This is a genomic window from Sneathiella sedimenti, from assembly GCF_017313765.1.
Classification (GTDB): Bacteria; Pseudomonadota; Alphaproteobacteria; order Sneathiellales; family Sneathiellaceae; genus Sneathiella; species Sneathiella sedimenti.
This window is the reverse complement of the sequence record NZ_JAFLNC010000003.1, coordinates 1-57,671: the sequence shown is the minus strand read 5'-3', so window position 1 is coordinate 57,671 and position 57,671 is coordinate 1. Positions and strand designations below refer to the sequence as shown.

The window sequence follows — 57,671 nt, the reverse complement described above, 5'->3', positions numbered from 1 at the left end:
CTCTTTTCCGGCGCGAGCTTTTTTCCCATCAAGAATAACGATGTTGAAATGCTGTTCCGTTGCTTAGGCGAGGCCAAGCCAACCGTTATTGCCGGCGGCTACACCGTTTTTCATTCTATCGAAAGAAAAGCACGTGACTATCTAGAAGCAATAGACGCGGTAAAGCCGTCGTTACGCATGCTCCGAACTGGTACGGGCCACCTCGATCAAAAAATAGCGGAAAGGCTGGAAGCGATCTTTGACACGCCGGTTGTGGAGGCCTACGGCTCTGCAGAGACAAGTTTCATGGCCTGCTCCGGGATTCCGCCAGCCCCCCGCAAAAAAGGAAGTGTCGGCCAACCGGATAGAAGTAGAGTTTATGTTGTTGATGAGACGGGAGAGCCGGTTCCGGCAATGGAAAAAGGAGAAGTTGCAGTTACAAGAGAAACCGCCTTTGATGGTTATGAAAACAACCCGGAGGCAAACCGGGAAGCCTTTTCAAAGAGGTGGTATCACACCGGCGACGAAGGTTATCTGGACGAGGATGGGTTTCTGTTTATTACTGGCCGCACCAAGGAAATGATCAACCGTGGCGGGGTAAAAATAATCCCGACCGAAGTGGATCAGGCCGCAATGAAGCATGAGGCAGTCCGCGAAGCCGTCTCCTTCCCTCTGCCACACAATACCTTGGGTGAGGATATCGCGCTTTCAGTGGTTTTAGAGGCGGATAAAACTGTTTCGGAAATTGATCTAAAGAATTTTTTGAAAGACTATCTTATCCCCAACAAGATTCCATCCCGTATTATTTTCGTCGATGAAATCCCAAAAGGGGCAACAGGCAAAGCGCAACGCCGAAAACTTTATCAACAACTTCAGGTCCCAATATCGGGCACTGTTGTATCGATTGATGCCAACAAACAAGAAAAGCTGCCGGCAGATGTGCATAAAATGCAGAAGATATGGCAGGATGTGCTTGGACAGAAAAATATTGGCCTCGATGAAAACTTCTTTGCCCTGGGCGGGGATTCTCTTCAAGCGGTAGACCTTTTTTTACGGATAGAAGAGGTACTGGGGCGTCGTCTCCCGAGAGACGTCTTGTTTGAAGCGGGAACAATTCGCGAGATGGCTCAGCTTATTGAAGAGGGACTTTCCTCCTCCTGCATCGTGCCGATCAAGCCAAACGGCAACCGTCCGCTCTTATTCTTTGTACATCCAATTGGCGGTGAGGTTCTTGGATATAGGGAATTCGCCAAGTATCTCGATATTGATCAACCTTTCTACGGCATACAGCAAACGCCTTCAGACGCGAACTTTTCTCGCTTTTCTTCGCTTGAAGAAATGGCAGATTATTATTTGGATGAAATACGCCAAGTGCAACCACAGGGTCCGTACTATCTCGGAGGGCATTCATTCGGCGGCCTTGTCGCGTTCTTGATTGCTCAAAAGATAGCGGCGCTCGGAGAGGAAACTGCCTTTCTCGCTTTGCTCGATACATATCTTCCAAGCGGCAATCGATACGTGTCTCCGCTAAGCTGGTTGTCCCGGCATTATAGAGTATGGTCGCAATTGCCATTGCGTGAAAAGCCAAGCTACATATTTGCGCGATTGCAAAACATCGCCTCAGGCGTAAAACGACAGATAAAATTGAAACTTATGGCCATTTCTAACGGCAGTCTTTCGGGATCTGACACATCTACTGCGACTGCCGTCAGTAATCAGGACCTCAATGCCCTGAATATTCGAAAATTTCGTCCGACTCCCTACATGGGAGATGCTATTCTCTTTCGGACGGAGCTTCCTGTTTCTCTTCACCCTGATGTTCACAATGAATGGCGGAACTTGATAAAAGGAAGACTGGATATTTGCGAAATTACCGGTGGGCATGTTGCCATAATGAAAGAACCAAACGTACAGGAACTCGCCGGCAAGCTTTCATATTTCCTAAACAAGGCTCAGGAAGAAAAATTGTCGGCTTGATTTAAACCAGGAGGAACAACTGGCCCATTTGAACCAATTGAAACCTGGATATGGTAAGGCGGATCCTGCCAGCATGAGAGAAATCCGGCGTATCGCGGTCAAGGCGGAACGAACGGGAAAATTCAAAACCTTCTTTCACAAAGTGCTTTCCCTCAGTTTTTTTCTGCGGCGCCTGCCGACTGTGTTCTTTCCATCGAAGGAAGATGTTACCAGCGCACGAAAATTATCTGGCAAGGGCTATTTTCGGCAAGTTCTGGAGCGCCTGATCTTACTAACTATGTTTCGCATGGAACCAGGGGACTATTACATTTGCGCGCTATTTATGCCCGAGCAATATGCCGCGGCAGGGTCTTTTATAGATTATCGTCAGTTCAGCTTCCTGAACTTCTTTCTTAATCAAAAGAAAACTACAATCCTGACAGAAGACAAGATACAGTTTGCCGAATTATGCACCAAGAAGGGGTTGCGAACAGCCCCCATTATCGCTCGCCTTAACCTACTAACTCCTTTGCCAGAAAAAGATCTGGGGGAAAAGATCCGCCCGATTGCGAGAACAGAAGGGTTATTCTTTAAGCCCCGATACGGCATGCAGGGCAATGGCGCTGGGCGTTTATCCTGTGATGACGATGACACATGGTCGCTGACTTACGCAACGGGCGGACGCTTCGACGGTGATTGGTCTGAGATGTACAAAATTCTCATGGAAAACTGCAAAGAGGAATTGATATTTCAACCCCTGCTAAAAAGCCACCCCGATCTGGCAAGGTTCAATCCCGACAGCGTTCAAAGCGTTCGTTTAATTACCTTTCGCGACCGCGAAACCATTCGTCCTCTCCTTGCACGGCTGCGTCTTGGAATTAATGACAGCCTGGTTGACGCCTCTCATTCAGCGATTGGCGCTCCAATAGATTTAAACTCAAAGAAACTCCTCCGCGGAAGCCGGAAAACCACCGCGATCCTTCCCGAAAGTATCGAAACTTTTGGACCGAATAATATTCGCCTTGAAGGATTTGAGGTCCCATATTTCGATCAAATGCAATCTCTTGCGATTGCCGTACATGAAGCTTTTCCAGAGATTTTCTCTCTCGGACATGACATATTCATTCTCGATGACGGCCCTCTAATCCTTGAAACAAACCATATTTGGGGTAGTCCGCAATTTGTGCACAAAGAAGGCCTTGGAAGTCATCAAGGTTTTATCAATGCAATCATTGAAATAGCCAAGAGAGAACATTTTTAACGGCCAATTCTTAGACTGCAAACTGCTTGAGTGTGCCTGCTTTTTATTGGCCGTATCTGTAATAGCCACCGCAAATCACAAATCTGTTTGTGGACATTTGGAAAGTTTTGTACAGAATGTCGACGGGGCGCAAAATAAAGAAAGAACCACATATCGCATCACGCGATGAGTGAACGGAGTTTCGAACATGAATGAAACAGCAGCCTACGTACCACCGAAAGTCTGGAAATGGGAAAAGGAGAACGGCGGCCGCTTTGCCAGCACCAATCGTCCCATCGCTGGCGCAACGCACGAGAAGGAGTTGCCGGTTGGGAAACACCCGATGCAGCTTTATTCCCTTGGCACGCCCAATGGTGTCAAAGTCACCATCCTGTTAGAGGAACTGCTGGCAAAAGGGATTTCTGGCGCGGAGTATGATGCCTGGCTGATCAGTATCGGAAAAGGTGACCAGTTTGGTAGCGGCTTTGTAGACGTGAATCCAAACTCCAAAATTCCAGCTTTGATGGATCATAGCGGCGAAAAGCCGATACGGGTATTTGAGTCTGGGGCAATCCTGTTGCATCTTGCCGAAAAATTTGGTGCCTTCATCCCGACCGGAACTGCCGAGCGAGCCGAATGCCTCTCCTGGCTATTCTGGCAGGTAGGTAGCGCCCCGTATCTCGGTGGCGGCTTTGGCCATTTTTATGCCTACGCGCCGGAAAAGTTCGAATATCCAATTGACCGGTTTGCCATGGAGGTGAAACGCCAACTCGATGTGCTGGATCGACAGCTCGCGGACAATAAATTTATTTGCGGCGATGAATATACGATTGCCGATATGGCCATCTGGCCTTGGTATGGCGCGTTGGTAATGAACAAGGTTTATGAAGCCGCGGAGTTTCTTGACGCAAGCTCTTACAAGCATGTCAATCGCTGGACGGAGGAGGTTGGCAACCGGGCTGCGGTTCGTCGTGGTCGAATGGTCAACCGAGCGACCGGTCCTCTGGAGGAACAGCTGCGCGAGCGGCACGACGCCAGTGACTTCGAAAACAAGACCCAGGATAAAATAGAAGCTTTGGAAGGCACAAACTAGACAACATCGCCCCTCATTCCCGCCCGGTAGAAATACCGGACGGGAAGTCGGCGCCGAGGGAACAGGACAGATGACAGATAAGAACAACATTACTCCCTTCGACCACATCAAGCTCACCGTAGAAGCGCAAATTCCGCTGGTTCGAGCAATGGAAAAGGAACTCGGGCGGAAAAAAGCCCATCATCTAGTACGGCAGGCGCTGGACAGCACCAACCGACAAATATCTGAAACTCGATCACGCGATAACCCGATGACCATTCCGAAGCTGGAAGCCGAGTTCGCGTCTTTTGGCATTGGTGTTGAGTTCGAATTTGACGTGCTAAAACGAAGCGACGATGAGTTCCATGTCGACGTCCATAAATGCGCCTATACAAAAATGATGGAAGAAATGGGCGCCCGCGATCTTGGACCACTTTTGATCTGTAATTGCGATTTTGCTCTCGCTGAAGGTCTCGGCCTGGAACTCAAGCGCGAAAAAACCTGCATGAAAGGTGATGGTATGTGCGACTTCCGTTTTCGGAAGGTGAAAGAATAGAGCCTACTTCTGCGTCCATTGCCCGCTTTCACTCAGGAACCAGGTTCCTGCCGGGGCCTTCTTGAGGATTTCCACCGCATAGACACGCCCAACCTGCTCAACCCCCACATTTTCGGTCTTGGCGCGTTTCACATAGATAACCCGCCGCTGTTCATTCAGGTTATCAACGAACCCCTGCGCCGATCCATCTCGTGCACGGGCAAATCCATCAAAGGCCTCTCCAACTGCACCAGACGCCCGCAAGTCGTCAAGCTGGTCAGCCCAAGCCGGCAGGGCCGCGCAAAGCGGCATGCTTGCAATAATGGCGCAAGAGAGCAATGCTTTGCGAAATAGCTTCCTGCGGCTGAAATTCCTGCTGTTTATTACAGATCGCATATCAGAATATTCCCGGATTTTTATTAATATCGTCCTTCGCCTGCTCTTCAATCTTGAGACGCACTTCTGCGTCCAGCTTGATATTCAGATTGATTGTAATGGGTTCAGCCGGTGCTTCGACCTTTACTGTAGGAGTACAGGAAACTGCGGCGAACAAGATCACTGCCGCGATCGACATCGCAAGAAGAGAATGTTTACCCACAGATATTCCTTCAGTCATTTTATCGACCATCAACGGTAGCACGGAGTGCTTTTTCCGACAAGAGATAGCCACTCAGTATGGCATTAAATATCTTGTCCAGGCTGGTTGTCAGATTGATGTTTAGGATCACGGGACGATCATTCTCAACGTCCGGATTGCTCCCCGCGGCGTGCAATTTGACTGTATCTTCGCCGCTTTCCGTCTTTGTGACCTGTATTGACAACTCCGAATAGCGAAAATTCTCCAGCACATCGAGAAGCAGTTTCGCCTGCTCACCTCCAGCGCCGAGCGCCTGCCGTGCCGCTTCAGACGTCATTTTCAGCACGCCCGGACCATCCGCCGCCAACAACCCGTCCTCGACGAGGAGGCGTGTCCCGCCGAAAACAAGGGGAATTTTTCCACTGACATGGCCCGTTGCTACAAGCTCCTCGACATTGCTGAGCGCCATCACCTGCTCAAGATCAAGACGGGTCAGTTGAATCTCTACCCGATTGATCTCTGCACCCGTATCAATGAGGGCATCTTCAATTATGGCGGAGCCGCCCACTAGCCCTAGGGTCAACCGCTCGATATAGAGAATGGGAGCACCATTTCTTGTCAGGACACGGAATCGTAGAACGGGATTCTCGAGGGGGATGCCGGCAGATGCAGTACGCGCCACAATCTCCTGGGGCGATGAGATGGTGAACGGGCTGAGTTCATCAATATGTACCATCCCGTTGATATCGGAAATATTCCCCCCTGCTGCCTTGACCGAAATATCTTCAAGCCTGACATCGGCAGATGATTTTATTCCCTTGCCGGACCAGCTTACGTCGCCCGCCGGGACAATCTTGCCCTTTACGGTGACCTCCGTCTCAATGACAATTAGATCTGCGGGTTGCAGTCCGCCTTCCGTGAAAGATAGCGGGTTGACCAGAACCCGAGCTGACCCGGTTGAGCGCTCCAATGAATGACTGCCTTCCAGTTGAAGGTACTTTCCAAGGAAATCCGATGTCAGCGCGAGTGAAAAGTCAATTTTGTCGTTTCTCAGCCTCGCGTCACCCGTGACTTTCTGGGTTTCCTTAAAAAGCGCGCCGTCTTTCGGAACTAACCTCAGGCTGGACAGGGCAATACGTCCATTTTTTGCGGGTATAAGATCGGTGATTCCTGTCTCGAAACTGGCCTCAACATCCGAAACTGCGATATTCTGGGTATCCAGACGAACATTTTTAGTCCCCCCGGTAACAACGCCTTTAAAGAGTGTTTTTTTCTCACTTTGGCCGCCGGAAACCTTGAAAGCAATCCCTTCCGCCGCGAACGCCGTGTCCTGCCAGCGACCCTCTAGAAGCTCGGCAAACAACGACGAGACCATAAGGTTGCCTTCGACATCACGAGTTATTTCGCCGCTTGCCGACAAGTTCCCCGAAAGGCTGTTTTCTATGTCCTTTAAATGAGCGGACAGGCCTGCAAGCGACACCCCACCCTTTCCGATTTTCGTTTCCGGCATCTGGAAGGTTAGCTTCCCCTGGCCACTCTCAAGCTGATACTGCGCTGATACGTCGACCTTCAAATTCTGGGCGCTGCTGCGAACGTCTCCCTGAAGCGACATTTCCTGCAATGACGACATTTCGCCGGAAAGCGTAAAATTAAACGGCAAAAAGTCAGGCGACCGGCCAGTATCTCTAATCATGCCCCCAAGTAGCTGTAGTTCTATTTTCTCGAAAATATTTTGAACTTTCAGTTCTGCAGTGAGGTCACTCGCAGCGAGTTTCAGATCGTCTACCTCTCCTGACACCTCCGTTTTCTGTAAAGTAATTTGCGCATCCTGCGTATTCTCTTCCAGATGATACTGCCCTTGAAACTTAAGGGGAAACCGCGACGAGGCTATATGCCCGTCGGTAATTTCTATTGCCATATCCTCTATGACAAGATCGCCCGCATAGGTGATGGCGGGCCCTGCTATCTCTGCGTTCGTCACAAACTTTAGCGTCCCATCGAAGGGCGGGAGTCTTTCAGCGTAACGTGTAAGGTCCGCAGGTTGCAATCCCTCACGACGGAAGGGGAGCGCTTCAATTTGCAGTTGGGCACGACCAGTTGCGTTGGCAACCTCATAATTCCCTGTCAGGTCCATCAGGGGGTGGCCATCCATTGTTCTTACGGACATTTCCAGGCTGGATATTCCCGCAGCCAATTCTCCCTTGCCCATAAGCATAAGGGGGGCCCAGTACGGCTCGGGCCCCGCATGACGTATTACCCCCTCACTGAGCGCGAATGTTGCCGATTGAACCCCGATATCCGCGCGCAGCGAAAGCGCCATATTCTCCAATTCAATCGGGCCTGAGACCGTTTTGACCTGGCCCTCGACCGTCCCCTTGGCGTCCAGGATCTGATTGGCTGTAAAGCCAGCCGTAAACTCCGCCTGAAAGGAGCTGTCCCCATTGGTCGCAAAAACCTGCCCCGTTTTTAGGTGTATTGCCGGAAGTTGACGCGTCTGCACCGCCTCGCTATTTCCGCTGCCTTCATTTGCGAGGCTTATTATTCGCTTTATTGCCCCCTCTTCCGGATTGGAAATATCGACAAAAAGGGTCCCAATTTCCACCTTATCAATTTCACCGCGAAGAACAGAAAACGGCTTATAATAAAGATCAACGTCCCGAAGCTTGATTTGATCAGAAAGCGATAATTCTCCGATCGTGATCTGATCAACGTTGACCGCATCTATGGTCAAGACAGCTTCGTCAAACCCGTAAAATCCGAATACCAACTCACCCGCATATTTCAGTGCCGTGGTCCGCAGGAAGAACAGCGCAAAAAGCAGCGCAACGAGCAGAATACCTCCACTCCATAAGAATTTACGACGAACGCCTGATTTTCCCGATGTGGCCATCGATTTTTCCTGCATGACTTAAAGTCATATACATGGGCATTCTAACAAGGCAAGCCCGGCACATAGCCACGGGTGCAAAACGATCGATTTCCTCGCTTGCCCTCGTAGGGTAATCACGCCCGCGCGCTCGGGCGACTGGTTACCCGCGTCCACCAGTCATTTATATTGACCTGTTCGCTCGAGGCACGCACACCAACTGCTTTCCCCATCAGGATCGCGCATTGTGCCGTGATATCAGCAATGCTGTAGGAATCCGTCGCGATATACTCCCGACCTTGCAAAGACGTCTCCAGCCAGTCCAGGCTGCGGGTCGCATGCGCCTGACAAACCGGTACATACTCGGGCACCTGTTCGCGAATACCCTTCCACATGGGATGACCATGAACGAACGCGCCCATAAGCGGGTTTAGCAGCTCCAGCTCCATGCGACGGTTCCACATCTCAACATGCGCCCGCTCCAACGGGGTCTGCCCCATCAGGGGCGGCTCAGGGTTTAGCTCTTCCAGATAAAGACAGATCGCATGGCTTTCCGAGATTGTTGTCCCGTCATCCAGCTCCAGCACCGGCATTTTCCCGAGGATATTTTTCTTTAAATACTCCGGGCTCGTATGATAGCCGGTGGAGAGGTCGATTTCTTCTTTAGGAATTTCCAATCCCTTTTCCGCGATAAAGATACGGACGCGACGGGCATTAGGGGACGCGGGCAGGTCGTAAAGCTTCACAATATTCTCCTCATTCTTTTTATATCTATCGCGATACGGTCGGCTCCACGCTAATCGCAATTTCGATTTACTTATAATTTCGGTCAGGCTGTCGATAGAATAGGGTCTAAAACAGAAATGCAAGATATCGAAACATTCACCACTGTTATGCTATAATCTTTTCCGCACGCTCACTGATCAGAATAACAAAAAATAAGGAATGAGTAACGTGAACCCAGCAAAAATCCGACGCACGGACATTATCCAGAAGACCAGGGAATTTGCCAATACTCATATCCGGCCCCGACGAGAAGAATTGATCGCCTCTGACGTCTTTCCGCAGGACCTATGGCAGGAATTTGGGTCCTCAGGCATCGCGGGTCTCTCCTTGCCAGAAGAATATGGCGGGCTTGGTGCGGACTACACGCTCCTTTCAGTCGCCGCGAAGACCCTCAATCAGGTGGGCGGCGTCCCGGGCACGACAATGGTTTTCATGGCCCATTGGCTGATGTCCAAACTCCATATAGCGGTTGATGTTCCCTCCCCCATACAACAACAGTTGCTGCCATTTCTTGTTGCCGGAAAAACAACACTATCCGTTGCCATTTCCGAGCCTGGCGCAGGTGCTCATCCAAAGCATCTAAAAACATCAGCGCGGCGGGACGGCAATGAATTCGTCCTCAATGGGGAGAAAGCATTCCTGACGAACGGGCCTATTGCCGACCAGTTCATCGTCCTCGCAATTACCAGCGAAACGGAAGGCAGGAAGGCGTTTAGCGCCATTCTCGTTCCTGCTGACAGCCCCGGCTTTCGTCGCACGGAAGGTATCAAAATAGACTTTTTGCATCCTTGCCCACACGGCGGCATTGCTCTCGAGAATTGCCGGGTTCCCGTTGCCAACCTGTTGGGTGCGGAAGGAGACGCATTCAATCAAACGTCACTGCGTATGCGCGCGATAGAGGATGCCGCGGGCGCTGGGGGTCAGGTCGGATCAATGTCTTGTCTTCTCTCGGATATCGCAGAAGAAGCACCCGACGAACTGGCCGTGGAAATTGGCGCAATCGCAACGAAACTCCAGGCCCTTGATGTTATTGCGGCACGTCTCGCGGCTATGGCAGACGCAGCGGGAGATGATCTTCAGCCGCTTCTGGAATTGCAGCTTGGATTTCATCAGCAGTGCCAGAATTGCGCCCAAGCATTTGACCCCCTACTTGAGAAAATATCCACGCCGGACAAACCCTACATCCGCTACTTGTACCGTGATATCTCGAAATCCCTAACCATCGCCAAAAGCGCCCATCTTGCCCGCCTGACAAAAATCGGTAAGGCATTTATTCATCAGGCAGGAGGTAGATGACCTCACAAATGATCTTATTGCTTGTTGCCGTGAAGGCGTGAATATCGGGATCGCTCGGCCGGCTTCCAGTCTGCGGGCAGACCTTTTGTAGGTCTGAATATTTCGACCTTCAACGGATAACAGGCCGCGTCATCGCTGGAATGTCCGGTGCTGCAATCCCCCCCGGGACAGGTCGAAAGGGCGCCCAAAAGATCGATCTCTGCGAAAAATTCCAGAAAGTCGCCGGGGCGAACCGGGCTCGCTTTCATAAAATACTGATGAGTATCCCGTGTGAACCCGGTGCACATAAACACGTTCAAGACGTCATGAACGAACGGTTCAGCCTCATCATAGGAGATATTTTGTGCCGTCGCAAAAGCACGAATGAGATTGGAATGACAGCAATAATGATATTCTCCGCCGCCCAGCATCACATTGGTGTAGGGATCACAGCGCGTGCCGATCACATCGTGAATACCGCCCCCATCCGCGTCCCAGCCGTACCAGTCAAGCGTATCATGAGTGATGGTCGTCATGGGTCTCATATAGGGCAAGTTGCTCCACAGCCTGTCGCCAACGCTGACATGTGTGCCATGTAGCGCGCGCGTCTTGCCGCTAAAGAACCGTTCATTTACATCTGCCGCGTTCCAGAGGTTAAGGTCGCCAACCTGCGGCCCCTCGGTACTGACAATGCGAAAGAAATGCCCTGCCGGAACCCGGAAACACTCTGCATCTCGCGGCGCCACAATAATCTGATCTATCTGCTCCAGGTGAGACCGAGCATCGGCGTAAATCCCGACATCTGGGAGTGGCAGAGTGTTGACAGGGTAGACAATCACCGGCTTGATGGCCTTGCGACTTTCCGCATCGGCCGGCGTTTGGTTTTGCGGTGTGTATTTCATCGGCGACTCCCGTTCAAAGTTATCCAATCCTAAGATGAGAAGTTCACTCGAACAAGCCGGGAGACAGTAAATTTATTTACCAGCCCCCTCCTCCGCCGCCACCACCGCCGCCGCCAGATGAACCGCCGCCGGACGAACCGCTGGAACTGCCCGGCGCTGTCGCAGCGGAGGAAATGGCACTTGTGAATCCACGCCCGAGGGAGGTGGAAAACCCGCCAAGATCTGCTGGATTGAAATGTCGCCCTTGATACCAGGTTGGACGATATCCCTGCCCCTTCCATGGGCCTTCATGCGCATTTGCGAAACTGTTCGAGAATTGTTCGGCCCAGGCGTTTTCAACGTCCAACGCTACTGCAAAGGGGAGAAACTTTTCAAAAAGCTCCGGCGTGCGGTCGGGTGGATTGAAGAAATTCATGCGGTCTTTTTCGGTAACGCTCAGGAAATCCGCAAATCCCGCAAATCTGTCCAGCATTTGCCGCCCCAGCAATGTTGGGGCTTTCAGTAAATGGTAGAAAACGAGATTCACGACCTGTATCAGCAGAAAAAGAACTGTTGCCGCCGGCGAAGTTGCCTCAACCAGAAACATCAGCCCCACGGCCTCTCCGCCGAGAAAAGGGATGGCCATGATGGATAAAATAATTGCTCCAACACCGGAAAAGGGATTTCTCCCATTTATAAAATCCAGCACTGCCCGATATCCACGGCGCAGGATGAAGTAAACGCCAGCCGTCCATCCCGCAAGCCAGATGGAAATAAAGGCGGCGGTTCCTGGATCGGGCGCCCAGATAATCATCAGTAAGATGATAAAAATTGAAAGCCCGACGCCCGGCAGAAAATACTGCCGGTTATTGTTAAAATAGGTTTTCTCAAACTCAGTCCGCAGCCATTCTTTCAGTCCGTCTCGAGCGCTCTGCAAGGTTGAGTGATTTTTCTGTTTGAGCTCAATCTGATCCCGCACACTGGAAAAGAGCCGCTGTGCAACCGCCTTTTCTCCCATCGAGAGCGGAGCCTTTTCGCCGGTCCGCTTCAGGGTATATGTCCCGAAACTATCTTCCTCGATCGTCAAGTACCCCTTTACCGCCATGCTCAGTATCGCGGCCGAGAAGACCTTGTTATCGAACCCCATATTCCGGATATACCGCATTGCGGCGGGGGAATAACCTTGTGGCGGTTCAAAAAACGGGATGATGGTGCCCGCGGCCGGATCCCGCCCGACACGCCACCAGACAAGGAGGTAATAAGTGTTAAGAACCAGCAGACCAATAATACCGATAAAGAGGGCATTATTATCACTGAGAAGATAGCTCAGCTTCTCCGTGCCAGTTGGTCTGGCAACAAAACCGCTCGGCCAGGAAACAGCAATGGTCAATCCTTCCTGGGGGTGCAGTGGCTTTGTTGTAAAGAATTCCATGCCATCTGCATAATCGCGGGTTCCGAATGCGTTGCCTCTATCTCCCTGATATCCGGTATAGGCAATAAAACCCTGTACGCGAGCCCCTGCCGGCAGATGCACACGCGCGCTTGCTTTTTCGATGGTAAATGCCCACCCATTTCCCGTCACGTTCCAGTAAAGCTCGTCTATTTCGTCAAAGTACCCGATCTGACGCGTGGTTTTATAGGTGATCGTATAGCTGTGTTGTCCGGGCGGAATGAGGACATCCTTGTTCCCGATGTAGACACGCACGCCGTTAGATAATCGCTCGGTAAGGAAGGGTTCCGGCCGCCCATCGCGAGTGACTTCTTCGACCTCAAAGCCAACCCGGTACTGATTGCCCTGTGAATCCTTATAATCTGTCGGGAAATCACGATAAATTCCGCGCCTGATCTGCCTCCCCTCACTTATGACCGTGATCTGCTCCCGCACCATCAGGCTCGCGTCACCGTGGATCCAAAGGTCGCTTCTAAATTCTTTGATGAGTTCTTCCGCAAGGGATACAGACGGAGAAATCAGGGCAATCAGAAGAAAAAGCCCAAATAGGGCAAAGGCCGGAAATCCAGACTTTGGTGTTGGAAAGGTCATCGGATCAGGGATGAATCGGTTAGTCGAAGCTGACATCGACCGGCTTGCGGGCAGCCTGCTCATCTTCGGCCAACTCGAAAAATTCCGCTTTGACAAAGTGAAAGGCCGTCGCAACGAGATTACTGGGAAATTGATCAACCTTGATATTATTGTCCCGCACGACGCCATTATAGTAACGCCGGGCAGACTGTATCTTGTCCTCTACATCCGCGAGTTGGTCTTGAAGACTCTGAAAATTCTCATTGGCCTTGAGTTCGGGATAATCTTCTGCCAGAGCGAACAGGGATTTCAACACCCCGGACAGCATATTTTCCGATTGTGCCTGCTCTGCAGGGGAACCATGGTTGGACATGGCATCGTTTCGCGCCCGGGTAACGGCCTCGAATGTGCCCGCTTCATGCTTGGCGTAGCCTTTGACGGTCTCGATCAGATTGGGAATGAGGTTGTATCGAAGCTTCATCTGAACTTCGATTCCGCTCCAGGCTTCGTTGATTTTCTCTCGCAGGGTGACAAACCCGTTGTACGCCACAATGATATACAGAATGACGACGGCGATAAGGCCAATGACTATCGATAAGGCAATCATGTCGCATTACTCCCTCGGCAGGCACGCTTCATTCAATGATGAGTGTGCGCTGCCGCAAGTTTACGACCTAAATCGTTAACGTCAAATGTAGATATCTTTCAGGTTGTAATTTTTGAGGAGTTTTTCGCGATTTTCCTCGTTCCAGCGATTTTCCTCCTCTTCGCCGGCGAGAGGTTGATAGACAAATCTTGGTTCATCCGGAAACCGTTGCTGACGCGCATCGATCCCAAGGGCGATGATCCGGCTGCGCGCATGGATACGCTCTGCATCATAGGTTTCCATGCGCCCGTCGAGCTGGCTTGTCGTAATATCAAGAACGCGATGGCGCGGGAAAAAGCCCGCGTTAATGGTCACCCTCCGATCCGGTGACGAGTTCGCAAAAGAACCATGCACCAGCTGTCGATTAACGGCGAAAACCTCCCCGGCCTTACAGACAAGCGGCACTGCCGCATTCAGCCGTTCCGAGCCACTTTCGCTTACCAGTCCGGGAATATCGGCTTTGCCCACTTTGTGGCTGCCCGGCAGTACCCAGACACAGTTCGCGGGTGTGCTGGGATAGAGTTGGGTCATGAAATTGAAACCATGTGCATCTTGTTCCCAATCTGGCGCATCCCAGTGGGTTGTTCCGTCTTGATGCCAGGCGACCGACGGCCCGAGTCCGGGCTCTTTTATAAAGACCACTTCGTTATAGGGTACGAAATCAGAGCCGTTAATAGCCTCCGCCACGGCGAGCAATCCGGGATGCCCATATAGCCGCAAGCAGGAGTCCATCAGTTGCAAATTACCTGTCAACAGCTCGATCGTCCAGTTCGGTGCATCTTCGCCCGGCGTCGGGTTGAGCATCTTGACAGGGTGCCGCCCCTTGTTCTTGGACGTTCCACCAAGCGGGTCGCTAAGGGGTTTTGCAAATCGATAGGGATAGCGCGCAAACTCCGGCCCCAGCGCCGGCAGACCGGCCGCGTCGAGTTCCGCTTCTGGCTCGACGGGAGCCCGCGACAGAACATGATCGACATCCTCCCGGAGCTCACGTAATTCCGTGCCATCCACGACATCTTCAAAAACATAGAATCCATGTTCCCGATAGGCATCGAGGATTTCCCTGGCCAGCTTTCCATCCGGCCCCAACCTGATGGGTCCACGATTGCCGAGTGCGTAGGCACGCGCTTCGCCCTCGCGGGTGTACTGCTCCATTAAACTCGCATGGTCAGCGGCGGTTATAGTGTTTGCGGGTTGTGCATTATTCATTATTTTTCCCTTCTTGCATTATATCAGGCGAACCAGGCTGATTTGGGGACACCATACCGTTTCTTCGATGTCGTTTGCTGAGTACCAACTCGCCTACCAGGAAAGCTTTCGCCACTCATCGTCCGTCCCCATAACTGCCTTTTCCGCATCATAGGAGTACAGCCACCGTTGTCCGACAGGAAAGCCGTCCTGATCTTCCTGCTGGTGACGCGCGAAGCGGGCATTCCGGCGAGATACTTCTTCCGGATCGCTCATATGGAACAGGTTTTCTGCCGCCCGGGATTGCAGCAAGACCCGGTTAGCCCGATCGAGTCGCAGTTTTTCATACTTCTTAAGCGCGGCAGGAATATCGCCCTCCGCCATCTCAAGTGACCGACCAAGCACCCAGGCATCCTCAATACTCTGACCAGCTCCTTGTGCATGATAGGGCATCATCGCATGGGCGGCATCACCCATCAGAGCGACTCGATCCGTGACCCAGCGATCCAGCGGCTCGCGATCAATCATATTGGTCATGAAAAGACTTTCCGTCCCTGCAATCAGCTCGCGAATTTGTTCATTCCAGCCCTCATATTCCTTGAGAGCCGCGTCGCGTGAGCCCGTCTGAGACCAGGATTCTTTCGCATTCTCGTTATATGGACCAATCCCCACCCAGTTAAAAAGATCGCCCCCACAGACATAGTAGAGAACCGCGGAACGATGCGGCCCCATCCAGACGTATGAATTCTGTTCGAACCCGAGGTTCCGCGCCACTTCAACCGGAACCAGCCCGCGCCAGGCGACGCAGCCGGACGGCCGCGGTTTTTCAGGCGTAAAGAATTTTTCGCGGACCATGGAATGCAGACCGTCTGATCCGATCAGAACGTCGCCCTTTTCCACCGTTCCATCACTTAAGTGGACTTCAACTCCTTGCGCATTTTCCTTAACATCGACGACTTTTGTGTTCAGCCTGATATTCTGCGGATCCATCGCCTTCACCATGATGTCGAGCAAGTCGGCCCGATGGACATGGTAATAGGGTGCTCCGAAGAATTCCTCGACTTTCGGCATCAACGGCGTCTTGAGATATACTTCGCCAGTCTTGTAGTCCTTAAACAGATGTGCGGCCGGCGGTACGCCAATGCGCGCCAGTTCATCCTTCAATCCCAGATATTCAAGAACCCGAATGCTGTTTGGGCTTTGCTGCAGGCCCGCGCCAACTTCGGAAAGCTCCGATGCCTGCTCCAGCACTAAATGGGAAATTCCCGCCCTTTGCAGAGTGAGGGACAGAGCGGCCCCCGCGATTCCACAGCCGATCAATATTACTCGCATATCTACCTCCCAGCGGTTGTCCGCCTTGTTCTAATAAGCGCCCTCTAGCCAGGTTATCGGCAGAATAGGTCACCCTGATTATTTAAGATCATTCTATCGCCGATCGAGATTCCGCAAAAGAATTGATTCATATCAATTATATAATCTTTACATGGAGTAGGATGATTGAACAGAGGCAAAATGAATGCTTACTCCACTAAAATTCATGACTCAGAAGAAATTCTCTGTAAATAAGGAGACCATGCTCCCAGCCTTTTGAGGAGCAAATGACGAGAATTATCCCGATATCGAGCACCCTTACGGCAAGTTCGTGCGGAAGATTCCCCTTTCTGGTGAAGTGAATGCTGAAAGAATAAAGCCAGCATTTGGAAAAACTGCGCTGTTGCTCGGTACAGCTCACACCAAAAGGCGAAAACAAAAGATCTTAAAGGGGAACGAGTATTTCTCTATTTTTAGGGAAGGAAAAAACGATGCCCTACAAAACAATTCTAGCCTACTTCAGCAGTGAACAGCGCGCCAAGGACCTCGTGTCAGCTGCGGCCCAGGTGACAAGAGACCATACGGCCCATTTGATCGGCGTCTATGTTGTCCCGAAAATATGGATAAACCCAGCCATATCTATGGAGGTGCCCGCCGATTTTCTGTCATCGCAACGACAGTACCATCTGGAGGCAGCTAAACAGATTGAAGAAATTTTTAACAGCGAAGTTAGCGGAAGCGGGATATCTGCAGAATGGCGAACCCTGCATTCACAGGAACCGAAAATAGCCCCAGTTATGGTCGCCCTCGCCAGAACCGTTGATTTAGTTATTCTGGGTCAACCAAACGATGTGACAGAAACCGACTACTCGGCCGAAGTGCCGGTAGCCGTGCTGATGGGAAGCGGTCGACCGATTCTGGTCATTCCCTACGAGAAGCAGGTAAAGAATATAGGTGATAATGTTACTTTGGCCTGGAATGGCGCACGGGAAGCAACACGTGCCGCCTTCGACGCACTCCCGTTCTTGCAAAACGCAAAAGAGGTAAGACTGCTTTCTGTCGATAGGGAAAACAAACAAGATTCAGTGTTCGGTCGCGAACTCGCCGAGACGCTTTCGCGTCATGGGGTAACAGTAACTGTGACCAACAGTTCGAAAGGCAACGCATCGATTGGGGAACAGTTACTTGAGGAAACGATTGAAAATCGCGGTGATTTACTTGTTATCGGAGGGTATGGGCATTCCCGCAGCCGCGAATTTATTTTTGGCGGCGCTACAAAATACATTCTGGAGAATATGGTTGTCCCGGTGATTTTCTCGCATTGACGACAAGAAGGCAGTTGTCCGGTTATTTTTTTAATCGACGCTTCGCGGCATTGATCAGGGATCGAAATAGCTCAACCTGATGGGCATCAAAAACCAGAAATTCTGGATGCCACTGGACGCCGATAAAGAATTCCCTGTCTTTGCGTTCAAGCGCCTGAACGAACTTTCCGCGATCACATCCGGAAACGATTATGCCCTCTCCCACTTTATCGACTGCCTGATGATGCAAACTATTGACCCGGATCGTATCTTTGCCGATGATTTCATGTATTGACGACCCTTCATTCAGGGTGACAATTTTCCGCGCAAGAATGGTCCGAATATTCGTTTTATCGCGGGGCATGCCTCGAATATCGCTGTACAGAGTACCGCCGTAAAAAACGTTCATCATCTGCGCACCACGACAAATACCCAGAACAGGAAGCCCTGCTTCTTCCGCATAGGCGAGTAGCTCCAGCTCCAGCACATCACGCTCGGGATCTATCCGCACATCCAAGGTGATTTCAGAATGATAGAGTTCTGCACCGATGTCATCGCCACCCCCAATGATCAGCGCATCAAGCTTCTCTCGAGGATGTGTAGAACCTGGTTCCAGGAAGACGCATTTACCGCCTGCCCGCCAGACCGCGAACCAATCAAAGGCTCGTGCAATCCGGCTTTTATAGCGAGAGACAGTAACACCGACTATTGGCTTCATAATGTTTCAATCCAGTCGCCAATATCCCGTATCCACTGCCCAATAAAGTTGGACGGCTTGGCAAGATAGCGATCCGACAAGCGCTCCAGCGCCTTTTCATCGGCCGCCAGCTTCTCTACAACGAACCATCGGTTCCACTCTTCTACAATATCCCAGCCGGGATCGGAGAGATGCGTATTCGGCAGCCGATAATGAAAAGTGGGCCGTTCTTTTATTAGGATATCATCAGCATAGCGCACAACTATTTCCGGCGCGAGAAACTTGAAAAGCGGGAACATATCCAGCTCGCGGTTACGTGTCGGGTTCAAACGAGCAAAGTCCGTGATCAGCGCGTCAAGGTCTGGGGAATAATCCGCCGCCAGGATCATGCGAACATATTCTCGCGGGAAAGGATCCACATGCGGAAGCAATCGCCGTGTCGTATCAACTTTTATACGGGCTCTCAACCAATCGGATAGCAGCGCATAGGCCCGCAGATGTCGCAGAATGTAATCCACGTCTTCGGCGGCAACCTCCGGATTCAGATGGACACCAAAGGCGTAAATGAAATTATCGTCCGTTCCTTCCGCGCCTTTTTCCCGCAGGGCCTTCACTAGAGGGGTCAGTTGATCCAGTTCGTTCCAGGGTATGGGCGGTGACACAATTTCAGTCGGGACCGCGATTGACGAAACTTTGCCAACAACCCCCCGAAAAACTGTGTCAAGCTCACGCCCCAGATTGACAGCATTCTGATTAAGCGGCAGGTCGGTTTCCTCAATAAGGTCACCAAGATCTTTTTCTGGATGGACATATTGGGTGTCCAGTTCAACCGTAAACTTTCCCCATCGCGTTTCCTCGACATCAAATACAAAGGCTGACTTTCGTCCCTCAACCCGGCCTCCAAAGATTTCCGCCACGAGCTGGGCGGCACCTGCTGGATCCAGACCGGAAAATTCGATTTCAACCCCGACACGACGTATATCACCGGCCATATTTTCGGTAAGTGGAGGTGCTTTAGTTAAGGGAGAGGAGGCTGTCATGCGTGTCCACCTTATCTGATCCAGGAGTGAAATGGCGCATCCGCACAAAACACCTCCATCAGAAAGCTTGCTTCGGATCGTAGAGATTTCATGTACTTACAAATAATGATGCGATACCTCCGTACAAGTCAGAAAACCGGAAATTATTTGTCCTGGATAGAAGGGAGCCGTTATAGCCACCAATCTATCCTTTTTAAAAGAATACGAAGGATATAGTGTGACGGTATATGTCTTTATTAACCAGCGTATTCTCAAAAAAACTGCCCAGGTAACCGAATATGAATGAAACCAATCAAACCACACATGATGCGGAGGAAGACGTCCGCAACCGCAATATTAAGATTTATGTGAACGGCGAGATTGTTCCGCGAGAGGAAGCCAGGATATCGGTATATGATTCCGGGTTCATGCTGGGTGACGGAATGTGGGAAGGGATGCGTCTTTACAATGGAAAATGGGCATTCTTCGATGAACATATGGACAGGCTGTTTGACAGCTGCAAAGCGATCTCGCTAGATATCGGCATGGACCGGGATGGCATACTGGATGCTCTCACCAAGACTGCCGCGGCCAATGGAATGACTCATGATGTCCACTGTCGCCTGATGATCACGCGCGGTGTCAAATCCAAGCCCTTCCAGCATCCAAATCTCTCTATATCCGGCCCGACCATTGTCATTATAATGGAGCATTCGAAGCCAGCGAAGCATCTCCAGGCCAAAGGAATTTCGCTGGCGACTGTCCCCCAGGTGCGTGGCCTGCCAATGTCGCAGGACGCAAAATATAACTCCCACTCCAAGCTAAACTGCGTGATTGCCTGCCTTCAGGCCGAACAGGCGGGAGCAGATGAAGGACTGATGCTGGACCCGCACGGCTTCGTCAACACCACAAACGCCTGTAATTTTTTCATTGTCCGAAAAGGGGAAGTTTGGACCTCTACGGGAGACTATTGCATGAACGGGGTAACCCGTCAGAAAGTGATCGATCTTTGCCGGGCTAATGACATCCCTGTTTTCGAGAAAAACTATTCGCTTGTGGAAGCTTATGGTGCTGATGAAGCTTTCTTGACCGGAACGTTCGGCGCCCAAACGCCCGTTTCGCTGATTGACGGTAAAAAAATCGGATCGAATGACGGGATCGGACCAATAACCGCACGCCTTCAAGATCTCTATCGGGACCTTGTCGCGCAGAATACGCAATCATAGCTTCAAGCGACAAAAAAACCCGGCTCGAAAGCCGGGTTTTCCCCCTCCCACTACATTGTATTAATAGCTGATCGCACTGACCTTTTGCCATTTGTCACCAACAACCTGGTAGAGGGTTGCGCTGTTGCGCGCATCCGGTCCCAGATGATCTTCAGCAGAGAAGCTGTATGGCGCCCCTCCAAAAATATTCTGATAATCCTTGATGCTTTCGATCGCCTCTGCGACCTTTTCTGCCGTTATATCCCGGCCGGCCTTCTCAAGCGCCATGCCAAAAACCTGCATGGCATCATACCCGGCGATGGACTGCAAAACCGCATCTGCACTGAAGCGCGCCTTGTAGTCATCCATCCATGCTTTTACCTCTGGCGTCGCATCCTCATAATAGGGAATTGGGGATTGTCCCGTACCATAGAGGCCTTCCGTTAGACCCTTCGCCAGTGTCACATTTTCAGGAACGTAACCGGCTGAACTAACGACGAAAATCGGGTCATAGCCGATTTTCTTTGCGGTCGCCATGCTACCAATAGTCTCGCCGATAATCGTGCCGAGACAAACCAGTTCAACGCCTTCGGATTTAAGCTGCGCAATCTGTGAGGAAAAGTCCTTTGCTCCGCGCTTGAAGTTGGTTTTTACAACTTCCGGAAGTCCCATGGCTTTGGCCTGATCTTCACACCCATGCAGCACATTCTTCCCAAAATCATCATCCTGGTACAGAACGCCGATTTTTTTGATGCCCTTATTGTCGACAAAATATTTCACCGCAGCCTGCATCTGGTCGCTATACGGTGTAAAACCGCCAAACTTTAACTTGTGATACGGCTCGAACATTTCGTTTGCTGCCGTAACAGGAAACACATTCAACACGCCCATCTTCAGCGCGCGTGGCATGGTTACCATGTTGGTTGGCGTCCCCAACGCGCCAACAAGAGCAAAAACCTTGTCCTTTTTGAGCAACTTGTCACCTGCCTGCGCAGCCTTGTTCTGCTGATACGCGGAATCCTCGACAATGAGTTCAATCATACGGCCATTAACACCGCCTTTTTCATTAATTTGATCGACAGCCATTCGCATGCCATTAGTAACCGGAACGCCCCAAAGAGCAACAGGTCCGGAAAGCGGTTGGTGCGACCCTAAAACAATTTTATCGTCGTAAATACCCTGATCGGCTGTTGCGATTCCAATCGATCCGGCAAATACCGCCGCAATCGTCGCGACCGCTCCCAAAGAGACTTTTAAAAAGCTTCTACGTTTCATGGTTATTCTCCCAAATTTTTCCCTGATAACGACATAATACCCTATTTTTCTAATTTATCGAAACTCCCAATCAAGCATACATTGTATCGATCAGTCCTTTATATTTCTGATTTACGAAGGACCGCTTCAGCTTCATGGTCGGCGTCAATTCATCGTCCTCTGCGGTCAGGACTTCTTCAATCAACCGGAAATCCTTTATGGTCTCGACCTGTGCAAAATTCTTGTTCACCTTTTCGACTTCCTCTCGGATCAGATCCAATACCTCTCTGGTTTTGCAAAGGCTTTGAAAATTCGTGAAAGGCACATCGAGATCCTGCGCATATTTTTCCACATTCTCATGATCGATCATAATCAGGCAGGTCAGGTATTTCCGCTTGTCCCCGATAACAACTGCATCCGAGATATAGGGACTGAACTTCAATTGATTTTCAATTTCCGACGGTGTGATGTTTTTACCGCCGGCAGTAATGATAATATCTTTCATCCGGTCGGTGATTTTAACAAATCCGTTGTTATCGACATACCCGACATCGCCTGTATGCAGCCAGCCATCGGTCACCGTTTCTGCGGTTTTCACCGGCTGATTTAGGTAGCCGAGAAAAACATGCGGACCTTTCAGTAGTATCTCCCCTTCTTCGGAAATGCGCACCTGGGTATCCGGTGCGGCTACCCCCACCGTCCCAAGCTTGAGCTGATCCGGCAGATTGGTCGTCGCCACGCCGGTATTCTCCGTCTGCCCGTACACCTCATACATGCTAAGACCGAGTGCCCAATACCACTTAATCAGGTCCGGAGAAATTGGGGCGGCGCCTGACCCGAGATAATGCGCGCGATCAAGCCCAAGCAGGCGCTTTATATTTTTAAGAACCAAATGGTCCGCCAGCCAGAATTTCAACTCTTCCAGCTTGCTTGGGGCTTCGCCGTTTAATTTCTTTTCCGCAATCGCAAAGCCGGTTTCAATCGCTAGCTTATAGGCGAGCTGTTGCAATGCCGTCGCTTCTTTCAATTGAAGAGTGATCGCAGAGTAGAATTTTTCCCAGATACGCGGGACCGCAAAGAAGACAGTTGGCGACACTTCGCGGATATTTTCAGGGACCGTGTCCGATCCCTCGACAAAATTGATCACGGAACCGGCAAAGAGTGGCAGGAATACGCTAAAGGAGCGCTCAGCCACATGGCAGAGGGGAAGAAAGGAAAGCTGCTCATCCTCCGGACCATAGTCAATAATCGGTGTCAAATTCGCGATTTGGAACATCAGGTTTCGATGCGAAATCATCGCCCCCTTCGGCGGTCCTGTCGTTCCGGAGGTATAGATCAGAATTGCCAGATCCTCCGGCTTGGAGAGATTGATCTGTTCCTCCCAGAAATTCGGGTGCTTCTCATGATATTCCCGGCCAAGCAGATAAAGCTCATCAATGCTGATGACCATGTCGTCCTTGAAGTCGCGCAGGCCTTCCATATCGAGGACAATGATTTTCATAAGCTCTGGCAGCCGCGCGCGCACTTCCAGAATTTTATCAAGTTGCTCCTCATTCTCCGCGATAAAAATCCGTGTGCGTGAATCCTGGCAAAGATATTCCACCTGTTTCGAGCTATCCGTCGTATAGACGCCGTTACTCACCCCGCCAACCCCCAGCGTTCCCATGTCCAGATAGAGCCATTCAGGGTTGTTCTCGCTTAAGATCGAGACCGTCTCGCCACGTTTAAGGCCAAGCGCCACCATTCCCAGTCCACAATCGCGCGCCCTTTCCCCATAGTCAGACCAGGTGATGCTTTGCCAGATGCCAAAATCCTTTTCACGCATCGCAACCTTCTTGTCATGTTGCTTGACACGCTTCCAGAAGAGTTGACAGGTCGTCGTGGCGCCATCGATGACCGTAGGTGGGTAACTCAATGCGTTCATATTTCCCTCCAGCCTCAGGCTATCTATCGCCAGGTTTTTCGCTTTTTCCAACGGCGTTTTCCACGGACGCCGTGGTCCTGTATCCCGAGATAGAATTCCCGGATATCCTCCTTTTGCAGAAGATTATCGGTCGTATCCTCCATCACAATGCGGCCCACCTCCAGAACATAGCCAAAATCCGCTGTATGGAGGGCAATATTGGCGTTCTGCTCGACCAGCAGCATTGTCATTCCCTGCTCTACATTCAGCCGCTTGATGATCGTGAAGATTTCTTTTACAAGGCGCGGACTAAGACCGAGGCTGGGTTCATCCAGCAGCATCAACTTGGGCCGCGCCATCAACGCCCGACTGATCGAGAGCATTTGCTGCTCGCCCCCAGAAAGCTGACCTGCCGGCTGCTCCGCCCGTTCTTTCAAGATCGGGAAGTAGCTGTGTACCAACTCGACATCCTTGGCGATCGCATCCCTGTCTTTTCGGGTATAGGCCCCCATCATCAAATTGTCCTGGACGGTTAGAAACGGGAATACTTCCCGCCCTTCCGGAACATGGCTGATCCCCTGACGCATCACCCAGTCCGGGTCGCGCTTCTGGATTTCCTGTCCGTCGAACTCCACAATCCCCTTTTGCGGATCCATGATACCGCTGATGGTTTTCAGGATCGTCGTTTTCCCCGCTCCATTCGCGCCCAAGACCGTGGCAATTTGTCCGTCACGTACATCAAGCGAAATTCCACGAATTGCCATGATCGGCCCATAATAGGTTTCGATATTCCGGACTTTCAGGATCGCATCACTCATCTTTACTCTCCCAGATACGCCTTGATGACTTCCGGATCGTTCTGCACATCCTGAGGAGATCCGAAAGCCAGCATCCGCCCGTAATTAAGGACCAGAACCTGATCGGAGACTTCCGATACCAGCCCCATATCATGCTCGACCATCAGCACCGTTATTCCGAGGTCCTTTTTGATATCGTCTATCCAGAACGACATATCCTGTGTTTCCTCGACATTGAGGCCAGAAGAAGGTTCATCCAGTAATATCAATCTAGGCTCGGTGCATAGCGCCCGGCCAAGCTCCACCACCTTGCGCACACCATACGGCAGGTTCATGATCAGGCTTTCCCGGTAATGCTGCAAATCTAGAAAATCAATTATCTCTTCCACCTTTTCCCGGTGCGCGACTTCCGCTTTCCGAACCGATGGCAAAAAGGCTAGCTCAGACAGCAAACGCGTCTTCGAGTGACAATGGCGCCCAACCAGCAAATTCTGCAATACACTCGCATGTTCAAATAGCTCGATATTCTGGAAAGTCCGGGCTATTCCCAGGCTGGCGATGGCGTGCGGCGGAACCTTGGTAATGTCCTGACCGTCAAATGTCATCGTTCCCTCGGTAGAATCATAAATCCGGCTAATCAGGTTAAATATGGTGGTCTTACCGGCGCCATTCGGTCCGATAATGGTAAAGCATTCGCCCTGATTGATCTCGAAATTGACGCCATCGACCGCCTTAACGCCGCCGAAATAAATTGCCAGATTTTCCGCCTTGAAAAAGCTCATTTCAACCGTTCCGACTTCATATAGGCTTTCTGGCGCTTGAAGGTGGCTTTCTTGTAGACAGGGAACATCTGGAAATAATGCTTTATCTTCAGCCAGCGGCCATAAATGCCATAGGGTTCAAATATAATGACCAGCACCAGGATCAGGCCGAAAATAAAGGGCTCCATTCCCGGTGTCTCCGCAATTGAAGTTGGGAGATAATCTTTCAGGATGGCCAGACCCTGGGGCAAGGCCAGAACGAAAATGGCACCGAATATCGCACCATGAAGCGACCCGATGCCTCCAACGACGACCAGCACCAGCAGTTCCAGAGACTGGAACACCGTGAAACTCTCAGGTGACAGAAATCCCAGCTTGTGGGCGAAAAGAGCCCCCGCGAGGCCAGTCACCCCTGCACTCAACGCGAAGGCCGTTGTCTTCACACGTGCCAGATTGACTCCCATGCTTTGCGCGGAAATCTCGGAGTCACGTATAGCCATCATTGCCCGGCCGGTTGGAGAACGCAGGAGATTGATCGACATCAGCAGCACCACAATGAGCAGCCCGAGGCAAAGAAAATAGAAGGGTGCGCCGTCCGTCAGCTCCAAATCTCCAACATATAGAGATTCAACCAACAGACCCGTATAGCCGTTAGTGACACTTTCCCAGCGAGATAGAATCTCCTCAATCACAAGGGCGAAGGCAAAGGTCGCAATAGCCAGATAAATACCCGTCAGCCTAAGAACAGGGACGCCAATTGCCACGCCTGCCAGCGCTGCAAAAATAGCCGCGAGAGGCATGGAAAGGAAAAACGGGAAGACAACCGGCTCATCCATAAAGGGTAGTGGCACCCCATTACTTGTCAGGACGGCTTCCGTATAGGCACCGATGCCAAAAAAGGCGGCATGGCCAAGGCTGACCAACCCGGTATACCCCGCCAGCAGCATCAACCCGACACCCGCCATGGCAATTATGTAAAGCTGCGTCATCTGGCCGATGTAGTATCCCTCCAGAAAGAAGGGAGCCGCGAAGACGATCAGTAGCAGCAGCCCGTAGGACCAGTAATATCCTGAATGTTTCGCAATTCGAATATCCTGGTCATAATCCGTTTTAAAAAGAAACCGCATTGCTACACCCTCTTTCCGGTTTTCTGACCGAACAGCCCTTGCGGCCGGACAACCAACACAACGAGCAATACAACATAGGCGGCAACATTCTTGAATCCGGGCGGCAGGTAAAAGCCCGCGAGAGTTTCGATAATGCCGATAATCAGCCCCCCGACAACCGCGCCGGGGATCGAGCCGAATCCGCCGAGCACCGCTGCCGGAAAGGCTTTTAGCCCGATGAAGCCCATACTGGTATCAATCAATGTGGTCGGCGCGAGAAGGATGCCCGCGGCGGCGGCCACTGCCGCACTGATACCCCATATCATCGAGAAAACGGCCTTGACCGGAATCCCCATATAGTAGGCGGCGAGCTGGTTTTGCGACGATGCCTGCATGGCAACACCCAGTCGGGTGTGAGTGAAAAAGGCGTAAAGAACAGCACAGAGTATAATAGTCGCGATAATAACGGACAGATCCGTTTGCGATATCACAAGAGAGCCAACCGATTCCGGAACCAGGCTCATACCTTCACTGGAAAACGGCGTGGAAATCGCGTAGGTTTCGGTTCCCCACCCCGGAACCATACCGGCTGCACTGCGTGCCATGTACCCAAATCCAATGGTTACCATGACAATGGAAAATTGTGGCTGCCCCAGCACCGGCCGGAGAAATATTCGGTCGACGAAGTTGCCAACGAAGAACATACAGAAGATCGCAGCGGCGGCTCCAGCCCAGTAGTTCCATCCAAGTATAGATATAAAGGTATAGGCAAGAAAAGCACCGAGCATCATCAACTCGCCCTGCGCGAAATTGACAACCTCCGTCGCCTTATAGATCAACACGAAACCGAGAGCGACCAAGGCATAGATACACCCGATAGACACGCCCCCGATGACTAACTGAAAAAATTCAAACAGGATAGCCTCCCACTATTGTCCGATTTTTTTAGTTTTTCACACCGCATTACTTATTGGACGAATACGGCAGTATTAAAAGTATAGGCAAGCGTTTTGCCAAGCGTCAATAAAACATTTTAACAAAAGTCGTATTTTTTTGTTCGCATTTGCAATATAAACCAATTTATAAACACCTATTAAATAAAATTGTCTATTTAATTACTTTTACTTTATTTTAAAAAATATAGACTCCCACGATTACTTAACACGTAACAATTTTATGTATCTTCAAACGATTAAATCTGCACATATGATACAGCAAGCCTAAAACTCGAAGTTATCGAATGCTGCACCGCGCGAATACAACAAAAATGTTGTCATATTCTCCCGTCGTAGATTGCGTTAGATTTGTTTATACAACATGATTATCGTCAGACTGCCTTTAAGACATCATCAGTTCTTCATTAACTGCTAGGCGACCAAGAGCCGGGCACAATAAATCGGGAGTGAAACATGGAACAGAATTCTAAGGGTGACCCACGTACCACGGACGGAATTGGGCATCTATTTGACTCAATCGTCGACACCATCGGTAACACGCCCAGTATCCGCGTTAACCGACTGGCGCCTGCTGGTGTCGAAATATATGTGAAGGCGGAATTTTTCAATCCGGCGGCCTCTGTGAAAGACCGGCTTGCGATTTCTATAATTGAACAGGCGGAAAAGCGCGGGGACTTGAAGCCGGGCCAGACTGTTATTGAAGCCACCAGTGGCAATACTGGCATTGGACTTGCCATGGTCTGCGCCGCCAAGGGATATCCCCTCGTCGTTACCATGGCGGACAGCTTTTCGATCGAACGGCGCAAACTCATGCGTTTTCTTGGCGCAAAAGTAGTGCTTACTCCAAGGGCGGCAAAAGGTTTCGGTATGTATCAAAAGGCGAAGGAACTTGCCGAGGCCAACGGATGGTTTCTTGCGCGTCAGTTTGAAACATCGGACAACGCATTGATCCATGAAAATACAACTGCTCGGGAGATTATAGCCGATTTCAAAGGACATCGTCTTGACTACTGGGTCAGCGGATACGGGACGGGTGGCACGATGACAGGCGTCTCCCGCGTCCTTAAGAGGGAACGTCCGGAGACCAAGATTATCCTGACGGAACCGGCCAATGCACAGCTGGTTGGCAGTGGCGTTGCCCAGGAACGCGATGCAAGCGGATCGCCGAGTGAAGGCCATAAATCCTTCGAACCCCACCCAATCCAGGGCTGGACACCGGATTTTATCCCGCTGGTTCTGCAGGAATCCCTGGATCAGGGATATTATGACGAACTCATTCCAATTGCAGGTGCGGAAGGCATCGAATGGTCCCAGAAACTAGCCCAGAAGGAAGGGATCTTCACAGGCATATCGGGCGGGTCAACTTTCGCAGTTGCCATGAGGATTGCCGAAAAGGCGGCGCCGGGATCGGTTATTCTCTGCATGCTGCCCGATACTGGTGAACGTTACCTGTCTTCACCGCTCTTCGAAAATATCGTCGAGGACATGACGGACGAGGAAATCGCTCTCTCCCTCTCAACGCCGGGCTTCCATATGCCTGCATAAATTCAAGTAACGCAAAAATTCGCTTCGACGGCTACCTGACTTAATTCCAGTCACCGAAGCGGGTTTTTGCGTTAATTCCTATCTATGCCGACCGTCCGACAAGCACGCATCCGCCAACAATCAGGATTGTCCCGATAATCCGCATCGGCGTGACATTTTCGTTCAACAACAGAATCCCGAACAGCATAGTGACCACAAAGCCGATGCCGACAAAAGGGTATGCAACACTCAGGTCGACTTTCGACAGGACCCAGAGCCAAAGCACGACACTCAACGCATAAATAATCAAGCCAAACCAGATGAACGGTGAGAATAGGGCTGCCAAGGCAGAATCATAAATTCCGGACTGCATCGCCGCCTGCATTTTCTGATCCGCCACCCCCAGCTTCAAGACAAGCTGCGCACAGGCGGACGCAAAAACCGTCAGCAGGATCAAGCTGAGAACAAGGAATGACATTTTATGAGCCTCCTATTTGCACATCACTTGCGACGCGGCGGGTAAAATCAAAAAGTAATATATTTTGCGAGAAACAGAACCACAACAAAACTGACCCCGACAAGCTGGCTTGCCCGGTCCTTTATGGCGAAAACAACCGGATCATCCGGAATTTCACCCCGACGCGCACAGACCCAGATATGATTACCCCAAAACAGCACAACCAAACATAAAAGCCAGAGAACCTCCGGGCTGGCATATGAACTCAATACAAACGGGCTGTTGATATACAGCGCGAGAATAACCACCGCCGCTGTAAAGTTCGTGATGCCAAGGCCAAACATGGTTTCACGGTCATCCGAGGAGTATCCGCGACCGCGAACCTTGCTGTCATTTTCGGCCAGGGCCGCAACCTCGATATATCGTTTCATGAAGGCTAGGCTGACGAAAATAAAGACCGAAAACGCGATCAGCCATGAGGATAACTCCACATCTGTAGCAGCCGCCCCAGCAACCACCCGCAATGTATATAGGATCGCAAGCGTCATGACATCGACCGTCGTGATCCGTTTCAGCAAGAAGGAATAGGCATTCGTGATCGCAAAATAAACGAGCAGAACGCCGACAAATGCGACGGGCAAAAAGGCCAATGAAAGCACGAAAGCCAATATCGGGAATCCGACTGCGCCGGCTACTCCCAGCGGCAGTGGAAGCGCTCCTGACGCAATCGGCCGGTATCTTTTGCTCCGATGCCGGCGGTCTTCCTGCAAATCAAGAAGGTCATTCAGGAAATAAACACCGGATGCACAGAAGCTGAAACAGACAAAGGCGAGCAGGGCCAAAAACAGATGTATGAAATCCGAATATTCGTGCGACGTTACCAGCGGCACAAATATAAGGACATTCTTGGCATATTGATGCGGTCGCATTTCCTTCACGAAGGCCTTCAGGGTGGACGACTCGGATTTTGTCTGCCAGACCAGCTTACCGTTCTGTTCTGCCTCCGCAACATACTGAGCGGGGGCGTTCACCATGATATTCGCCGCGGCCGCCCGCCATATTGGCGCGTCTACCGCACTGTCCCCGGCATAGGCGAATTCCTCATCGCCAATCAATTCCTTGATAGCAGCGAGCTTGTTGGAACCCTTCAGGTTATAGTTACCCTCCGTCGCCATGACCCTGTCAAAAATCCCCAGATGCTCCGCCACCTGATTGGCGTAGTCTCGATGGCTTGCCGTCGCGAGGATAATTTCCTTACCCTGAATTTTCAGTTGTTTCAAATAGGCGATTAATGCCTCTTCATAAGGGAGATATTCGGCATCTATTTTGATTAGGTGAGCAATCTTTTCCTTGGCATAGGCGCGCCCCTTTAGCAGCCAGAGAACTAGACGGAAAATCTTGAATGGATTACCTTTAAGGTATCGCAGCAGTGATTCCACGAATAAGTCCGTGCGAACCAAAGTACCGTCCAAGTCCACGACAACATATTTCACGTTCTCAAACAACGAATTCTCACCTTCATATTCCCCAGATTGTCATGAACAGTCCGGTATATTAACATCCCTCTAGTTCAGCAACCGTATCTTTCGTAATTGAAACCCAGTGTGTATCGAATAAACGTTAATTTTAGCTTTCTTTTCCCTAATTCTAGAATAAACAGGGATGCGGACCAGCATTAATCAAATTATAGTCTGTTAACGCTAATTGGCGTGACATTTTTACGTTGAAATGAACCGGAGTAGAAAGTTTGCACGATCAGGGCGGGCAGGCGAAACAGTTTTGGCACTATGGCTTTCTGGCTGTCGTCATCGTTATATCGCTGTCCATAAAAATCATTCATGAAGGAGCTCTTCCCTATTGGCTGGACGAAGGCTACACCGCCTGGTTTGCTAAATTGTCATTTCGCGAGATCTGGTTCTGGCTCCCGGAAGTAGAGGCGCATCCGCCGCTCTACTATAGCCTTGTAAAGCTTTGGGGTCTGATTGAAGCAGACGATACGGGATTATGGCACCGGTCCCTCTCTATTATCCTTAGCTTTTTACTGGTTGTTTGCTCCTATTTTTCAACAAAAAATACCGCTTCGTATCTCCAAACAGAAGGAAATGGCGCGGCGCTTTTTAACAGTGTCCTGATCTGCTTTAGTCCGGTTCTCGTGTGGTATTCGATTGAAGCCCGGCCCTATATTCTGCTTTTCCTGACATATTCCCTGGCAATATTAGGACTGGTTTCAATTTTCTCGGACGATGACAGGTCAACGCTGAAGGGGTGGGCAATTTTTGCTGTTGGCACGCTTCTGACCAACTGGTCCCACCATCTGGGTGGTATTTTTACGGCGGTATTGTTCTTGTCCCTGGCTGCGCATTGGGCCCTCGAGCTAAAATTCAGAAGAGGTTTTCTCCTGAAACTTCTGCTTTGCTTTGTTCTTGTGCTTGCGCTTTCTACCCCGCTGATCATTCAGATAGCAAGACAAGTAATCCATTGGGAAGCTTCCAGCTGGGTCGCCGAACCCACAATCACGAGCTTTACTCAGATCATGCGGCGGATTTTCGGCTTTGGGTATACCGACAAGCTTATCGATACGGCCTTTGGACCCTACACGATCATTCATACCGGTCGGCTTGTACTTGGTCTGGCAACGGCCCTATTATCGGTTGCGCTTGTTCTATTTGGTCTTTATCAGATCATCCGCCGGAAGGCATATTCACTTGCCTGCTTCTTCCTGCTAAGTTGTTTTGCCGTCCCCGTCGTCTCCTTCGCTATTTCGTTACTGGGCCCGAACATTTTCCTGGAGCGCACCTTGCTGCCGGGCCTTATCCCCTATTTTATGCTGCTGTCTCTAGCGATTGAGTTCTTGAGAAGCAGGCTGCTTCGAAACATCATCAAGATTTTCTATGTTGCAGTTCTACTCGTCGGGCTTGTGGCTATGTTGCGTTCAGGCGAGAAAGAACCCTGGGACGAAATTATGGCGAGCCTTGCAACCCAAACCCGTGGAAATGATGTCGTCCTTCTGATGCCAAATGACCTTTATCTCCCGTCCAGTCTCTATATTTTCGATCCGGATTTGGCGGAGCGAATTAAGAGCGTTCCGGCGAAATATCCGGCCGTCAAATATTCAAACTTCTACCCAGACGGATTTCCCGCAGTTCCGGGGGTTCGCGCAGAAGATGCACAAGTTATCCGGGACCTAGTTGACGGCAAGGATCGCGTTTTTCTGGTGACACGGCAACCTGCCCTATTTGATCCGAAAGGCGTAACAAGAAGGACTTTGGGGGAGCAGTTTACCCCTGCGGAGGAACAAGTTTGGGACAATATTCGCGTAGAACGTTTTGATCGCAACTAGACTGCCGCCCGAAGTATCATCAGCGGCTTTGGATCCAGGGAAACTTTCACCGGCGTAACAAGACCGCCATCACCGTCACACTGGCAGGGAAACTCCCTTGACGCTGTCAGCAATATTGGCATGTCTGTCACCAGTGTTTCAACATCGGGCAAGCGGGAAATCCGGTTTAGGAGCAGGGCCACACCATAACGCAAGGCATTCACAATGCCCGATCCTTTAAATATAAGAACATCGAGCCGTGGTTTATCTAATCCGCCATCGGGCGCGATAATAAAAGGACCCCCGTAGTATTTCGCCTTTGAAATGACGACAGTTCCGGCACTGTAATGCGTACCATTTATCTTGATATCGAGCTTCATATCCTGAAATCCGGATATCGCTCGCACCGCCGCGACAACATAGGCAATGGCGCCAAAACGCTTTTTCTGATTTGAATTCAGGGCCGCAACCGCAAGGGAGTCATAGCCAGCCCCGAGCATCAGCAAGAACCGTTTATCATTTGCGACGGCCGTATAGGCCGGCACAGGATCCGCGTGCACCAGGGTCTCCACCGCCTTATCTATCGACACGCCAATTCCGAGCTCACGCGCGAGTACATTCGCCGTTCCGAGAGGGATAACACCGAGGGGCAGCGCGCCTCCTGTAAGCCCGTTCAATATCTCCGAGACAGTACCGTCTCCACCGGCCGCAACAAGAACAAGGTCAGGTTCATTCCTGCTGATCAGTTCCTGTGTAAGGAATGTTGCATGGCCAGGACCGCTGGTTTTCAGAATTTCAACCTCGCACCGGGTTTCTGCTAATCGCAACAGTGCCTTTGAAAATCTGCTTTTGTTTCGCATCCCGGAAGTTGGGTTGTGAATAATTACCAGGCGCCTATTCGCTGGAGTCATGTGACTGACTTTCTATCGCAACAAAAACATAACCAAGCAGTCATCAAACTGACCCGCAGAACACATAGACATTGTCCATAAGATTGTTTCGTCATTTAAAACTTTTAATGACCATTTGATGACAAGCCAGCAGAGTCATGCGTAATGGATGCCCGTGCAATAAGCCATAAATATCGGTCCATATGGATATCTGACATACATTTGGGCACTCCCGGATGCAAGGCTGAGTTCCTGCTGGATTTCCTGCGAAGCACCAAAAGCGAGAACCTCTACCTTGTCGGCGATATCATCGATGGATGGAGCTTGCAGCAAGGCTGGTATTGGCCACAGGCTCATAATGACGTCGTACAGAAAATATTACGGAAAGCGCGACAGGGAACCAGGGTGGTTTTCATTCCCGGCAATCACGATGAATTCGCCCGGAACTATGTTGATCACGATTTTGGCTCCATTCAGGTCGTGCATGAAACCGTTCACAAGACCGCGGACGGCCGAAAATTCCTTGTTCTGCATGGCGATGAATTTGACGTCGTGGTCAAATACGCTCGCTGGCTTGCCTATCTTGGGGACTGGAGTTATGGCCTATGCCTCAAACTCAATGACACGCTCAACATCATTCGTCAACGGCTGGGATATCCTTACTGGTCCCTCTCAGCCTACTTGAAACTGAAGGTGAAGAATGCCGTCAAATTTATCGCGGACTTTGAAAACGCCCTCGCCGACGTAGCGCTGGACCGAGGTGTTGACGGCGTTATCTGCGGCCATATCCATCACCCCGAAATTCGCGAGATCAACGGCGTCACTTACTGCAATGACGGGGACTGGGTGGAAAGCTGCTCGGCTCTTGTCGAACATTTCGACGGCCGTCTTGAACTCATTCACTGGATGGGCGCGGTTGCTTCCCTCTCCGACATACAAGGAAACAAATCATGCGACTCGTCCTCGTTACCGATGCCTGGCATCCTCAAATCAATGGGGTTGTTCGGACGCTCTCGAACCTGAGGGACTATTTGACGGGCCTGGGCGACGACGTCATCATGGTGACGCCGGAGCTTTTTTTCTCCGTACCCTGCCCGACCTATCCCGAAATTCGGCTGTCCCTTTTCGCGGCGCGGAAAATCCGCAAGATTTTCACGGATACACCGCCGGATGCCGTCCATATCGCGACAGAAGGGCCACTTGGCTTCGCGGCCCGTCGCTACTGCCTTAAGAACAATATCCCCTTCACCACCGCTTTCCACACGCGTTTTGCGGAATATGTACATGCCCGCATCCGTCTTCCCATTTCATGGGGCTATGCGGGGTTACGCTGGTTTCATCGGCCTTCCCGCGCCATCATGGTGGCGACACCAAGCCTTCAAACCGACCTTGAGAGCAGAGGCTTCCAGCGCATCCAGCGCTGGACCCGAGGAATAGACACCGAGCTTTTTCATCCAAGAGAAAAGGATGCCCTCACTCAAAAACGTCCCATATTTCTGTATGTTGGCCGTGTTGCCGTCGAAAAAAATATCGAGAAATTCTTAAGGCTCGATCTACCGGGCACCAAGGTAGTAGTTGGCGATGGCCCGCAACGAAAGGATCTGGAGAAAAAATATCCGCTGGCCGCCTTCCTCGGAATGAAAGAGGGGAACGACCTCGCAGAAATATACGCCGCTGCCGATGTATTTGTATTCCCGAGCCGGACGGATACATTTGGCCTTGTGCTGCTGGAGGCACTTGCCTGCGGTGTGCCCGTTGCCGCCTATCCCGTTACCGGGCCACTTGACGTTATCGGGGATCACCCCGTGGGTATCCTTGATGAAGACCTTAAGAAAGCGGCGATTGAAGCGTTGGACATCGATCCGGCGACATGTCGTGAGTATGCCTTGGGTTACTCCTGGGCAACGAGCGCAAATCAGTTCAAGAATAATCTGGTGATTTTTACGGACACCAGAAAGGACCTTCTTGTGCCTAAATCCCATCAGGAAACAGAAGAAGTCGCCCAATAGAAAATTATTAGGTTAATGTTCACAATTGGTGATCCGGAGCCTGCCGGGCCCCGTACCAATATGTGAAAGATCATCCTAACATTAACCAAAGTTTTCCACCCCGTGACAGCTCACCATTCAAATAACGCCCTTGCAATTCACTGGTTTCGGCAGGATTTGCGCTTGTCTGACAATCCTGCTTTATCGGCGGCCGTAGCAGCTGGCAGACTTCTCCCTATTTACATTCTGGACGATAAAAATGCGGGCAACTATCGGATGGGCGGCGCCAGCCGATGGTGGCTCCACCATTCCCTGAACGCGCTCAATAGCAGCCTTGGTGGCAAGCTCCGGGTCTATTGCGGCGATGCGGCTGAAATTCTTCCGAAACTTGCGCAGGAAACGGGTGCTCGAACCGTCACATGGAACCGTTGCTATGAGCCCTGGCGCGTTCAACGGGACAAGAAAATATTGGCAGAGTTAAAGCAGTCCGGCATAGAAGCAATTTCCATGAATGGCTCCTTGTTACGGGAACCATGGGATGTCCGCAAGGCGGATGGCACGCCCTACCGGGTATTTACCCCTTATTTTCGCAAAGGATATCTCGAAAGGCCGGTGCCGGAAAAACCGCTTTCATCTCCCGAAAAAATCATGTTCTTCGATGGTGATACGATAGAAAGTACCGCCGCGATTTCCGACCTTGGGCTCCTTCCCTCTAACTGGGATTTGAAAAAGCCGACAGTTTGGAAGCCCGGCGAGAAAGGCGCGCAGGACAGATTGCATCATTTTCTGGACAATGGTCTTGAGGGCTATAATAAAGGCCGGAACTATCCGGCGGCAGAGAATTGCTCTTACCTCTCACCTCATCTGCATTTTGGTGAAATATCGCCACGCCAGGTTTCATATGCGCTCCCCTTCCGAGAGCAGTCTGTGCAATGTGAAGAAGATCTTCGTCAATTCCGGATGGAGCTTGTCTGGCGGGAATTTTCACACAGCTTGCTCTATTTTTCTCCTGAATTGCCGCATAAAAATCTGCAAGAGAAGTTTGACTCCTTTTCCTGGCGCAAGGACCCCGCTGACCTTCAGGCATGGCAGAAGGGACAAACGGGTATCCCGATTGTCGATGCCGGGATGCGGGAACTTTGGCAGACCGGCTTTATGCATAACCGGGTGCGCATGGTCGCCGCATCGTTCCTTGTGAAAAACCTGATGATCGACTGGAGAGAGGGGGCGCGCTGGTTCTGGGACTGCCTGATTGATGCGGACCTCGCAAATAACAGCGCGAGCTGGCAATGGGTCGCCGGCTGCGGCGCCGATGCCGCACCCTTTTTTAGAATTTTCAATCCGGCAACCCAAGGGACACGCTTTGACCCGCAAGGCGACTATACCAGGAAATATGTTCCCGAACTCGCGGCTCTCCCTGACAAATGGCTGTTCAATCCCTGGGACGCACCGCAAACGGTATTGAAGGAAGCCAATGTCACGTTAGGCGAGACCTATCCGCACCCGATTGTTGATCTTAAAATCTCGCGCCAACGCGCGCTAGATGCCTATGCCGCACTAAAATCAGCTGATCGAGCAACAGAGACTTCTTAGGTTATTCCCGCTGTATACATCCGGTTTGCCGTCGGGCTGATCACTAACTGATTAACGCAGACGCGCTTATCAAGTTGCGCCAGGAACAGGATTGTCTCACCCAGGTCCTCCCCCTGTAACATCACGGCTTTTTCATCATCCGTAACCTTAACAGGCCGATTGTCCAGGATTGGCGTCGCCACTTCGCCCGGGCAAAGTGCGCAAGAACGAATTCCGTTGATCGCCTCTTCCATGTTAATGCTCTCGCTCATGGCAACCATACCATGTTTCGCCGCCGTATACGCCGGTCCGGTCATTTTCGATACCCGTACGCCTGCCCAGGAAGAGACATTGATAATTAGTCCTTCTTTCTGCCGACGCATGATCGGCAGGATGGAACTACAGCAATAAAAGGCGCCATTCAGATCAATATCGACGACGGAATCCCATCCCTCCGTATCGACCTCACTCCAGCTCCGTTTCTTGACATTTATTCCGGCACTTAACACGGCAACGTCGAGGCGGGAAAAACGCTTCTCAATCCGGTCGGCCACTGCCGCAACCTGATCCGCGTCAGCCACATCGAGTTCCTCGATCACAGGCTCCTTGCCAACAGCCCGGATCATCGCCTCTGTGTCTGCCAGCTTCTCCTTACGCCGGCCAGATAACACAACCTCCATGCCCGCACGCGCCAGACAGACGGCGCCCGCTTGACCTATTCCCGTTCCCGCTCCCGTGATCCAGGCAACCTTGCCTTCAAGATTCCGTAGTGCCCCCATTGTATTTCCGTTCGAAGCTATCCCTGCCATTGTTATTTTTCCTTATTTTGACTCATACACAGGCGCAAAACCACGACTTGCGACAGAGGCTTCGCACCTATATCCGCAAACAGCATATCCAACATGCCGCCGTTTGTCCCGACGATACATTAAGTTTGGTTGGGTAAATTTAAGAGAGCCGCCGCTCGGTTTTCGGATCAAACACATGCAGGTGATCCGGTGATACGCGGATCGGCAAGACTTCCCCGCCTTTGATATGTCGGATTCCCTCCAGTCTAACCGTCAGGTCGGACTTGCTTTCACCGAAATGACCGTGAACCAGCGTGTCCGCGCCAAGCTGTTCAACCATTGTTACTGTCATTGGAACAGCATCAGGCGCGCCAGCGACCAGTTCCAAATGTTCTGGCCGGACACCAAGGATCACATCTTTTCCGCCATGTTCAGCCATTCCTCCGTCTCCGAGCGGCAATGCCTCCTGACCGGAAATAGTGATCGTCTTTCCCGCCGCATCAATCCGGGCTTCCGCAAAATTCATCGCAGGAGAACCGATAAAGCCAGCAACAAACAGAGACTCCGGACGTTGATAAAGTTCGATCGGCGTCCCCAACTGCTCGACATTGCCGGCATTCAGCACCATCAAACGATGGCCCAGCGTCATGGCTTCAACCTGGTCATGCGTCACATAGATACTGGTAATGCCAAGATTTGCCTGAAGGGTCTTTATTTCCAGACGCATCTGCACCCGAAGTTTTGCATCCAGGTTGGAAAGCGGTTCATCGAAGAGAAATACACTCGGTTCACGTACAATGGCGCGCCCCATGGCAACACGCTGTCGCTGACCGCCACTCAATTGCCGGGGCTTGCGTATCAGCTGCTCGTCTGTCAGTTCAAGGATGGTTGCGGCTTTCTTGACACGTTCTTCAATCTCCGCCTTTGGCAACCCCATGATCTTGAGGCCATAGGCCATGTTCTTATAGACGCTCATATGCGGATAAAGCGCGTAATTCTGGAACACCATCGCGATATTCCGCTCCGACGGTTCCAGATTATTGACGTCGCGATCACCGATGCTTAATCGCCCCTCAGTAATTGATTCCAGCCCCGCGATCATCCGCAGCAGGGTGGACTTACCGCAGCCCGACGGACCGACCAGGACGAGAAACTCCCCCTCTTCAATTGCAACATCTACGCCGTGGATTGCCTTAAATCCATTCGGATAGGTTTTGCGAATACCCTCTAGAACCACCCTTGCCATCGTCTAATTTTCCCAGTTTATTTTTCGGTTTCCGTCAGCCCCTTGACGAAGAGACTTTGCATAAAAATAACCACAAAGATCGGCGGCAGCATCGCAAGCAACGCGGTCATCATGATAACATTCCATTGCGGCACCTGTTCCGCCGCTTCCAGCATCTGCTTGATCCCCATTACCACCGTATACATGCCAGGCTCGGATGTGATCAGGAGCGGCCAGAGATATTGGTTCCAGCCATAGATAAAGAGGATCACAAAGAGGGCTGCTATATTGGTCCGCGACATCGGGATCAGTATGTCCCAGAAAAACCGCATGGGTCCTGCTCCGTCAATCCGCGCCGCCTCCAGCATCTCGTCGGGAATGGTCAAAAACACCTGACGAAACATGAAGGTCGCGGTCGCCGAGGCTATCAACGGGATGGACAGACCCCAGTAGGAGTCTAGCATACCCAGATTGGCGACAACCTCATATGTAGGCAGAATCCGGACCTCAACGGGCAGCATCAGCGTGACAAAAATCATCCAGAAGAAAAACATGCGGAACGGAAAGCGGAAATAGACAATGGCAAAGGCCGATAACAGGGAAATCGCGATCTTGCCGACCGCTATCATCATCGCCATGATCAGACTGTTCAGCATCATATAGGCGACGCCATTCCCGTCCATCCCGCTCATTCCCCGGTTCAGGGCAATATCGAGATTCTCGAAAAAATATCCTCCGGGCAGCATTGGCAGGGGAACTTGCGTCATCCTGATTTCTGGATGGCTGGCCGCGACAAACATAATCCAGATAGGCAGCGCAATAACAGCCACGCCGAAGAGCAGCATGATATGGGAGAAAATTGTTAGTAGCGGTCTGTTCTCAACCATCAGTAGGCCACCCTCTTCTCAACATACTTAAACTGGATAACCGTCAGGCCAATCACAATAATCATCAGGATTACCGATTGAGCCGCTGAACCGCCAAGATCGAGGCCGACGAAACCATCGTTAAAGACCTTATAGACCAGGATATTTGTTGCCCCGGCCGGACCGCCAGCCGTCACAACATGGATAACGCCGAATGTTTCAAAAAAGGCGTAAACGATGTTGATAACAAGCAGGAAGAACGTCGTCGGGGACAAAAGGGGCAGGATAATATCAAATGTTCGGCGCAGCGGACCGGCACCATCAATTGCCGCCGCCTCAATCAGTGATTTCGGAATGGATTGCAGACCCGCGAGGAAGAAAAGGAAATTATAGGCGACTTGCTTCCATGCCGACGCCATGACGACCAATGCCATCGCCTCCCCGCCGTTCAATTGGTGATTCCATTCATACCCGAGGGCGGACAAGGCATAGCTGATAATGCCAAGCGTCGGGTTAAACATAAAGACCCAAAGAGCACCAGCAGTTACCGGTGCAACCGCATAGGGCCAGATCAGAAGCGTCCTGTAGGCACCGGAACCCTTGATCACGCGATCGGCAAAAATAGCGAGTACCAACGCGAAGGACATGGAGAGAAAGGCAACGAGAAACGAAAAGACCACCGTGATCTCGAAAGAACTCCAGTAGAGCGGATCGTGAATGAGTTCTTCGAAATTCTTGAACCAGACAAACTCGGTTTTCAGCCCGAACGCGTCTTCCAACAGTAACGACTGATAGAGTGCCTGGCTGGCGGGCCAGATGAAGAAAACAAGTGTGACCACGATCTGCGGAAATACTAGAAGAAAGGGCAACACGGATGGCCCGAAGTGAACATTCTTCAACATAACCTGCAACCTCTCGGGATGCGCCGCCGCAGCACTATTGCACCGCGACGGCTAACATCGGAAAATCAAACGTTATGATCCGTTTGCTTCTTCAAACTTACGCAAGAGAGCATCGCCACGCTTGACGGCATCATCCATGCCCTGCTCCGGTGTCTTGCTCTTGTTCCAGATTGCTTCCATTTCTTCATTGATGATGTCGCGGATCTGGACAAAGTTACCGAACCGGATACCCCGAGAGTTTGGTGTCGGTGTATTCAGGCTAAGCTGCTTAATCGCTATGTCCGTACCCGGATTTTCCTCATAAAATCCCTGCTTCTTAGAGAGTTCATAGGCAGCAGTCGTGATCGGAACATATCCTGTTTCCTGATGCCACCAAGCCTGCACTTCGGGAGAGGACAGATAGGTCATAAACTTTGCAACACCATTATAGTCATCATCTGCTTTCCCGCGGAGCACCCAAAGTGTGGCCCCACCGATGATCGAGTTCTGCGGCTTGTCGATTACATTCGGATAGTACGGCAGCATAGTCTGGCCGAAGTTGAACTTGGCCTGACTTTTTATGGAGCCATAATATGCGGAGGAATTCATCCACATACCACATTCACCGTTCGTGAACATCGGCAGGCTGTCCCCACGGCGTCCACCGTAGACAAACAGGTTACCGGTTTCCCAGTCCTGCAGGTTCTTGATATGGGTTTTGACGATATCGTTATTAAATTCAAAAGTGGTTTTCGTGCTCTTGAATCCGTTTTCTTCCGTACCCATCGGGATATTGTGCCAGGCGCTGAAATTCTCGACCATAACCCAGGACTGCCAACCAAATGAAAACCCGCATTTATATCCGGCAGCGACAAGCTTCTCCGAAGCTTCCTTCACTTCCGGCCAGGTTTCGGGAACTTTGGAAACGCCGGCCTTATCAAGCGCGTCCTTGTTATACCACATAACAGGCGTGGAGCTGTTAAACGGCATCGAGAGCAGTTCACCCTCGGACGTCTGATAGTAGCTGATCACAGCAGGCAGATAATCGGACTTGTCAAAAGGCTCGCCGGTATCTTTCATCATTTGTTCAACTGGATAGATAGCGCCTTTGGCTGCCATCATGGTCGCGGTACCAACTTCAAAAACCTGAACGATATGGGGCTGTTTTTTCGCGCGGAATGCTGCGATTGCCGCCGTCATCGTTTCCGTATAATTACCCTTGAATGTCGGGACGACTTTAAAGTCCGATTGCGTAGCGTTGAAATCTTCCGCAATCTTGTTAACCCGTTCGCCGTTGGTGCCGCCCATGGCGTGCCACCACTGGATTTCGGTAACCGCCGAAGCGACACCGGTTCCGCTCATAAAGGCAGCCAGGGCCGCCGGTAGAACTAGTTTTTTGAATATAGCCATAATGTTTCCCTATAGGTTGTTTATAAAACATCACGGTATGCGATGCCCGAATCTGATTTCTTTCAGCAGGAGGCAACCCGTCCCCTCCTAACAGAGTATAGGTATTTGCCCGACCTTCAATTACGGTTTAATGACAGCCGCACAAACTAATTCGAGATTCCACAATTTACGTGGTTAGTGATAATCTATGCGAATAACTCCATAATACAGTGTTATGGGATTGGGTGATTTTCAGGGAAAATTGGCATGAATCGGTTAAGGCAATTGGAAGCGTTCAGAGCCGTCATGATAGCGGGTGGGGTGACCTCCGCCGCCAAGATGCTTAATATCTCGCAGCCGGCAGTTAGCCGACTTATTGCCAGTCTTGAGAAATCCCTCAAAATACCTCTTTTCGATCGACGTCAAGGGCGGTTGCATCCTACGTCCGAAGCCGAGTTTTTATATAGCGAAGTCGACCGGGCAATTACCAATCTCGATCATGTCACGCAGCTTGCCGCGGATATCCGCAACCAAAAGGCCGGCCATCTGCGCATAGCCTGTCTTCCAGGGTTCGCTACCTCTCTCCTGCCGCGTGTCGTGGCTGAATTCCTCGCGGATCGACCAGATGTTACGATGTCTATTCAAACCCGAAGTTCCGCGAGGGTCCGCGAATGGATCGCTGCTCAGCAGTATGACATCGGCATTGCCGATGAATTTGAGGGCCATAGCGCTGTCAATCATGAGTCTGTCAATATCCGGACGGTCTGCGCCCTCTCAAGTCGCCATCCTCTCGCCAGCCAGCAGGTCATCACGCCGAATGATCTTGATGGATTGCCGATGATCATTCAGGATCGCCAGAACCGCTTCTATCACGCCGTCAAAGCCGCATTTGATGCGTCCGGCGCCGTCCTTAACCATCGCGTCGAGGTGCGTCAGTTTGCGACGGCTTGCTTGCTCGCCGAGCAGGAAGTCGGCATCGCAGTGGTTAGTTCGATTGACGCAACGGAATATGTCGGTCGCGGTTTGGTGACAAGAACCTTCGAGCCCCAACTCCCCTTCCGCCTTGATATTCTCTATCCAAAATTTCATCCGCGATCTCTTTTGATGCAGGAATTTATTGCAGAATTTCGCGAAAGTTTAACGCCGTTCATATTAGCAGACTAGCGCGCCCTCCAATTTATTTGACAAAATCCATTATTTCGTTGTCATATTACAACGAAATAGGGAGGAATAATGGCCGTCTCTGAAAAGCGCATCAATGCTGTTAGAAAATTCAACAGATTCTATACAAAGCATGTTGGCGCCCTTAACGAGGGGCTGTTGAATAGCCGCTTTTCCCTCACGGAAATGCGCGTGCTCTACGAACTCTATTCCGGTGATAACCTGACCGCCGGCGATCTCGTAAAAAGTCTCTCACTAGATCCTGCCTATCTCAGCCGTATCCTCAAAAAATTCAAGTCTGAAGGATTACTGAAAACAGCGAAAAGCGCGAGAGACGGACGACAGCGAGTCCTCATTTTCACGGAAGAAGGGCGACGCGATTTCACTCCCTTCATAAAGGCGTCTCAAGATGAGGTCGCGGCCATACTCACTCTGCTCTCCGATGCCGAGCAAATCCGGCTGATTGAAGCGATGAACCTCATTTCATCTACACTTGCCCCTGCCGAGGAAATAACAGACCCGGTTATTATCCGTAGTCATCGTCCCGGCGATATCGGCTGGGTAATTCATCGTCATGGCGCTCTTTATGCGCAAGAGTACGGATTCGACAGCAGTTTTGAAGCACTGGTTGCGAAAGTCGGAGAGGATTTTCTGACAAACTACGACCCAGAATTCGAGCATTGCTGGATCGCCGAGCGAAACGACGTCATTCTCGGCTCCGTTTCTCTGGTTAAGAAAGACTTGTCAACCGCCCAGTTGCGCCTGCTTTATGTCGAGCCGACGGCACGAGGTCTCGGTGTTGGCCGCAAGCTGGTTGACGAATGCATTCGCTTCGCCCGCCGCAAAAATTATGTAAAGGTGACCCTCTGGACCAACAGCACCCTCTATGCGGCAATCCATCTATATGAAGAGGCCGGGTTTAAGCTGATTGACGAGGAGCCACACCATAGCTTTGGGCAGGATCTCGTTGGGCAGACCTGGGACTTAATCTTATGAACCGCACCAACCTGGCTTTGACGGCCGCCGCCATGAGTGGTCTTGTTGTGGGGGCCGCTACGGTAGCGACCGGATCAATTGTCAGTGAGATCGGTCCGGTTACAATTGCCTTTTGTCGTTACCTGATCGGTGTCCTGCTTTTACTTCCGTTTGCAGTTCGCATTCGATGGACCCCGGTGTCGCCGCGGGATTTCGTGTTGATCCTGCTCTTCGGAATTTTCCAGTTCGCAATCCTCATCATACTACTGAATTTTTCCGTTATTTATATTGCCGTGGGTCTCGCTGTCCTCATCTTCGCAAGTCTGCCCCTTCTCACGATGGCCTTGGCAATTATGCTCGGACGCGAGCAATTTACTTACCGCAAACTTACCGGAATTGTGCTGACAATTGTTGGTGTTGGATTTGCCGTAGGCGCAACAGCGTTCGTACAAGATATCGGGTCAATGGGATGGGTTGGTATCGGAGCGGCGCTCTTGAGCGCCTTTTTAGGGGCGCTCTGCTCCGTCCTCTATGGTGCTTACATGCCCCGCTACCCGACATTACAAATCAGCACCATGGCAATGGGATGTGCGGTTGTTTTCCTATTTGGGCTCGCCGTTATGGAAGGCATGATCGATGCCGTTCCTGGCTTTTCGACGATGACATGGATCATCTTGTCTTTTATCGGTTTCTCCAGCGCAGTGGGCTATTTCTGCTGGCTTTTCGCCCTCGCCTATATTCCGCCTTCCAATGTAACGGTATTCTTAGGCCTTAGCCCGATCACAGCTTCGATCCTCGGCGCCCTGTTTATCGCACAACCCCTATCAGTTCAGGATTTGATCGGAGCGGCGCTGGTAATCACCGGTCTTGTTATTTCGCTGTGGCGCAAGGAAGATGCAGACGCTACTTCAGCAAACTCGCTAAATGCCACAGATGATTGAATGCTTTTGTTAACTAAATAATGCGAAAATTGGTTTCCTTGGAGGATTTGTGCTACGCAGCATAGACCGGATTGAGTGTGGCAGCTAGAAACCGGGCCTTTTTAGGCAATGCAGCTACTGCCAAAACTTATTAAAGCACGGAATTAAGCGAGAACGTCGTAAATGATGAAAAACGTCAATTCGGCATCTGCCTCTATTTTTACCTTTCTTGTTGTTCTTCTCACAATTGGTAGGGCTGATTTTTACGGCGCTTTGTCCCCTCTCTTCCAGGTTGGCGTTGCTCTTGCCATCACCCTTATCCTCATGGCGGGTCTCGCGGGACGAAAATCGTTTATTACCGCTTTTTTTTCGATTGCAGTATTTTTTGTAATCCTAGCTGCCTGGTCTTATGGAACACAACCATTCTATCCGGCAGGCCATGACGGCTATGTCTACCACTTAACCGCAATCTGGGATCTGGCGAACGGCTGGCATCCCTTTCTCACGCCAAACAATAACATATGGGTGGATTCCTACCCCTCGGGTTATTGGGCATTGCAATCGTATCTTGTGTCCATAACGGGCTTACCGATGGCCGGCCAGTCCCTGCTGATTGCGCTGATGTTGGTGCTGGGATTACAATCCTTCGCATTTTTCTACGAGAAAATATCGCCCGCTTTGCCGCGTTTCAGGATTTGGACGTCTGTTCTATTCGCGGCCGTTGTGGTTGCCAACCCCATCCTTTTGACCCAGATACAAACGCATTATGTGGATGCACCGTTATATGTGGTTGGTGCCTCGCTTATATTCTTCTTGATGTCGGATGCCATAGGGAAGGGCCGCATTGCGTGGATCGGTGCCATTGCCTGCCTCATTCTCCTCATCAATATCAAAACCAGCGCACTCTATTTCACACCGCTTATCATTTTTGGCGGCTTTCTTATGGAGCTGTTCGTCCTGCGGGGGTCTTCCGGTTGGTTACGAGAGGTTGTTCACTGGACAGGCAAGAGAGGAATTTACTACGGATTGGCAGGGATCTTCGCCATTCTGGTGATCGGTTACAAGCCATATGTCACCAATATTCTGGATCACAACGATTTATTATATCCCCCGTCCGCGGACATAATGAATAAAAACACGCCATTAAATGTACAGGATCCAATGCCTGGCCCGCAAAAGTTTCTGGTCGGGCTCCTCGCACGAACAGAACACAATCGTTACGGCATTCCTGTGGAAGCGCCCATAAATGTAAAAATACCTGGTACTTTCACATTAGCGGAGTTTAAGGCACCCGATTTTGATACCCGACGAGGCGGCTTCGGGCCGCTGTTTAGCCTGGCCCTTTTGACTTCATTACTTTCTTTCGCAGTAAGCCGCATTGCCGTGTTCCGTCAAGAAATTACCATGTCTCGACGGGAGAGCGGCGGGATTGCGCTTTTCGGGATTATTCTCCTCGTCATTACTGTCCTTTTCCCTGAACCATGGTGGGCCAGATATGTACCGTTTCTATGGTTGACCCCGGCATTTCTTGCAGTTTCCACTCTGCAGATTGAATTGACCGGTAAAAGTAGAATTTTTACGCAGGCTGCCATGGCGATTACCATCGTCGCCTTACTGGGCTGTATGTTGTCCGCGGCGTTAGGCGCGGCCCGCCAACATATACAGACATATCAACGATTTGCCCCGATTGAACAAATGAGGACCGCGCCAGTTGTTGAGCTTACGCTTATCAAGGAAGTTCGCGTTTTCTTTGACTACCAGTCTAAATCACAATCCGATGCGGCGACAGTCTATGCAGAAATCCTCGAAAGGGAGGGTGTCAACACCAGGATTACGGAGGAATTTGACGAAACGACATGTGTTCAATCAGGATATTTTTTTGGTGCTGTCCTCTGGTGTATTCCGAAAAATCCTGGGGAATAGTTATTGCCAAAGATGACATCCAATCCCTATTTTGTGACAATGCGACAGTCACGACAATTTTCATTACGCTAAATTCCAAAAAGTTGCAGCCGAGGGGGCCAGAAATTGCAGCACGATCGTCATAGCTTGCAAACACGTTTATCTATTGTCAGTGCCTCTTCAGTATTCATTTTTTTGGCGCTTCTGCTAATTGTCAACCGTATTACAATTGCCACAATGCTTCCCCCCTATGTGGATCTGGGGGTTGCCGTCATACTGACAATTTTGCTGGTTTATTTTGTTGACGGGCCAAGGGCGTCAAGAACGGCACTGATCTCAATCACCGGCTTTTCTATATTTCTTCTGTTCTGGGCATATGCGACATCACCGCTCTATTCACCCGGCGATGATGAATATGCCTATCACTTGACGGCGATATGGGATTTGGCGGAAGGGTGGAACCCTCTTGCGACCCCACATAACAATATCTGGATTGATTCCTATCCGAACGGATATTGGGCGCTGCAATCCTATATCGTCGCAACAACCGGGCTCATCCTATCCGGTCAGTCCCTACTATCGGGGCTCATGGTTACCGTCACGATACTTTCCTACGGGTTTTTCCTGGAGCATTGCGCGGATCATGTCTCCAAGTTCAAGAGACTTACCTCGCTATTCCTGGCCTGCCTTGTCATCGGGAACCCCATCGTCCTGACGCAAGTCATGACACATTACACAGACGCGCCGCTCTACTTGCTTGGCTGCGGTCTGGTGTTCTTTCTGATGATAGATGCATGCAGTCCCAATAAGCTTGCCAGGTGGGGCGTGCTCAGCTGCATCATCTTACTGATCAATACGAAAACAGCCAATCTGTACTATGTACCCCTTATTGTGATTGGGGGGTTTCTGGCCGACCTGGTCGCGAACGGAGGTATTAGAAATTGCCTGCCACGTGCTGTGCGATGGATCATTTCCCGAGGCCTCATATATGCGTTCGTGTATTTTGTTGCGATTATCGTTCTCGGGTACAAACCCTATGTGACCAATCTCCAAGATCATCTGGCACTGCTCTATCCATCCGTTACGGAAATCATGAGCTATAATATTCCGAATAATGTTAATGGCGTTTCAGCACCTGTCGGGTTTTTCTACGGTATATTTGCCGAAACCGGGAGGACATTGTGGCCCTACCCGTTCGACTCCCAGATCAATCTCAAATTTCCTGGAACATTTTCGATCGATGAATTCAAAATTCTTCGGTTTGACACGCGGCGGGGTGGGTTCGGGCCCATGTTCAGCCTGGCCCTGCTAAGCTCCATTCTCGCCTATGCGCTCTGCAGAATAGCAAGCCTTTCAAGTGGGCCTTATGCAATGGCACGCAAGGGGGACAGTCTGGCGACACTCGCTCTTGCGCTCCTCCTGATTTCCATGTTTTTTCCGGAATCCTGGTGGGCCCGTTATGTCCCCTTTACCTGGCTTAGCGCCGTCCTTTTCGCCGTTGCCTCCCTTTTCCTGGCAGGGCACGGAAAATTCCTGATATTAACGCGGGTTCTGCAGGGACTTGCTATGCTGTCATTTCTTCTATGCGTTGCGGCCGGTGCAGGCGGGGCGCTGAAGCAAAGCCTGCGGGTACAAATAGCCACTCACGCCGTTGAAGCCGTGAAGGACTCTCCCGTCATTGAAATATATATCGAAAAAGATATACGTATTACGCGGGACTTTCAGTCCCAGCAAATTTCCGATGCGGCAAATGTTTGGGCGCGGGTGCTCCGCGAGAACGGTGTGCACGTCCGTATCGTCGGCACGGAAATACCATTTAGAGAGAAGGAATACTGCGAGAAATTGGGCTGGCTGGAAGCGCATGTACTCTGGTGCGTCCCAAGGGTACCGAATAAACAGCCAAACTGAGTTCGCGAGGGTTCACTTCTCTGAATTGGCGACAGCTATTTGAGCGGCGCCTTCCTTGCCACGTCAATTCTCAACAAAAAGAGCGTAATCAACAGCAAAAGCGCCCCGTAAAAATGCAGGGATTGAAGCAAGTTAATCGGTGGCTCGCTGAAGGCTTCCTGCTCCGCAAGGGTATAGTAATTCGCTAACAGAAAATAGCTTGTACATAGAAGCAGAAGATTAAGGAGCGATGACAGTCGGGCTTCCGTCGAAATAGAGTGAATGGCCGTCAAAAAGGCGGTAAGAAAAATGGGCAACAAGATTCCGTAATGGTGGATCCATGCCACTGGTGATGCGATGGTGCAAACCAAAAGCATCGTTGCGAGGTCCAAAGCAGAGCCCATAGTTGGCCCGCTTCCTGCGATCGCATCCGTTTCCCGCTTATAGAATAACCCCACAGCGATAAAGACAACTGTAGAGACGATAGTCCCGATATGCACGATCAGGTTATAGGGTGCGAAAGATTCCAATGTCCACTGCAAGGACGTCGCATCAACCAATAACCGGTTCAGTACTCCGTTGATGCTCTGATTTGGCCAATACACTTCCCCGTGCTTGCCCATATGAGAAAGCGCCCTCAAGTAATCCACATGTTCCTGAAAACCGAATAGAGCGAGAGATACGATCCCCGCAGGTATGAAAACAATCATCAGCCCTATCAAGAAGTGCTTCTCTTTTCGAAATAAGGCCCAGAGAAGGAGGAGCGCGAACTGTGGCTTAATTAATGCGGCAAGCGCAATCATCATGCCCGAGAAGTACTTCCTTCCCATGAGCCATGCCACAAAGGCAATACTGATCAGCAAGTCTATAAAGACCTGAACCTGGCCAATAAACTGCCCCCACATCAACGGGTAAAAGCTGAAAGTACCGATAAGAACGATTAAAAAGGCGGCCAGGCGGAAAGCAGGAGATCCCTGAAATTCCAGATAATATTTCCTGGCGATTACGATGATCGTTTGAAAGCCGCAAATGACGATACCGAATAAAGATAAATACGACACGAAATTTGCGATTTCTGTCGCTCTCTCCCAACTCATATCAAACTTGTAAACCACCCAAAATGGCAGAATGCTGATTGGGGGATACTGGAATTTTATACGTCTTTCGAAGAAAACATTTTCATAGATCCCCTGATCCGGAAAGGTGAGCTTCGCGACCGCGGCCTCCGTCATGGGCCACCATGAATCAAAATAAATCAGATCAAGAAATAGGACTGACTTTGTAAGTGTCGCAATATAGGTGTCACCAAGGACATAATCTATCACGTCTTTAGCTATCCCAAGGAATACTATCCCGCCGACAACCAAGATGAAAAGGAGGGCAGGATTAACTGATTTAATGGGACGTTGGGACATAAAGATGAACTATCCGGACTGATTACGGCATGATTTGGTCAACTTGATATGAATTTCCAGATGATGTTTGAATACTACAACTGGACTAAAAGAGGTCAAGTTATTCCACTTCCGTAAAATTTGCACTATGAAGACCCTTGCCCTTAACGGAGGCCTCTAAATCTGACCATTCGCCAGCTGCGGCATACCTAAGTAGCAAGAGCGCGAATAAGGTAATAAAGCCTCCATACAGAAAATGAGACAAAATTAAATTAACCGGCGGCGCATAAAAGGCTTCAATGTCTGCAAAAGTAAAATAATTCGATATGAGAAAATAGCCGACGCAAAGCAAGATGAAGCCAGCCCTTGCGTAACGACTTCGGCCATTCAGCAAGAGGATGATCCCTATCATAATCGCCATCGTAAAGGCCGGCCACAAAACACCATAATGATGCGTCCATGCCGTAGGGGCGGCCATAACCACCAGGAGCACCATCGTTGCCAAGTCAAGTACAGAACCAACGGTGTTGTTGGTCTTCGGTTTGATAAAGAACAATCCAAACAAAATTAATGCGCCGCTAGAGATTAGAGTGCCCGCATAAACATATGTGTCGTGCATCGAATAGGAAAAAGCATCAAATTCACCAGGGTTAGCTGTCCCCAAAAGCCTGTGAAGCAGACCATTAATGCTCTGGTTCGGCCAGAATGACTCCCCGTGAGTGCCGATGTATGACAGCACCTTGAGATAATCCAAATGTTCGTTAAATCCGAATACGGCGAGAGAGATAATTCCGGCCGGAATAAATACGACTAACATCCCGACAAAACAGGCCGTTTCTTTTCGTATCAGCGCCCAGAGCAACACCAAAGCCAAAGTCGGCTTTATTAAAGCCGCGAACGCAATCGCCATTCCCGCAAGATGTTTTCTTTCGCTCAGCCAGGCCAGAAAGGCAAGGCTTATCAACAGATCGATTATCACCTGCACCTGGCCGAGATACTGGGCAATAACAATCGGGTGATATGTAAATATGGCGAGCAATGACACAAGAAAGATGCCCAAATGAGCGTGTCTGGATATCAAATATTCGTTCGCATATTTATCCAGAAGTAGGACAACTATTTTATATCCGCAGAATGCAACCCCAAGCATCGCCAGGAACGAAACAGCATAGGAAATTTTGATGATGGATGCGAGACCAAGGCCAAGCTTGATCAGGAGCATGTACGGAAGCAAGCTTATTGGCGGATACTGAAACTTTATGCCTTGCTCGAAGAAAACGACTTCGTAGATACCTTGTTCTGGAAATTCCCGTCTGGCATAGGCCGCTTCATACATCGGTAGCCATGAGTCATCCTGTTCCATGGCCTGGAACAATACGGCCTTTAACTCATAAAATGTATAACCAAAGCCCCAGACGTAATCAAAAAAACCGTTTACTAGAAAAAGCGAGATCAAGATGCCCATTGTTATTATATAAAGACTTGCAGGATCTTTATTTATTTCTCGAAACATAATCTACAAACTTTCGGTTCTAGTAATATCTGTCTGACCTATCTGCATATTTATTAACGTAAATTTATTAACACTTTACCATACTGCGCGTGTTCAGTTGTTACGGTATTCACCCGCCAAAGTACGGCGCAGCATCAACAAGGCCGCCAGAAACAGAAATGCCCCAAAAAGATAATGTGATAGCAACAGATTTATGGGAGGTGCAGAAAAGGCTTCACTCGTCAGCGCGGGAAATCTATTTGATAGCAGCAGAAAGCTTGCACTTAATAAACTGCCAATCACGATAGTCTGCCAACTCCGCCGTATGGAACGGAGGCAACACAAAACGACAAAAGCAGCAACGTAGAATGGCCATACAATGCCATAATGGTGATACCATGCTATCGGCGATGCCATTGTCACTAACAAAAGCATCGTGGCCATATCGAGCGAATAACCTGTGAGCTTCCTGTCCTGCGAAAGGCCACGGCTTGATGATTCCGGGCGGAAAAACAGACCCAGCAAAATTAACATCACGGTCGTCACGATGGTGGCGCCATAAATAAACGGATTATAGGGTGCATAGGAATTGACCGGGAAGGTCAATGCATCAACGTCACTTAACAATCGATGCAGGAGACCATTGATACTCTGGTTTGGCCAATAGGCTTCGCCATGTTTACCCATGAGGGACAGAGTTTCCAGGTATTGGACATGCTCACTAAAACCAAAGACATAGAGAGAAAGGGCCCCCGCGGGAACAAAGACGGCGATCATCCCAATCATTATTTCCTTTTCCTTGCGGATCAACGCCCATAGAAACAGCAGTATTAGCTGGGGTTTGACCAATGCCGCCAATGCAAGGCATGCTCCCGAAAAATATTTCTGGTTCAAGAGAAGTAGCAGAAAAGCAAGACACACCAGTAAATCCAAAATGACCTGAATCTGGCCCAGGTACTGCGCCCTGACTATTGCGTCGAAGCTAAACGTTCCGATAAGAGAAATAACAAAAAACGGAATTTTATACTTCCAGTCAAACTTCCCGGAAATAGGAAATCTTTTGAACAGGATCACTATCAAAGAATATACAATTGCGACCATAAGCAATATGGAGGCAAAAGAAATGGCATTCATAACCTCCCGGATCGTCTCCCAGCTCATACCAATCTTAATGAAAATGATGAACGGCAGAATGCTTAGCGGCGGATATTGGAACTTCATCCTCTCTTCAAAGAATACCGTTTGATAGACGCCTGCATTCAAAAGACGGGCTTTCGCGGCATTATACATTGGCCACCAGGAGTCATCGTCCACGATGACAAGCTGCACTATGGTGCGCAACTCATCTAGCGCCCAGCCTTTACCCCAAATATAGTCGATGCCGTCATAGATAGCGCCCAAGGCAAGTAATGTACCGACCATCCAAATAAACAAATTGGCTGGATTATATGCACGTTCCTGGGACTTCAGCTCTGACATTTACAACTCTGGCCTTCTTCAATCGTCTACGACAAGGAAATTTCGTATTGTGTCCGTCGAGCGTGGTGCCCTCATACTAATGATCGGCAGGAAAGGGTCAAGTCATCAAATATTAGATTAAAGAAATAATAAATTTTTTTATCTTAAAACAAATACTTAACAAAATTTTCGCTCTAAAGACCTCCAATGTAGTCTCTAATTAATAAATTAAGATGCATTTCAGATCCTTCTTAATCATCAGTCGCGTTGCCGACCCCCTATTTCCAACTTCGTCATTACTGGCAATGGTTTATTAGTTTGTTTATGGTATCGAATGTTTGCCGGGCGAAATGGTGAAAAAGGGATTTTCTGTAGATGACGCGATTTGCAAATGTTGGTTCTTCCGCGATCTTTCTGTTTCTTTCCATCCTGTTAATTATTAGCAGAATCCCGGTTACCAATACCCTTCACCCGGCGATATTTTTGGGACTTGCCACTTTTTTGATTTTCGTGATCTTCCGGATAGTCGGAGGACACAAGACATCGCTCATGGCACTGACGGCAGTTGTCAGTTTTTGGGTGGTTATCGCGATTTGGGCGATCGCGACCCAGTTTCTGTACGACGCCGGACATGACGGCCATTCCTATCATTTGACGGCTATTTGGGATCTGGCTCGAGGTTGGAGCCCGTTCCTATCGTCTCATGACAATATCTGGGTTGATTCCTACCCGAGCGGCTATTGGGTGCTGCAATCATACCTCGTCTCCACGACCGGGTTGTTGCTCTCGGGAAAGTCCCTCACTGTCGGATTGACGGCGGCGGTTGCATTGCTTGCCTACGGGTTCTTTCAGGACCATATTTCAGACCGACTGTCTCGGCTTAAGATGTTCTGGGGACTTTTGTTCGCCCTCGTTATTGTCGCAAACCCGGTCGTCCTAACCCAGATAATGACCCACTATATCGACGGATCGCTTTATCTCTTGGGAAGTGCATTAGCGCTATTTCTTTTATCTGATACTTATTCTGACAACCGACTTGCAAGATGGAGTGCTATCGGCTGCATTATCCTGATGGTAAACACCAAAACGGCTTCGCTCTATTACGTACCGATGATCGTCTTCGCCAGCTTTATGGCCGGATGGGTATTGAAAAATGTTGCGATTTCACATGTCCAGTTTATTTTTAACTGGATCAAACGTCGGGGAATTCCTTTCGGGCTGGCGTTTGTTATCGGCATCACCATCATCGGGTATAAACCCTATGTCACCAATGTCATGGATCATGGAGAACTGCTCTATCCTTCCGTTGATAAGATCATGGCAACGAACATCCCGAACAATCTGGAATCATTGTCGATACCGGTAAAGTTTTTCTATGGAATATTCTCACGGACAGAAGATAGCGTCTGGCCTGTATTGGTCACGGCGCCTGTCCACCTGAAAATCCCGGGCACCTTCCAACTCTCTGAGTTCAAAGCTCTCGATTTTGACACGCGCCGGGGCGGCTTTGGCCCCTTTTTTAGTCTTGCCCTTATCCTTGCAATTGCCCTGTATGCTTTAACGCGATTTACGCGTGCCCGCGGAGATGACGACCGAGAGCGCAGCAAAGGCGATGTACTGGCTTTATTTGCCTTAATACTGATCCTGGCATCAGTATTTTTTCCGGAGTCCTGGTGGGCGCGTTATGTTCCCTTTACGTGGCTCGGTGTATTGCTGGTAACCATCTCCACTCTCTTTTTCGGAGAAAGAAAGACGCGCTCCCTGACATCGGCGATTCTAATGTCCATTATCGCCCTTTGCTTTTTCGGCAATATTGCGTCTGCTATCCTTGGTTCGCTCCGGCAGAGCTGGCATACCTATCAAAGAACTGCCGTTATCGAGAATATGAAGAACTACCCAATTATCGAGCTTACACTCATCCATGATCCCAGGGTTATCAAAGATCATCAGTCGACGGCGATCACCTACTCCGATAAAACCTGGGCAACGCTTCTCCGTGAGCGCGGGATCGAAAGCAAAATGACCTCCGAATTTCATAAGGATGATTGCGAGATGTCGGGCTTCTTTGATGGCAACATATTGTGGTGTGCGAAAGCACCTCAAAATGAATAAATACCGTACTGGAACAACCCAAACATGACGCAAATTCAAAAATGCGGTCTTAAGGAAACCACGTATGTCTAAATTTGCGAATATCGGCGCATCCACGGTCTTCCTTTTCCTTGCTACCCTGCTCATAGTTAGCCGCTTCGCCACTGAAACTTTTCACACCCCGCTTATCTTCTTTGGTTTCGCGCTCCTAATTACACTCGGCATAGTGACAACAATGGCCGGAAAAAAGAGCCTGGGACAAAGTCTCATTGCACTAGCCCTGTTTGCGGCAATAACTTTGATCTGGGCTTTCGCAACCATCCCTTTCTATGACCCGGGCTTTGATGGATATGCCTACCATTTGAGTGCCATATGGGATATTGGCGAAGGATGGAATCCATTCTTTTCCCCGCATAATAATATTTGGGTGGATTCCTACCCCAATGGCTACTGGGTACTCCAATCTTACATTGTCAGCCTTACAGGATTGCTGATGTCGGGACAGGCCTTGATCGTGGGCTTGATGGCGGCCGTGGCCCTTCTGTCATACGGCTTTTTCCTGGATAGCTGCGCAGAAAATATACCTCGGTTTCCCCGGATAGCCGCTTTGATATTTAGTGGCATCCTTGTCGCAAACCCCGTCGTCATCGGACAACTCTTAACCCATTATGTTGACGCCCCGCTTTACTTGTTTGGCGTGGCGCTCGCGCTATTCCTTCTCTCAGATGCATTTCGCGAAAATCGCCTCGCCCGCCTCAGCGCCCTCTGTTGCATTATTCTGATGGTAAACACCAAGACAGCGGCCCTTTACTACACACCGTTAATCGTCTTTGCCGGCTTTGTGGCAGAACTTACAATTCAACGGGCAGATAGAGATCTTTTGAAGCGTGGCCTTTTATGGATACGAAAAAAGGGACTCTTGTTCGCGTTTACTTTCATCCTCGGCGTCACTGTCATCGGGTTTAAGCCCTATGTTACCAATATCCTGGATCACGGGCAGCTTCTGTATCCTTCAGTCTCTAAAATCATGAAGGGAAATGAGCCCGAAAATGTGATCCCGCTATCTGCCCCTATGAAGTTTGTCTATGGTATCTTCGCCCAAACCGATCACAGTGAATGGCCGATTGATGCTCCTATCGAGCTCAAAATCCCGGGAACATTTCAATTATCAGAGTTCAAGTATCTCAGGTTTGATACCCGCCGTGGCGGTTTTGGCCCTTTCTTCAGCCTGGCATTACTTGCCGCTATCGCGGCCTTCACCATCCGCCGTCTCGCTCATCGAAAACATAGCAGAGCTATTTCAACCCGTGCAGAGGACGGCTTGGCCCTATTTGGCGCTCTGATGATCCTCGCTTCCATGTTCTTCCCGGAATCCTGGTGGGCCCGATATGTTCCTTTCACATGGCTGAGCGCCATCCTATTCATTGCCGCATTTATAAAACTGAACCACGCGAAAAAGTGGGACTTCGCTGCCCGCGTTCTTGCCTTTGTCGCGCTTCTGTCCTTCTTGGGGTGCATATTAGCGAGCGGTCTCGGCGCCGTCCGTGAGAGCAGGCTCTTGTATGCCCGAACAGAGATGATTGAAAAAATATCTCTGTTCCCGGAAGTAAAACTCCTAATGTTCTATGATCCTCCGGCCTATCGGGATTTCCAATCGACGTCGACCCAGGACGGTCTCGCAGTCTGGACACGACTATTAGCCGATAGAGGGTTAAAGACGGAAATTAGCCATGAAAGAAATCAGTTTGATTGCGATATGGCGGGATATCTTAATGGCGGAATTTATTGGTGCGTTATCATTGATGAGATGCAATAGCGGCAACGCGCTACTAGAAACATAGGCTTAAATTCTTTTCTGCTGTCTTAGCGCGGGTGATGATCCCAGGCGACGCGGCATACTTCGCCGCCTTGTACGTCTATAGTTGTATAATGTAATTTTTTGTAACGATGAAGAGCCCCTTTCCTCACAAGAATATATACCGCGAGTCGGTCAGCGTTGCGGTACTAATATTAACATGTGGTTTATGAGGATTATGACGTTTTGGTTGCGGGGGTAGGATTTGAACCTACGACCTTCAGGTTATGAGCCTGACGAGCTACCGGGCTGCTCCACCCCGCGTTAATTTTGTTTTTTGCCTCAATCGCCGGCGGGAACATCTGT

Annotated in this window: 47 protein-coding genes and 1 tRNA gene (1 of these 48 running past the window's edge); 19 read left to right on the top strand and 29 right to left on the bottom strand. The window is 50.3% G+C overall.

Annotated elements, in window-relative coordinates:
* The 4 genes from J0X12_RS09625 to J0X12_RS09610 form a co-directional block, all read left to right on the top strand.
* A protein-coding gene (locus tag J0X12_RS09625) for a non-ribosomal peptide synthetase (RefSeq protein ID WP_207044881.1) crosses the window boundary here: on the top strand, positions 1-1,956 show its 3' portion. The gene continues 672 nt to the left of window position 1, outside the view; the window shows 1,956 of its 2,628 coding nt (coding positions 673-2,628); the start codon falls outside the window, past its left edge; the stop codon is at positions 1,954-1,956.
* Positions 1,957-1,984: 28 nt separating this feature from the next.
* The gene (locus J0X12_RS09620; RefSeq protein WP_207044878.1) at positions 1,985-3,196 is read left to right on the top strand and encodes a sugar-transfer associated ATP-grasp domain-containing protein; all 1,212 of its coding nucleotides are present in this window, start codon (positions 1,985-1,987) and stop codon (positions 3,194-3,196) included.
* 187 nt (positions 3,197-3,383) lie between these two features.
* Positions 3,384-4,268: a glutathione-dependent disulfide-bond oxidoreductase gene (gene yghU / locus J0X12_RS09615; RefSeq protein ID WP_207044875.1), complete on the top strand. Its 885-nt coding sequence runs from the start codon at positions 3,384-3,386 to the stop codon at positions 4,266-4,268.
* Between the two features lie 70 nt (positions 4,269-4,338).
* On the top strand, positions 4,339-4,803 hold the full coding sequence (locus J0X12_RS09610; protein WP_207044872.1) for an L-2-amino-thiazoline-4-carboxylic acid hydrolase: 465 nt from the start codon (positions 4,339-4,341) through the stop codon (positions 4,801-4,803).
* Positions 4,804-4,806: 3 nt separating this feature from the next.
* Here J0X12_RS09610 and J0X12_RS09605 read toward each other — a convergent pair whose 3' ends face one another.
* The 4 genes from J0X12_RS09605 to J0X12_RS09590 form a co-directional block, all read right to left on the bottom strand.
* The gene (locus J0X12_RS09605) at positions 4,807-5,178 is read right to left on the bottom strand and encodes a YdbL family probable chaperone protein (protein WP_207044869.1); all 372 of its coding nucleotides are present in this window, start codon (positions 5,176-5,178) and stop codon (positions 4,807-4,809) included.
* A gap of 1 nt (position 5,179) precedes the next feature.
* Positions 5,180-5,380, bottom strand: coding sequence for a YnbE family lipoprotein (locus J0X12_RS09600; RefSeq protein ID WP_207044866.1), 201 nt, complete (start codon positions 5,378-5,380; stop codon positions 5,180-5,182).
* A 19-nt stretch (positions 5,381-5,399) separates the two neighbouring features.
* The gene (locus J0X12_RS09595; RefSeq protein WP_207044864.1) at positions 5,400-8,249 is read right to left on the bottom strand and encodes an intermembrane phospholipid transport YdbH family protein; all 2,850 of its coding nucleotides are present in this window, start codon (positions 8,247-8,249) and stop codon (positions 5,400-5,402) included.
* A 113-nt stretch (positions 8,250-8,362) separates the two neighbouring features.
* The gene (locus J0X12_RS09590) at positions 8,363-8,971 is read right to left on the bottom strand and encodes a glutathione S-transferase family protein (protein ID WP_207044861.1); all 609 of its coding nucleotides are present in this window, start codon (positions 8,969-8,971) and stop codon (positions 8,363-8,365) included.
* A 208-nt stretch (positions 8,972-9,179) separates the two neighbouring features.
* Between J0X12_RS09590 and J0X12_RS09585 the strand changes: the two genes are divergently transcribed.
* Positions 9,180-10,307, top strand: a complete 1,128-nt coding sequence (locus tag J0X12_RS09585) for an acyl-CoA dehydrogenase family protein (RefSeq protein WP_207044858.1) — start codon at positions 9,180-9,182, stop codon at positions 10,305-10,307.
* A gap of 14 nt (positions 10,308-10,321) precedes the next feature.
* On the opposite strand, the gene J0X12_RS09580 is transcribed toward J0X12_RS09585, so the two are convergent.
* The 5 genes from J0X12_RS09580 to J0X12_RS09560 form a co-directional block, all read right to left on the bottom strand.
* The gene (locus tag J0X12_RS09580; protein WP_207044855.1) at positions 10,322-11,188 is read right to left on the bottom strand and encodes an urea carboxylase-associated family protein; all 867 of its coding nucleotides are present in this window, start codon (positions 11,186-11,188) and stop codon (positions 10,322-10,324) included.
* A 76-nt stretch (positions 11,189-11,264) separates the two neighbouring features.
* Complete coding sequence (locus J0X12_RS09575) at positions 11,265-13,244, bottom strand: DUF2207 domain-containing protein (RefSeq protein WP_207044853.1); 1,980 nt, start codon at positions 13,242-13,244, stop codon at positions 11,265-11,267.
* On the bottom strand, positions 13,228-13,794 hold the full coding sequence (locus J0X12_RS09570) for a LemA family protein (protein WP_207044851.1): 567 nt from the start codon (positions 13,792-13,794) through the stop codon (positions 13,228-13,230). Before J0X12_RS09570 ends, J0X12_RS09575 begins: the two co-directional genes overlap by 17 nt.
* 81 nt (positions 13,795-13,875) lie before the next feature.
* Positions 13,876-15,039 (bottom strand): phytanoyl-CoA dioxygenase family protein, encoded by a 1,164-nt coding sequence (locus tag J0X12_RS09565; RefSeq protein WP_207044849.1) that lies wholly within the window; start codon positions 15,037-15,039, stop codon positions 13,876-13,878.
* Between the two features lie 93 nt (positions 15,040-15,132).
* Entirely contained in the window at positions 15,133-16,350 is a 1,218-nt protein-coding gene (locus tag J0X12_RS09560) for an FAD-dependent monooxygenase (RefSeq protein ID WP_207044847.1), read from the bottom strand.
* 470 nt (positions 16,351-16,820) lie between these two features.
* On the opposite strand from J0X12_RS09560, the gene J0X12_RS09555 reads away from it, so the two are divergent.
* Positions 16,821-17,654, top strand: a complete 834-nt coding sequence (locus J0X12_RS09555) for a universal stress protein (RefSeq protein WP_207044845.1) — start codon at positions 16,821-16,823, stop codon at positions 17,652-17,654.
* A gap of 22 nt (positions 17,655-17,676) precedes the next feature.
* Here J0X12_RS09555 and J0X12_RS09550 read toward each other — a convergent pair whose 3' ends face one another.
* Positions 17,677-18,351, bottom strand: coding sequence for a gamma-glutamyl-gamma-aminobutyrate hydrolase family protein (locus tag J0X12_RS09550; protein ID WP_207044843.1), 675 nt, complete (start codon positions 18,349-18,351; stop codon positions 17,677-17,679).
* A complete protein-coding gene (locus J0X12_RS09545; RefSeq protein WP_207044841.1) occupies positions 18,348-19,370 on the bottom strand; it encodes an amidoligase family protein in 1,023 nt (340 codons plus the stop codon). The genes J0X12_RS09550 and J0X12_RS09545 overlap by 4 nt, the downstream gene beginning before the upstream one ends.
* Before the next feature lie 278 nt (positions 19,371-19,648).
* Between J0X12_RS09545 and J0X12_RS09540 the strand changes: the two genes are divergently transcribed.
* Positions 19,649-20,575, top strand: a complete 927-nt coding sequence (locus J0X12_RS09540) for a D-amino acid aminotransferase (protein WP_207044839.1) — start codon at positions 19,649-19,651, stop codon at positions 20,573-20,575.
* 60 nt (positions 20,576-20,635) lie between these two features.
* Here the strand turns inward: J0X12_RS09540 and J0X12_RS09535 are convergent, their stop codons facing one another.
* The 6 genes from J0X12_RS09535 to J0X12_RS09510 all read right to left on the bottom strand — a co-directional run bounded on the left by J0X12_RS09535 (position 20,636) and on the right by J0X12_RS09510 (position 27,292).
* The gene (locus J0X12_RS09535) at positions 20,636-21,829 is read right to left on the bottom strand and encodes an ABC transporter substrate-binding protein (RefSeq protein ID WP_207044837.1); all 1,194 of its coding nucleotides are present in this window, start codon (positions 21,827-21,829) and stop codon (positions 20,636-20,638) included.
* Positions 21,830-21,899: 70 nt separating this feature from the next.
* Positions 21,900-23,732: an AMP-dependent synthetase/ligase gene (locus tag J0X12_RS09530; protein WP_207044834.1), complete on the bottom strand. Its 1,833-nt coding sequence runs from the start codon at positions 23,730-23,732 to the stop codon at positions 21,900-21,902.
* A 23-nt stretch (positions 23,733-23,755) separates the two neighbouring features.
* A complete protein-coding gene (locus J0X12_RS09525; protein ID WP_237688094.1) occupies positions 23,756-24,529 on the bottom strand; it encodes an ABC transporter ATP-binding protein in 774 nt (257 codons plus the stop codon).
* Between the two features lie 2 nt (positions 24,530-24,531).
* On the bottom strand, positions 24,532-25,290 hold the full coding sequence (locus J0X12_RS09520; RefSeq protein WP_207045875.1) for an ABC transporter ATP-binding protein: 759 nt from the start codon (positions 25,288-25,290) through the stop codon (positions 24,532-24,534).
* Positions 25,287-26,396 (bottom strand): branched-chain amino acid ABC transporter permease, encoded by a 1,110-nt coding sequence (locus J0X12_RS09515; protein WP_207044831.1) that lies wholly within the window; start codon positions 26,394-26,396, stop codon positions 25,287-25,289. The genes J0X12_RS09520 and J0X12_RS09515 overlap by 4 nt, the downstream gene beginning before the upstream one ends.
* A gap of 2 nt (positions 26,397-26,398) precedes the next feature.
* A complete protein-coding gene (locus tag J0X12_RS09510; RefSeq protein ID WP_273543416.1) occupies positions 26,399-27,292 on the bottom strand; it encodes a branched-chain amino acid ABC transporter permease in 894 nt (297 codons plus the stop codon).
* Positions 27,293-27,784: 492 nt separating this feature from the next.
* Here J0X12_RS09510 and J0X12_RS09505 point away from each other — a divergent pair, with 492 nt between their 5' ends.
* Positions 27,785-28,876 (top strand): PLP-dependent cysteine synthase family protein, encoded by a 1,092-nt coding sequence (locus tag J0X12_RS09505; protein ID WP_207044825.1) that lies wholly within the window; start codon positions 27,785-27,787, stop codon positions 28,874-28,876.
* Positions 28,877-28,958: 82 nt separating this feature from the next.
* Here J0X12_RS09505 and J0X12_RS09500 read toward each other — a convergent pair whose 3' ends face one another.
* Positions 28,959-29,333 (bottom strand): DMT family transporter, encoded by a 375-nt coding sequence (locus J0X12_RS09500; protein WP_207044823.1) that lies wholly within the window; start codon positions 29,331-29,333, stop codon positions 28,959-28,961.
* A gap of 47 nt (positions 29,334-29,380) precedes the next feature.
* Positions 29,381-30,805, bottom strand: coding sequence for a UbiA family prenyltransferase (locus tag J0X12_RS09495; protein WP_337925150.1), 1,425 nt, complete (start codon positions 30,803-30,805; stop codon positions 29,381-29,383).
* A gap of 254 nt (positions 30,806-31,059) precedes the next feature.
* Between J0X12_RS09495 and J0X12_RS09490 the strand changes: the two genes are divergently transcribed.
* On the top strand, positions 31,060-32,652 hold the full coding sequence (locus J0X12_RS09490) for a glycosyltransferase family 39 protein (protein WP_207044819.1): 1,593 nt from the start codon (positions 31,060-31,062) through the stop codon (positions 32,650-32,652).
* On the opposite strand, the gene J0X12_RS09485 is transcribed toward J0X12_RS09490, so the two are convergent.
* Positions 32,649-33,542: a diacylglycerol/lipid kinase family protein gene (locus J0X12_RS09485; protein ID WP_207044817.1), complete on the bottom strand. Its 894-nt coding sequence runs from the start codon at positions 33,540-33,542 to the stop codon at positions 32,649-32,651. The genes J0X12_RS09490 and J0X12_RS09485 overlap by 4 nt on opposite strands.
* 144 nt (positions 33,543-33,686) lie before the next feature.
* Here J0X12_RS09485 and J0X12_RS09480 point away from each other — a divergent pair, with 144 nt between their 5' ends.
* From J0X12_RS09480 to J0X12_RS17595, 3 genes are all read left to right on the top strand, one after another.
* The gene (locus J0X12_RS09480; RefSeq protein ID WP_207044805.1) at positions 33,687-34,544 is read left to right on the top strand and encodes a UDP-2,3-diacylglucosamine diphosphatase; all 858 of its coding nucleotides are present in this window, start codon (positions 33,687-33,689) and stop codon (positions 34,542-34,544) included.
* A complete protein-coding gene (locus J0X12_RS09475; RefSeq protein ID WP_237688093.1) occupies positions 34,472-35,530 on the top strand; it encodes a glycosyltransferase family 4 protein in 1,059 nt (352 codons plus the stop codon). Before J0X12_RS09480 ends, J0X12_RS09475 begins: the two co-directional genes overlap by 73 nt.
* Positions 35,531-35,632: 102 nt before the next feature.
* A complete protein-coding gene (locus tag J0X12_RS17595; RefSeq protein WP_337925147.1) occupies positions 35,633-37,102 on the top strand; it encodes a cryptochrome/photolyase family protein in 1,470 nt (489 codons plus the stop codon).
* Here the strand turns inward: J0X12_RS17595 and J0X12_RS09465 are convergent.
* The 5 genes from J0X12_RS09465 to ugpB all read right to left on the bottom strand — a co-directional run bounded on the left by J0X12_RS09465 (position 37,099) and on the right by ugpB (position 42,251).
* Entirely contained in the window at positions 37,099-37,890 is a 792-nt protein-coding gene (locus J0X12_RS09465) for an SDR family oxidoreductase (protein WP_207044800.1), read from the bottom strand. The two genes, J0X12_RS17595 and J0X12_RS09465, sit on opposite strands and share 4 nt — an antisense overlap.
* A gap of 139 nt (positions 37,891-38,029) precedes the next feature.
* Positions 38,030-39,115, bottom strand: a complete 1,086-nt coding sequence (locus tag J0X12_RS09460) for a sn-glycerol-3-phosphate import ATP-binding protein UgpC (protein WP_207044797.1) — start codon at positions 39,113-39,115, stop codon at positions 38,030-38,032.
* Between the two features lie 17 nt (positions 39,116-39,132).
* Complete coding sequence (gene ugpE, locus J0X12_RS09455; RefSeq protein ID WP_207044794.1) at positions 39,133-39,981, bottom strand: sn-glycerol-3-phosphate ABC transporter permease UgpE; 849 nt, start codon at positions 39,979-39,981, stop codon at positions 39,133-39,135.
* Positions 39,981-40,862, bottom strand: a complete 882-nt coding sequence (ugpA, locus tag J0X12_RS09450) for a sn-glycerol-3-phosphate ABC transporter permease UgpA (RefSeq protein ID WP_237688092.1) — start codon at positions 40,860-40,862, stop codon at positions 39,981-39,983. Before ugpA ends, ugpE begins: the two co-directional genes overlap by 1 nt.
* 72 nt (positions 40,863-40,934) lie before the next feature.
* Positions 40,935-42,251, bottom strand: coding sequence for a sn-glycerol-3-phosphate ABC transporter substrate-binding protein UgpB (gene ugpB, locus J0X12_RS09445; protein WP_207044791.1), 1,317 nt, complete (start codon positions 42,249-42,251; stop codon positions 40,935-40,937).
* Between the two features lie 246 nt (positions 42,252-42,497).
* On the opposite strand from ugpB, the gene J0X12_RS09440 reads away from it, so the two are divergent.
* From J0X12_RS09440 to J0X12_RS09420, 5 genes are all read left to right on the top strand, one after another.
* Positions 42,498-43,394, top strand: coding sequence for a LysR substrate-binding domain-containing protein (locus tag J0X12_RS09440; RefSeq protein ID WP_207044787.1), 897 nt, complete (start codon positions 42,498-42,500; stop codon positions 43,392-43,394).
* A 69-nt stretch (positions 43,395-43,463) separates the two neighbouring features.
* The gene (locus J0X12_RS09435; RefSeq protein ID WP_207044784.1) at positions 43,464-44,387 is read left to right on the top strand and encodes a bifunctional helix-turn-helix transcriptional regulator/GNAT family N-acetyltransferase; all 924 of its coding nucleotides are present in this window, start codon (positions 43,464-43,466) and stop codon (positions 44,385-44,387) included.
* Positions 44,384-45,307 (top strand): DMT family transporter, encoded by a 924-nt coding sequence (locus J0X12_RS09430; protein ID WP_207044781.1) that lies wholly within the window; start codon positions 44,384-44,386, stop codon positions 45,305-45,307. The genes J0X12_RS09435 and J0X12_RS09430 overlap by 4 nt, the downstream gene beginning before the upstream one ends.
* Positions 45,308-45,469: 162 nt before the next feature.
* Positions 45,470-47,209 carry a hypothetical protein gene (locus tag J0X12_RS09425; protein WP_207044778.1) on the top strand — a complete coding sequence of 580 codons (1,740 nt, stop codon included), beginning with the start codon at positions 45,470-45,472 and terminating at the stop codon, positions 47,207-47,209.
* Positions 47,210-47,383: 174 nt separating this feature from the next.
* Positions 47,384-49,096, top strand: a complete 1,713-nt coding sequence (locus tag J0X12_RS09420) for a hypothetical protein (protein ID WP_207044775.1) — start codon at positions 47,384-47,386, stop codon at positions 49,094-49,096.
* Positions 49,097-49,131: 35 nt separating this feature from the next.
* Here the strand turns inward: J0X12_RS09420 and J0X12_RS09415 are convergent, their stop codons facing one another.
* The 3 genes from J0X12_RS09415 to J0X12_RS09405 all read right to left on the bottom strand — a co-directional run bounded on the left by J0X12_RS09415 (position 49,132) and on the right by J0X12_RS09405 (position 53,440).
* Positions 49,132-50,442, bottom strand: a complete 1,311-nt coding sequence (locus tag J0X12_RS09415; protein ID WP_207044772.1) for a glycosyltransferase family 87 protein — start codon at positions 50,440-50,442, stop codon at positions 49,132-49,134.
* A gap of 148 nt (positions 50,443-50,590) precedes the next feature.
* A complete protein-coding gene (locus J0X12_RS09410; RefSeq protein WP_207044769.1) occupies positions 50,591-51,934 on the bottom strand; it encodes a glycosyltransferase family 87 protein in 1,344 nt (447 codons plus the stop codon).
* Positions 51,935-52,075: 141 nt separating this feature from the next.
* Entirely contained in the window at positions 52,076-53,440 is a 1,365-nt protein-coding gene (locus J0X12_RS09405) for a glycosyltransferase family 87 protein (protein ID WP_207044766.1), read from the bottom strand.
* 354 nt (positions 53,441-53,794) lie between these two features.
* On the opposite strand from J0X12_RS09405, the gene J0X12_RS09400 reads away from it, so the two are divergent.
* Positions 53,795-55,531: a hypothetical protein gene (locus J0X12_RS09400; protein ID WP_207044763.1), complete on the top strand. Its 1,737-nt coding sequence runs from the start codon at positions 53,795-53,797 to the stop codon at positions 55,529-55,531.
* A gap of 64 nt (positions 55,532-55,595) precedes the next feature.
* The gene (locus J0X12_RS09395; protein WP_207044760.1) at positions 55,596-57,326 is read left to right on the top strand and encodes a hypothetical protein; all 1,731 of its coding nucleotides are present in this window, start codon (positions 55,596-55,598) and stop codon (positions 57,324-57,326) included.
* Between the two features lie 226 nt (positions 57,327-57,552).
* On the opposite strand, the gene J0X12_RS09390 is transcribed toward J0X12_RS09395, so the two are convergent.
* A tRNA-Met gene (locus J0X12_RS09390) sits at positions 57,553-57,629 on the bottom strand.
* Positions 57,630-57,671 lie beyond the last annotated feature (42 nt).

Coding starts and splice junctions, on each gene's coding strand:
- yghU (WP_207044875.1), top strand. CDS start 3,384: ATGAATGAAACAGCAGCCTACGTACCACCGAAAGTCTGGAAATGGGAA.
- J0X12_RS09610 (WP_207044872.1), top strand. CDS start 4,339: ATGACAGATAAGAACAACATTACTCCCTTCGACCACATCAAGCTCACC.
- J0X12_RS09605 (WP_207044869.1), bottom strand. CDS start 5,178: ATGCGATCTGTAATAAACAGCAGGAATTTCAGCCGCAGGAAGCTATTT.
- J0X12_RS09595 (WP_207044864.1), bottom strand. CDS start 8,249: ATGGCCACATCGGGAAAATCAGGCGTTCGTCGTAAATTCTTATGGAGT.
- J0X12_RS09580 (WP_207044855.1), bottom strand. CDS start 11,188: ATGAAATACACACCGCAAAACCAAACGCCGGCCGATGCGGAAAGTCGC.
- J0X12_RS09575 (WP_207044853.1), bottom strand. CDS start 13,244: ATGTCAGCTTCGACTAACCGATTCATCCCTGATCCGATGACCTTTCCA.
- J0X12_RS09570 (WP_207044851.1), bottom strand. CDS start 13,794: ATGATTGCCTTATCGATAGTCATTGGCCTTATCGCCGTCGTCATTCTG.
- J0X12_RS09565 (WP_207044849.1), bottom strand. CDS start 15,039: ATGAATAATGCACAACCCGCAAACACTATAACCGCCGCTGACCATGCG.
- J0X12_RS09560 (WP_207044847.1), bottom strand. CDS start 16,350: ATGCGAGTAATATTGATCGGCTGTGGAATCGCGGGGGCCGCTCTGTCC.
- J0X12_RS09555 (WP_207044845.1), top strand. CDS start 16,821: ATGCCCTACAAAACAATTCTAGCCTACTTCAGCAGTGAACAGCGCGCC.
- J0X12_RS09550 (WP_207044843.1), bottom strand. CDS start 18,351: ATGAAGCCAATAGTCGGTGTTACTGTCTCTCGCTATAAAAGCCGGATT.
- J0X12_RS09545 (WP_207044841.1), bottom strand. CDS start 19,370: ATGACAGCCTCCTCTCCCTTAACTAAAGCACCTCCACTTACCGAAAAT.
- J0X12_RS09540 (WP_207044839.1), top strand. CDS start 19,649: ATGAATGAAACCAATCAAACCACACATGATGCGGAGGAAGACGTCCGC.
- J0X12_RS09535 (WP_207044837.1), bottom strand. CDS start 21,829: ATGAAACGTAGAAGCTTTTTAAAAGTCTCTTTGGGAGCGGTCGCGACG.
- J0X12_RS09530 (WP_207044834.1), bottom strand. CDS start 23,732: ATGAACGCATTGAGTTACCCACCTACGGTCATCGATGGCGCCACGACG.
- J0X12_RS09525 (WP_237688094.1), bottom strand. CDS start 24,529: ATGAGTGATGCGATCCTGAAAGTCCGGAATATCGAAACCTATTATGGG.
- J0X12_RS09520 (WP_207045875.1), bottom strand. CDS start 25,290: ATGAGCTTTTTCAAGGCGGAAAATCTGGCAATTTATTTCGGCGGCGTT.
- J0X12_RS09515 (WP_207044831.1), bottom strand. CDS start 26,396: ATGCGGTTTCTTTTTAAAACGGATTATGACCAGGATATTCGAATTGCG.
- J0X12_RS09505 (WP_207044825.1), top strand. CDS start 27,785: ATGGAACAGAATTCTAAGGGTGACCCACGTACCACGGACGGAATTGGG.
- J0X12_RS09500 (WP_207044823.1), bottom strand. CDS start 29,333: ATGTCATTCCTTGTTCTCAGCTTGATCCTGCTGACGGTTTTTGCGTCC.
- J0X12_RS09485 (WP_207044817.1), bottom strand. CDS start 33,542: ATGACTCCAGCGAATAGGCGCCTGGTAATTATTCACAACCCAACTTCC.
- J0X12_RS09480 (WP_207044805.1), top strand. CDS start 33,687: ATGGATGCCCGTGCAATAAGCCATAAATATCGGTCCATATGGATATCT.
- J0X12_RS09475 (WP_237688093.1), top strand. CDS start 34,472: ATGCGACTCGTCCTCGTTACCGATGCCTGGCATCCTCAAATCAATGGG.
- J0X12_RS09465 (WP_207044800.1), bottom strand. CDS start 37,890: ATGGCAGGGATAGCTTCGAACGGAAATACAATGGGGGCACTACGGAAT.
- J0X12_RS09460 (WP_207044797.1), bottom strand. CDS start 39,115: ATGGCAAGGGTGGTTCTAGAGGGTATTCGCAAAACCTATCCGAATGGA.
- ugpE (WP_207044794.1), bottom strand. CDS start 39,981: ATGGTTGAGAACAGACCGCTACTAACAATTTTCTCCCATATCATGCTG.
- ugpA (WP_237688092.1), bottom strand. CDS start 40,862: ATGTTGAAGAATGTTCACTTCGGGCCATCCGTGTTGCCCTTTCTTCTA.
- ugpB (WP_207044791.1), bottom strand. CDS start 42,251: ATGGCTATATTCAAAAAACTAGTTCTACCGGCGGCCCTGGCTGCCTTT.
- J0X12_RS09440 (WP_207044787.1), top strand. CDS start 42,498: ATGAATCGGTTAAGGCAATTGGAAGCGTTCAGAGCCGTCATGATAGCG.
- J0X12_RS09435 (WP_207044784.1), top strand. CDS start 43,464: ATGGCCGTCTCTGAAAAGCGCATCAATGCTGTTAGAAAATTCAACAGA.
- J0X12_RS09430 (WP_207044781.1), top strand. CDS start 44,384: ATGAACCGCACCAACCTGGCTTTGACGGCCGCCGCCATGAGTGGTCTT.
- J0X12_RS09425 (WP_207044778.1), top strand. CDS start 45,470: ATGATGAAAAACGTCAATTCGGCATCTGCCTCTATTTTTACCTTTCTT.
- J0X12_RS09410 (WP_207044769.1), bottom strand. CDS start 51,934: ATGGGCATCTTGATCTCGCTTTTTCTAGTAAACGGTTTTTTTGATTAC.
- J0X12_RS09405 (WP_207044766.1), bottom strand. CDS start 53,440: ATGTCAGAGCTGAAGTCCCAGGAACGTGCATATAATCCAGCCAATTTG.
- J0X12_RS09400 (WP_207044763.1), top strand. CDS start 53,795: ATGACGCGATTTGCAAATGTTGGTTCTTCCGCGATCTTTCTGTTTCTT.
- J0X12_RS09395 (WP_207044760.1), top strand. CDS start 55,596: ATGTCTAAATTTGCGAATATCGGCGCATCCACGGTCTTCCTTTTCCTT.